The following is a 56,453-nucleotide window of genomic DNA, read 5'->3' as shown; positions in this document are numbered from 1 at the left end:
GACCTGAGCTGTGCTGAGAGCCGGAGCGTACCGCCCGCGGCACCGATCCGAGATACGCACGCCCTCCGGGGCGGGTCGCCGCCGGTCGCTGCGCATGCGGACGGCCGCGCCGTCCCGCGCGCTCTCCGCCGCTCAGACGTCCCGTCCGCCGACGCCGTCGCGCCGGATCTCGACCCAGGCGTCGACCTCGTCCCCCGCGTCGTCGGAGCCGAGGGCGCCCGCGCTGCCGTCGCCGGCCGTCCGCAGGCCCACCACGGTGACCGCCGAGGCCGAGTCGGCCGACGCGGTGCGCACCACCACGCGGTCGACCTCCTCGCGGATCCCGCTCAGAGCCTGGGCGAGCTCCCCCAGCACCCGTCGGCTCTCGCCCTCGGAGGTGCGGTCGAGGCCGCCGTCGTCGAGCACCGAGACGGTCACCCCCCGCCGCCGCGCGTCGAGCACGAGACGCCGCACCTCGTCGTCCAGCAGCCGCCGGCCGCGGATCTCGTCGCGCACGGCCGCCTCGAGCAGCCGGCACTCGCGCCGCTCCTCGTCGGTGAGGCCCGGTCCCGGCTCGGCGATGCGCAGCAGCATGTCGGCGGCGAGGGCACGGGTCTGCTCCAGCCGGACCTCGCGCTCCGTGAGGTGCGCCTCCTCCGCGGCCCGCCACGACGCGGCCGCGCGCTCGGCCGCCTCGAGCACGCGCGCCTCGGAGCCCGCGCGCCCGAGCTCGACGATGAGCAGCTGCGCGATCGCGACCCAGGCGATCCCCCCGACGACGCCGAGAGTGGCCAGCGCGGCCGGGCCGGCCCAGAACACGGTGTGCACGATCAGGAAGCCGACGCCGACCCAGGCGCAGGCCGCGCGCCGGCGGGCGCACACGATCGTCATGAGGGTGCCGACCGCGGCGATGTACCAGGTGGAGTAGCCGTTGGAGGCGCCCGGATCGAGCGACGGCGCGACCAGCAGCGGCAGAGCGACGGCGACCGCGGTCATCCCGACCGCGACGGGCAGGGCGAGCCGGGTCGTCGCTCCCGGCCAGAGGGCGACGACGGTCGCCGCGACGTACAGCGCGACCGCGACGAGGTCGGCCGGCGTGGCCGGGGAGATGCGGAAGGAGAAGAAGGCGAGCACCACGTGGTACAGCGAGAAGCCGGCGCCGAGCGCCTGGAGCAGGGGGCGCGGGTAGGCGATCACGGCCCTCCTCCCGCGTCCGCCCGCCAGGAGAGGACGACACGGGTGCCCTCGCCCGGAGTCGAGTCGACCCGCGCCGATCCCCGCGCGTTGTGCACCCGCTCGAGGATGGAGAGCCGGATGCCCAGCCGCTCGCGCGGGACGTCGGCGAGCCGGAAGCCGCGGCCGTCGTCCTCCACCACGACCTCCACCGCGCCGTCGCCCAGCAGCCCGTGCACGGCGCGGTGGACGCTGCCGCTCGGACCCGCGTGCTGAACGCTGTTGGCGAGCGCCTGCCAGACCGCGCCGAGCAGCGCCTCGGCCACCGGGCGCGGCAGCGTCGTCGCGCGCGGATCCACTCCGTCGGCCGTCGCGACTGCGATCTCGGTCCCGAAGGTGGACGCCGCGTGGGCGAGCTGGCGCTGCAGGAGCTCGAGCGGGACCAGCCCCTCGGGCGGCTCCGGCTCGTGGTCGGGCAGCAGCACGGCGAGGGTGCGCTGCGCCATCGAGGAGACCAGCGCACGCTCGGCCGGCGACTCGGCGGAGGCGGCGGAGAGCAGCGTCGCAAGCACGTTGTCGTGCACCAGGGCGTCGACCTCGACCCGCTCCACCTCGCCGGCGTGCTGGCGCATCGCCGCCTCGTACTGCTCCATGGCCGTCGTCTGCGCGCGATCGATCTGGTCGGCCGACTGCCGGAGCACGGTGATCAGCACCAGCATCACGAAGCCGACGATGCCCACGTAGGCGGCGTCGAGGATCGCGCGGGTCGGCTCCGCCCCGCCGCCGGAGGGGAGGACGCGCAGCAGCCCGAACAGCACGGTCGTCACCGACACGTACGCGATCGCGATCCGGAGGGGAGCCGCGATCGTGCAGAAGGCGGTGCCGATGGTCAGCAGGTACCAGATCCACGGGGTCTCGCGGTCCGCGCCCCCGGTGGCGACGGCGGCCGGCCAGGTCAGGAGGGCGACGAGGACGCCGACCGCGACCAGGACCGCCGTGATCCGCGTGCCCCGCCGCAGCACGGCGGTGACCACGGCGGCGGTGAGCGATCCGAAGACCAGCACCAGCACCGGCCAGGCCACCTCGGGGCGCAGCAGGGGCAGCTGGGCGAGGATCGGCGGGACGGTCTGCACACCGAAGCCGAAGCCGAAGAACGACACGACCGTGCTGATGATCCGGTCGATCCGCTCGCGCCCGGCGTTGCGGCGGGCGATCGGCGCCTCAGCGCCCGCCATCGCCGTCGTCCGGGTCGATGCCCGGCAGGATGCCGTCCTCCACCGCGCGCCGCAGCAGATCGACCTTCGTCGGGGCGGGACGGCCGATCTCGACGTACTTGTCGCGGATCCGGTCGAGGTACTCCTTCGCCGTCGACACCGAGATCTGCAGCCGCTCGGCCACCAGCTTCAGCGGCAGCCCCGAGGCGTAGAGGTGCAGGACGTCGCGCTCGCGACGACCGAGCACGGCCCGCGCGAAGTCGTCGTCGGCGTCGATGGCCGAGGCCCACTCCAGATTGTTGAGGACCTCGCCGCGGGCGACGGTGCGGATGGCGGCGACGACCGTCGACATGGGCGAGGACTTCGGGATGACGCCGGCCGCTCCCGCGGCGAGCGCCTCCCGCACGGCCACGACGCGGTCGGCGATGCTGTGGACGAGGACGGCGGAGCCGCGCACCTGCCCCCACTTGACGTTGCTGGTGATGCTCGAGCCGTCGTTCAGGGACAGGTCGAGGACGAGCACCTCGATCTCGGCGCCGCCGATCGTGCTCTCGAGGGCCTGGACGGTCTCGGCGGCGGCGACCACCTGCATCCCCGCGCTCTCGACGGCGGCGGCCACGCCCAGGCGCACCGACTCGTGGTCGTCCACGATCGCCACGCGCACGCGCGGGGCCTCGGCTGCGTCGACGTGGGGCTCCATCCCGCCCATGGTACGCAGGCGCGGGCCCGCGGTCAGTCCTCTCGGCGGACCAGTCGCGCAACGGCCTCCACGTGGGAGGTGTGCGGGAAGAGGTCGAAGCCCTCGAGGCGCTCCAGCTCGTAGCCGGCCCCGGTCAGGGCGCCCACGTCGCGGGCGAGCGCGACCGGGTCGCAGGCGACGTAGACGAGCTGCGCCGGCCGCAGCTCCGCCAGAGCGTCGGTGACCGCTCGGCCGGCGCCCGAGCGCGGCGGGTCGAGGACCACGGTCGCCGCGCGCCACCGCGCCCGCTCGCGCGCATCGGCCTGGGCGACGACGTCGCGGAGGTAGCGGTCGACGCGGGCGGTCACCGCGCGGGCGCCGACCTGGTCGGCCAGGTTCTCGAGCGCGTGCTCGGTGGCGCGGGAGTCGCTCTCGACGCTGGTCACGCGCACTCCGGCGCCGAGGCGGTCGGCCAGCGCCGCGGCGAGCAGGCCCACCCCGCCGTAGAGGTCGTGGTTGGCGGCCGACGGGTCCGCCGCGTCCGCGTCGACGGCGGCCTGCACGGCCTCGAAGAGCGCGGCGGCGGCTCCGCGGTGCACCTGCCAGAAGCCGGTGCGGTCGACCCGGAAGGTGCGGTCGGCGACGAATTCGCTCACCACCGTGCGGTCGCGGCGGGCGCGCTTGTCGGAGGGGTCGTGCACGAGCACCGCGGCTCCCTCGGACCCGGCCGCGTCGACGAGGTCGACCACCGAGCCGGGAGCGAGGCGCTCGCCGAGCGGTGCGGCCAGGGAGGAATCGGCGGTCGCGAGGGGCAGCGACTCCACGGTGACGACGTGGTGGCTGCGTGCCGCGTAGGGGCCGACCCGTCCGTCGTCGTCGACGTGGAGGCGGTTCCGCGTGCGCCAGCCGAGGCCGCCGGACGCGTCGTCCCCGCCGATCGGCGCGACCTCCACCTCGATCTCGCGACGGGCGAAGCGGGAGAAGGAGTCGACGAGCACGAGGCGCTTCAGCTCGCGCTGGTAGGCCAGGTCGGCGTGGCCGAGCTCGGCGCCGCCGACGCGCTCCTCCGGGCGGCGGTCGAGGGCGGCCTCGGGCCAGACGTGCTCCACCCGGTGCTCGGACGCCTCGAGCACCTCGAGCGCCTCGGCACGCCAGAAGCTGTCGTGCCGGACCTCGCTGATCCGCGCCCGCACGCGCTCGCCGGGGAGGACGTCCGGGACGAAGACGACGCGGCCCTCGTGCCGGGCGACGAACACGCCGCCGTGGGCGACGTTGCTAATGTCGAGCTCGATCTCGGTCCCGAGTGCGTCGTCGGCCCCGTCGGGGCGGGCGGATGCTCGGGACGGGGTCTGTGCCATCCGTCGAGCATCCCACAGCGTGGGCCCGGCCGCAGGGAGCCCTCGTGCGCCTCTACCTCGCCTCCACCTCCCCCGCGCGCCTCGCGCTGCTGCGGGCCTCCGGGATCGAGCCCGTCGTCGTCCCCTCCGAGGTGGACGAGCCCGCGGCCGTCGCCCGGGCCGAGCAGGAGCGGGGCGCGGCGCTGGACGCGGACGCCACCGTCTCGCTGCTCGCCCGCGCCAAGGCGCACGCCGTCCTGCGCCCGGACATCGACGGTCTGGTGCTCGGCGGCGACTCCGCGTTCGTCCTCGACGGCGTCGTCCACGGCAAGCCGCACGAGCCCGAGCGGGCCCGGGAGCGCTGGCGCGCCCAGCGCGGACGCACCGGCCGCCTCCACTCCGGCCACTGGCTCGTCGACCACCGCGGCGGGAGGATCGTCGCCGAGGCCGGAGCGGTCACCTCCGCCGCCGTCACGTTCGCCGACGACATCGACGACGCCGAGATCGACGCCTACGTCGCCACCGGCGAGCCCCTCGAGGTGGCCGGCGCCTTCACCATCGACGGCCGCGGCGCCGGCTTCATCACCGCGATCGAGGGCGACCCCTCGACGGTGATCGGGATGTCGGTGCCGACCCTCCGCACTCTGGTGCGGAGCCTCGGCGTCGACTGGACCGCGCTCTGGAACCGCTGAGGCCCGTCCCGCCCTTGTGAGGAACCGACGAAGGCCCTCCGCTTCTTTGTGGTGAGCCGCGCCGGGCCGGGCGGAGCCGCCCCCTAGGGTTGGGGACCATGCCGAAGATTACGAAGGTGCTCGTCGCCAACCGGGGCGAGATCGCCGTCCGAGTCATCCGCGCCGCCCGCGACAGCGGGATCGCCTCCGTGGCCGTCTACGCCGACCAGGACCGCGACGCCGTGCACAGCCGCCTCGCCGACGAGGCCTACGCCCTCGGCGGGACGACCAGCGCCGAGACCTACCTCGTCATCGACAAGCTGCTCTCGGTGGCCCGCCGCTCCGGTGCCGACGCCGTGCACCCCGGCTACGGCTTCCTCGCCGAGAACGCCGACTTCGCCCGCGCCGTCATCGACGCCGGCCTGATCTGGATCGGCCCCGGCCCCGAGGCCATCGAGCGCCTCGGCGACAAGGTCTCGGCCCGCCACGTCGCCGAGAAGGTCGGCGCGCCGCTGGCCCCGGGAACCCTCAACCCCGTCTCCGGCGCCGCCGAGGTGCTCGAGTTCGTGGACCAGTACGGCCTCCCCGTCGCGATCAAGGCGGCCTTCGGCGGCGGCGGTCGCGGCCTCAAGGTCGCCCGCGAGCGCGACGAGGTCGAGGAGCTGTTCGCCTCCGCCACGCGCGAGGCCGTCGCCGCCTTCGGCCGCGGCGAGTGCTTCGTCGAGAAGTACCTCGACCAGCCGCGCCACGTCGAGACCCAGTGCCTGGCCGACGCGCACGGCAACGTCGTCGTGGTCTCCACCCGCGACTGCTCCCTCCAGCGCCGCCACCAGAAGCTCGTCGAGGAGGCGCCCGCGCCGTTCCTGACGGATGCGCAGAACACCGAGCTCTACCGCGCCTCGAAGGCGATCCTGCAGGAGGTCGGCTACCTCGGCGCCGGGACCTGCGAGTTCCTGATCGGCAAGGACGGCACGGTGTCCTTCCTCGAGGTGAACACCCGCCTCCAGGTCGAGCACCCCGTGTCGGAGGAGATCACCGGCATCGACCTCGTGCGCGAGCAGTTCCGACTCGCCGAGGGCGGCGTGCTCGACTACGACGACCCGGAGCCCCGCGGCCACTCCTTCGAGTTCCGCATCAACGGCGAGGACGCGGGCCGCGGCTTCCTCCCCGCTCCGGGCCCGGTGCACGTCTTCAAGGCCCCCGGCGGACCCGGCGTCCGCGTCGACTCCGGCGTCGTCGCCGGCGACGTGATCTCCGGCTCCTTCGACTCGCTCCTCGCGAAGCTGATCGTCACCGGCGACAGCCGCGAGCAGGCGCTGGAGCGCTCGCGCCGCGCCCTCGCCGAGTTCGAGGTCACCGGACTGCCGACCGTCCTCCCCTTCCACCGCGCGATCGTCGAGGACCCGGCCTTCGCCCCCGAGGGCGGCGCGCCCTTCACGATCTACACCCGCTGGATCGAGACCGAGTTCGAGAACACGATCCCGGCCTGGAGCGGCGAGCCCGGAGCGACCGACGAGCCGGCGGCCCGCCGGAACGTGGTCGTCGAGGTCGACGGGCGCCGCGTCGAGGTCACTCTCCCCGGCGACCTGGTCGGCTCGGGACCCGCCCGCGGGGCCGCTGCCGCCTCCCCGAAGCGCCGCGGCTCCTCCTCCGTCAGCACCGTCACGGGCGACTCCGTCGCCTCGCCCATGCAGGCCACCATCGTCAAGGTCGCCGTCGCCGAGGGCGACACGGTCGTCACCGGCGACCTGGTCGTCGTCCTCGAGGCGATGAAGATGGAGCAGCCGCTCACCGCCCACAAGGACGGCGTCGTGAAGGGCCTCGACGCGACGGCCGGAGCGACCGTCCCCGCGGGACACGTGCTCCTCCAGATCGTCTGAGCCCGTTCCGGGCCGCTCCCCGCGCGGCCCGGCGCGGTCGGCTCCTCGACGTGAGTGGTACCGCCGAGCGGGTCGCGTCGCGCTGCCGTCAATCGCTTCGCACGCGATTCCCGGTCGTGCGCTCTGCCGATGAAGGGCCGCACCCCGCGCGGCCCGGCGGAGTGGCGCGTCAGGTGACGATGTGCATGGCGCGCGCGGCGTCCGAGATCGAGCCGGTGAGGCTCGGGTAGACGGTGAAGGCCCGCGCGACCTGGTCGACGGTCAGGCGGTGCTCCACGGCGAGGGCGAGCGGGAAGATCAGCTCGCTCGCCTTCGGAGCGACGATGACGCCTCCGATGACGGTGCCGGAGCCGGTGCGCGCGAACAGCTTGACGAAGCCGTCGCGGATGCCCATCATCTTCGCCCGCGGGTTCGCGGCGAGCGGGAGCTTGTAGATCTCGCCCTGCGCGATGCCCTCCTCGATCTCGCGCTGGCTCCACCCGACGGTCGCGATCTCGGGCTGCGTGAAGATGTTCGCCGCGACGTTGCGCACCTCGGTCGGGTTCACGGCGTCGCCCATCGCGTGGAACACGCCGGTGCGGCCCTGCATGGCGGCGACGGAGGCGAGCGGGAGGAACGTGGTGCAGTCCCCGGCCGCGTAGATCGAGGGGACGCTGGTGCGGGCGACGCGGTTGACGCGGATGTGCCCCGACTCCGTCAGCTGCACCCCCGCGTCCTCGAGGCCGATGCCCGCCGTGTTCGGCACGGAGCCGACGGCCATCAGGCAGTGCGAGCCCTCGACGACACGTCCGTCCGAGAGCACGGCCTGCACGCCCTTCTCGGTCCGCTCGACGCGGTCGGCGCGCGACTTCGAGAGCACGACCATGCCGTTGCGCTTGAAGACGTTCTCGATCACGGCGGCCGCGTCGGCGTCCTCGCCGGGCAGCACCTGGTCGCGGGAGGAGATGAGGGTCACGCGGGCGCCGAGCGCACGGTAGGCGGAGGCGAACTCCGCGCCGGTCACGCCGGAGCCCACCACGATCAGGTGCTCGGGGACGGACTTGAGGTTGTAGAGCTGGGTCCAGCTGAGGATGCGCTCGCCGTCGGGAGCCGCGGTCGGGAGCACACGGGGGCTGGCGCCCACCGAGACCACGATCGTGTCCGCCTCGATGCGGTCGAAGTCCATGCCCTCGCCGCCGGCCGCCGTGGAGACGATCAAGGCGTTCGAGCCGTCCAGGCGCCCGTCCCCCTGGACGATGCGCACGCCGTGGTGCACCAGGTTCGCGCGCATGTCCTCGGACTGCTGGCGCGCGAGCCCGAGCAGGCGCTTGTTCACCGTCGCCAGGTTGACCGCCACGTCCGGGCGCACCGGCTTGTTCTGCTCCGAGCGGGTGAAGAACTGCACGCCCAGGTCGGCGGCCTCGCCGATGGCGTTGGTGGCCTCCGCCGTCGCGATGAGCGACTTCGACGGGACGACGTCGGTGATGACGGCCGAGCCGCCCACTCCGACCCGCTCGACCAGGGTGACCTCAGCGCCGAGCTGCGCTCCCGCGATGGCGGCTTCGTAGCCGCCCGGCCCCCCTCCGAGTACAGCGATCCTCTGCGCGCGCTCGAACTCGTAAGCCATGGTTCCCATTGTCCTCTCTCACTGAGTGTTCGCCCAATCGCGGGGTGTCGGATCGGCCGCGGGAGTCGCCCTCCGCCGCCGCGCAGCCCGTCGGTAGGGTGGGAGGATGTCCGACCAGACCCTGCACCCCCTCGACGCCCCCGACGCCGATCCCTTCGAGATCGCGGCCCGCGCGGCCGCTCAGATCGCCGAGGCGACAGGGGTCGAGAAGCACGACATCGCCCTCACCCTCGGCAGCGGCTGGGGCAAGGCCGCCGACGCGATCGGCGAGACGACCGCGACGGTGGAGGCCACCGAGATCCTCGGCTTCTCCAAGCCGGCCGTGCACGGGCACGGCGGCACCCTGCGCTCCGTCCTGCTCCCCACCGGCAGGCGCGCGCTGATCATCGGCGCCCGCACCCACTACTACGAGGGCTACGGCGTGCGCCGCGTCGCGCACAGCGTCCGCACCGCCGCCGCGACGGGCGCGACGGTGATGATCCTCACCAACGGCGCGGGCGGCATCAAGGAGCACTGGACGCCCGGGACCCCCGTGCTGATCAGCGACCACATCAACCTCACCGCCGACTCGCCGCTCGAGGGCGCGACCTTCGTCGACCTCACCGACCTCTACTCCTCGCGCCTGCGCGACCTCGCCCGGGGGACGCGTCCGGAGCTGGACGAGGGCGTGTACGTGCAGTTCCGCGGGCCGCACTACGAGAGCCCGGCCGAGGTGCAGATGGCGAAGATCATCGGCGGCCACATCGTCGGCATGTCGACCGCCCTCGAGGCCATCGCCGCGCGCGAGGCGGGCATGGAGGTGCTGGGCATGTCGCTCATCACGAACCTCGCCGCCGGCATCCAGAAGACCCCCCTCAGCCACGAGGAGGTGCTCGAGGCCGGCCGCGACGCCGAGGACGACCTCGCCCGCCTGCTCGCCGGGATCACGGGCGCCCTGTGAGCGCCGACGTCCGGGAGCTCGCCGAGGCCTGGCTCGCCCAGGACCCCGACCCGGAGACGCGGGAGGAGCTGGTCGGCCTGCTGACCGCCTCCGACTCGGGGGACGCCTCCGCCCGCGCCGAGCTCGAGGACCGCTTCGGCGCCCGCCTGGCGTTCGGCACCGCGGGCCTGCGCGGCGCCATCGCGGCGGGATCCAACCGGATGAACCGCGTGCTGGTCTCGCAGGCCGCCGTGGGCCTGGCCGACTTCCTGCTGGCGCAGGGCGTCCAGCGGCCCGTGGTCGTGATCGGCTACGACGGCCGGAAGAACTCGCGCGTCTTCGCCGAGGACTCCGCCGCGCTGATGGCGGGCGCCGGCGTGGACGCGGTGCTGCTGCCCCGGCTCCTGCCCACCCCCGTGCTGGCCTTCGCCGTGCGCCACCTCGGCGCCGACGCCGGAGTGATGGTCACGGCGAGCCACAACCCGCCGCAGGACAACGGCTACAAGGTGTACCTCGGCGGCGCCGACGAGGGCTCGCAGATCGTGCCGCCGGTCGACTCCGAGATCGCCGAGCGGATCCTCGCGGTCGCGCGGGACCGGCGCGTTCCGGAGCTTCCGCGCGGCGAGTACCGGCTCGCGGACGAGTCCGTGGTCGCCGCCTACATCGAGGCGACGGCAGCCGTCGGCCGCCAGTCCGCTCCGCTGCGCGTCGTCTACACGGCGATGCACGGGGTCGGCTGGGAGACGGCGCACCGGGTGCTCTCCGCGGCGGGATTCGACGAGCCGGCCGTCGTGGTCGAGCAGATCGAGCCCGACGCGGCGTTCCCCACGGTCGCGTTCCCCAACCCGGAGGAGGCGGGCGCCCTCGACCTCGCCTTCTCGACCGCGCGCTCCGGTCGCGCGCAGCTGATCGTGGCCAACGACCCGGACGCCGACCGCTTCGCCGCCGCCGTGCCCGACGCCTCCGCCCCGGAGGGCTTCCGGCGCCTCACCGGCAACGAGGTGGGAGCGCTCCTCGGCTGGCGCGCCGCCGAGCAGGCCCGCCGCGAGGGCCGCACCGGAGGAGCGCTCGCCTGCTCGATCGTGTCCTCCCCCGCCCTCGGTGCCGTGGCGGCCGACTACGGCCTCGACTTCGCCGAGACGCTCACGGGCTTCAAGTGGATCTCGCGCGTCCCCGACCTCGTCTTCGGCTACGAGGAGGCACTCGGCTACCTGGTGAACCCCGGGACGGTCCGCGACAAGGACGGCGTCTCGGCCGCGCTCGCCTTCCTCTCCCTCGCGAGCGCGCTCGCCGCCGAGGAGCGCACGATCGACGACGAGCTGGAGTCGTTCGCCGAGCGGTTCGGGCTCTTCGGATCGGAGCAGATCTCGCTCCGCGTCACCGACCTCTCCGAGATCGGCCGGATCATGGCCGGAATGCGCGCGACGCCTCCGACCGCGATCGGCGGGCTCGCCGTCGAGCGGAGCGAGGACCTGCTCGCCGAGGGCGGCGCGCTGCCCCCGACCGACGCGCTCCGCTTCTCCCTGGACGGTGCCCGTCTCATCGCGCGCCCGAGCGGCACGGAGCCGAAGGTCAAGCTCTACCTCGACGCCTGGTCGCACGACTCCGACGCCGACGCCCGCCGGTCGGCCGTCTCGTCCCGCCTCGCCGCCCTGCGCACCGGCGTCGCGGAGCTCCTCGCGTAGGTCCCCCTCCGGTCAGCGGGGCGCGCGGACACCGATCCGCTCGCCCCGCTTCCAGAGCCACTCCACCGGACCGAGCTCGAACCGGCGCAGCCACAGGTGCGCCGCGAGCACGACGACCGCCGCGATGAGCAGGAACGCTCCGACGGTCGCCGGGACGCGCCACTGCGCGGCGGTCACCGCCAGCCCGAGTCCCCAGCCGTAGAAGAGGGCGCCGCCGAGCAGGTTCTGCAGGAGGTAGGCGCTCAGGGCGACCCGGCCGACCTCCCGCGCCCGGCGTGCCGCCCAGCCCTCGGCGCCCCGGCGGAGGCAGGCCTCGGCGAGGGCCGCGAGCAGGCCGAGCCCGACCAGGGGCGCGACGAGGTAGCGCTCGGCGAGCAGACCGGCGGCGCTCCCCCCGACGCCCAGCGCGAGGTCGACGGGGAGGGCGAGGGCGCCGAGGACCATCATGCGACGGCGGAGTGACGCGCCCTCGGCGGCGAGGACCCCCGCCCGATGGAGGCGCGCGCCGAGGAGGAACATCGCGAGGCTGAGGAGCCCGATGAGCACCGGCTCCGCACGGAAGACGCCCGCGTTCTGCAGCCGGAAGAGGGCGAGGCCGAGGAACGACGCGTCCGCGTAGGGGCTCCGGCCGGTCGGCCCCTGTCCGGCACCGTCCGGACTCACCGCCACGAGCGCCACGAGCGCCGAGATCAGGACGACGTGCAGAGCGCCGCAGACGAGGATCACGCGGCGCTGCGTCGTCGGCCGGGTGAGCAGCAGCCAGGCGACGACCGCTCCGGTGACGGCGTATCCCATGAGGACGTCGAACTCCGCGATCAGCACGTAGTTGACCGCGCCGTCCAGGAGGAGGAGCGTCGCGCGCCAGAGGTAGCGGCCCGGCCAGCGCGTCCCGCGCCGGACCGCGGAGGCGTGCTGGATCGCGAGGCCCACCCCGAAGGCGAGGGAGAGGAGGGCGAGGAACTTGCCCTGCGCCAGCGCCATCAGCAGGAGCTGCGCAGTCCCGGCGGAGGAGGAGGTCTCCGGCGTCACCGGGACGGAGAGCAGTCCGAGCATCCCCCAGGGGTGGGAGAAGATCCAGATGTTCGTGCCGAGGGTCCCGATGATCGCGACACCGCGGACGACGTCCAGGGTCGCGATGCGGCGGCCGGCTCCGGCACGGGGTGGCAATACGGTCGTATTGGTCATGTCCGAGAGCGTAGCCTGCTCGAGCAGTCGAACGAGAGGGACGCCATGCCGGATCGGCGCGAGAGCAGGAGCGACATCCTCTCGGCGGTCGTCGCCGTCCTCTCGACCCGCGGGGCGGAGCACCTCAGCATCCGCACTGTCGCGGCCGAGGCCGGCGTCTCGGTGGGGGCCGTCCAGCACCACTTCCCGACGAAGCAGGCGCTGCTGGCCGGCGCGATGGCCCGGCTCGAGGAGCGCTTCCGCGAGCGGATGCGGAGCCGCCTGGAGGCCGAACCCTCGGCCGAGGTGCGGCTGCGCGTCTTCTGCGACGAGATCGCGTGCGTCGCGGACGAGGACGTGCCCGACGCGATCGTGTGGACCGCCTTCGCCTCCCGCGCCGGCACCGATCCGGAGATCCGCGCGATCCACACCGCCGGCTGGTCGCGAACGGAGGACGTCGTCCTGGAGCTGCTGCGCGCCGCGCATCCCGCGGCGTCGCTCGGCGCCGACGACGCGGCGCTTCTCCTCGCAGTCCTCGACGGCATCGCGGTCTCCCGCGCGGCCGAGCGGCCCGCCCGCCTCTCCCCCGCCCGCGCCCGCCACCTGATCGGCACCGTCCTCGAGCAGCTCGCCGCCCGCTGACCCCCCAAGACCCGAGCAGCCGTCCGCGCGGGAACCCGGCTCTCGGCACGCCGCTCCGCGGCCACTCGACCAGCAGGGGCGGACGACGGACGCCCTCCCACCGCACGGTAGACACATCGCGCCCTGGAAATGGGAGTCTTGATACGCCGCTCTGCGGCTACTCGACCAGCAGGAGGAGGGAGCGCCCTCTCACCGCAAGGTGGAGGGCGCGTCCGAGAATCGCGTGGCAGCGATTCGAGGCAGCCCGACGGAATACGCTCTGCGGAACGCACCCCGTCGGGAGGCCGACCGCGCTGAGCCGCGCAGGGAGCGGCTCAGAGTCGAGCTCAGCCCAGCGCCCGCTCGATCTTCTCCGTGATCTCGTTCTGGTCGAGGTAGTTGTCGATGACGATGACCTCGGCGAAGGTGCGGCCGATGCGGTCGACGAGCTCACCGGAGGTGAGGATGACCTGCGCGTCGGCGGCGAGCGCGTCGACGGAGGCCAGGTCGGAGGCGATCACCTCGGCCTCGAGGTCGAGGGTCTCGAGGGCGCGCTCGGCTCCGAGCTTGAGGATGGCGGAGGTGCCGATTCCGGCGCCGCAGAGGGTGACGATCTTCATGCGCTTCTTCCGTGGTGCGGGTGGTGCGGGGTGCTGTCGGTGAGGACGGCGTTGATGCTGCGGACGGTGCGGGCGGCGGCGAGGGCACCGACCGCGTCCGGACGGCTGAGCACATCGGCGAGCCCGGAGACGAAGCCGACGTGTCCGTGCGCCTGGGTGGCGGCGATCCCGATGACGACCGACACCGGGTCGTTGGTGCTGTGGCCGAAGGCGACGGGCTCGGCCAGCGTGACGACGGAGAGGCCGTCCGCGAGGACGTCGTTGCCGGGCCGGGCGTGCGCGAGGGCGAGCCCGGGCGCGATGACGATGTACGGCCCGAGCACGTCGACCTGCTCGACCATGCGCCGGGAGTAGGCGGCGTCCACCGCGCCGGTCCGCTCGAGCGCACGGCCCGCCTCGAGGACGGCCTCCCGCCACGATCCGGCGGAGTGGCGGAGGGCCACCGCCTCCTCGGGGAGCGCGTCGAGCGGCACCGTCAGGCCGCCTCGAAGCCGGCGCTGATCGTCTCGACGAGCTCGCGGCGCTCGTCGAGCGGCAGGAAGGCGGCGTGGGCCGCGTTCAGCTGGAAGGCCTCGAAGTCGTCGAGATCGTACCCGAACGCGTCCGACAGGAGGGCGAGCTCGCGGCTGAGGGTCGTCGCGCTCATCAGGCGGTTGTCGGTGTTCACCGTGACGCGGAAGCCCAGCTGGTAGAGCAGGTCGAAGGGGTGGTCGGCGAGCTCGGCACCCCACGCCGCGACGGCGCCGGTCTGCAGGTTGGAGGAGGGGCTGAGCTCGAGGGCGATCTCGCGGTCCTTCACCCACTCCGAGAGCTCGCCGAGGGTCACGTAGCTCGCGTCGTCGTCCTGGCGCTCGATGCGGATGTCCTCCGCGATCCGGACGCCGTGACCCAGGCGCAGCGCGCGGCCGTCGAGCAGGGCGGAGCGGATGCTGTCGAGGCCGTCCGCCTCCCCCGCGTGCACCGTGGTCGGGAAGTGCGCCGCCGCGAGCAGCTCGAAGGCGGGACGGTGCCTCGAGGCGGGGAAGCCCGCCTCGGCTCCGGCGATGTCGAAGCCGATCGCACCGCGCTCGCGGTGGCGCAGCGCCAGCTCGGCGACCTCGAGCGAGCGGTCGGCGTGCCGCATCGCGGTGATCAGCTGGCCGACGCGGATGCGGTGTCCCTCCGCCGCCGCCTCCTGCACGCCCTGCTGCAGCCCCTCCTGGACCGCCTCGACAGCCGCGTCGAGCGAGAGCCCGGCGCGCTGGTGCTGCTCCGGCGCCCAGCGCACCTCGCCGTGCACGACTCCGTCGGCGGCGAGGTCGAGCACGAACTCGCGGGCCACGCGCTCGAGCGCCGGCGCGGTCTGCATCACGGCGACCGTCGTCTCGAAGGTGGCGATGTAGTCGGTGAGGGAGCCGGAGTCGGCCGTGGCGCGGAACCACTCGGCGAGCGCGTCCGGCTCCTCGGCCGGGAGCGGCACGCCCGTCTCGCGGGCGATCTCGAGGACCGTCCCGGCCCGCAGCCCCCCGTCGAGGTGGTCGTGCAGCGACACCTTGGGGAGCTCGTCGATGAGGACGCCCTCGCCCGGGAGGAGGTACTCCTCGGTCTGATCGGTCACGGTGCTCCTCGCAGGTCGGCGGTGGTTCGCCGACCACCCTAGAGGGTCGGCGGGAGCGGCTCGCCGGGCGGCGCCTCCTCCGTGCCGGGCGGCGCGGGGCTAGGAGACGCGCTCCGCCACGAGGGGGCCGCCGTCGAGCACCTCGTCGCCGTCGTCGCCGATCCGGTAGGCACCGTCGAGCGCCTCGAGCGCCCGGGCGAAGCGCTCCGGCTCGTCGGCCGACAGCGTGAGCAGGGGCCGGCCCGCGCGGACGCGGTCGCCCGGCTTCGCGTGCAGGTCGATCCCCGCCGCGTGCTGCACCGCGTCGGACTGTCGGGCGCGTCCGGCGCCCAGGCGCCAGGCGGCGATGCCGAACGGCAGCGCCTGCTGCTCCACCAGGACGCCGTCGCGCTCGGCGACCACGACGTGGGTCTCGCGGGCCTCGGGGAGCGCCGCATCCGGATCCCCTCCCTGAGCGCGGATGACCGCGCGCCAGGTGTCCATCGCCGCGCCGCCGTCGAGGGCGCGCTCGACGTCCGCGTCCGGCTGCCCGGCGAGGGCCAGCATCTCGCGGGCCAGGGCCAGCGTCAGCTCCCGGACGTCCGAGGGACCGCCGCCGGCGAGCACCTCGACCGACTCCCGCACCTCGTTCGCGTTACCGATGGCCAGACCGAGCGGCACGTTCATGTTGGTCAGCAGCGCGGTGGTCCGCACCCCCGCGTCGTTGCCGAGGTCGACCATCGCCCGCGCCAGCTCCCGCGAGCGCTCGATGTCGACCATGAACGCCCCGGAGCCGAACTTCACGTCGAGCACCAGGGCGTCGGTCCCCTCGGCGATCTTCTTCGACATGATCGAGGACGCGATCAGCGGGATCGCCTCGACGGTCCCGGTGATGTCCCGGAGCGCGTAGAGCTTCTTGTCGGCGGGGGCGAGGCCCGAGCCCGCGGCGCAGATCACGCCGCCGACCGTCCGCAGCTGCTCCAGCATCTCCTCGTTGCCGAGGTCGGCCCGCCAGCCCGGGATCGACTCCAGCTTGTCGAGCGTTCCGCCCGTGTGGCCGAGCCCGCGTCCCGAGAGCTGGGGCACCGCCACGCCGAAGGAGGCGACCAGCGGCATCAGCGGCAGCGTGATCTTGTCGCCGACCCCGCCCGTGGAGTGCTTGTCGACCGTGCGCTTGCCGAGTCCGTCGAACCGCATGCGCTCGCCGCTGGCGATCATCGCCAGGGTGAGGTCGCGGATCTCGTCGCGCTCCATCCCGTTCAGCAGGACCGCCATCGCGAAGGCCGCCATCTGCTCGTCAGCGACGTAGCCGCGGGTGTAGGCGTCGATCAGCCAGTCGATCTGCGCGGTCGAGAGCGTGCCGCGGTCGCGCTTGGTGCGGATGATGTCGACGGCGTCGAAGTCCTCGACGGGGGTGGTGCGGGTCATGCGGAGTCCTCGGTTCGGGAGTGGCAGCGGTGACGGCGGCGCTAGGAGGCGGCGTAGGCCTCGAGCGTGCGCGGGCCGAAGGCGTCGGGGATGACCTCGTCGATCGTCTTCACGCCCGACACGGTCTGGAGGAGCATGCCCTCGGCCGAGTGCTCGAAGAGCAGCTGGCGGCAGCGCCCGCAGGGCATCAGGACGCCGCCCTTCCCGTCGACGCAGGTGAAGGCGACGAGCCGGCCGCCGCCCGTCATGTGCAGCGAGGACACCAGCGCGCACTCGGCGCAGAGCGTGAGCCCGTAGGAGGCGTTCTCGACGTTGCAGCCCGAGATCGTCCGGCCGTCGTCCACGAGCGCGGCGACCCCGACGGGGAACTTCGAGTACGGGACGTAGGCGTGGCTCATGGCCTCCAGGGCGGCCTCGCGCAGCGCCTCCCAGTCGATGTCGGTCACGACGGCTCCTCTCAGGACTTCAGGTACGGCTTGCCGGCGGCGGCCGGTCCGCGGGACTGGCCGACGAGACCGGCCACCGCGAAGATCGTCACGACGTACGGCAGCATCAGCATGAACTCGCTGGGCACGGGCGAGCCGATGACGCCGAGCACGTTCTGCAGGTTGGTCGCGAAGCCGAACAGCAGCGACGCGAGCGTCGCCTTGATCGGGTCCCAGCGGCCGAAGATGACGGCGGCCAGGGCGATGAAGCCCGCACCCGCGGTCATCTCCTTGCCGAACGCGCCGACCGCGTCGAGCGTGTAGTACGCGCCGCCGACTCCGGCGATCGCCCCGGCGAGGGAGACGTTCCAGAAGCGCGTGCGGGCGACATCGATGCCCACGGTGTCCGCGGCCTGCGGGTGCTCGCCCACTGCGCGCAGGCGGAGGCCCCACTTGGTCTTGAACAGGCCCCACCACACCGCGAAGATCGCGAAGTACATCAGGTAGACGATCACCGTCTGGTTGAACAGGACGGCGCCCACGATCGGCATCTGGCTGAGCACCGGGATCGGGAGGCGGTCGAACTTCACCGGCGAGTTGAACGTCGACGCGTCGGCGGAGAGGACCTGGGAGTAGAGGAAGCTCGTCAGGCCGGTCACCAGCACGTTCAGCACGACTCCGACGATCACCTGGTCGACCAGGTACTTGATCGCGAAGGCGGCCAGCACGAACGACACCAGGACGCTCGCGACCATCGCCGCGAGCAGGCCGAGCACCGGCTGGCGGGTGAGGGAGCCGACCATCGCCGCGGTGAAGGCGCCGGCGAGCAGCTGCCCCTCGATCGCGACGTTGACGACTCCGACCCGCTCCGAGATGACGCCGCCGAGCGAGCCGAAGATCAGCGGAGTGGCGAGCCCGACGGTCCCGAGCAGCAGCCCCGAGACGGGCAGCGCGGCACCGGCCGACGCCCAGACGAGGAACCCGATCAGGAAGACCAGGGCGAAGACCGCCGAGAGCCAGAGCGGGATCCGGCGGCCGGCGCGGGTGAGCGCGGCCGACGCGACGGCCAGGGCGACCAGGAGGATCGCGACGACCACGCCCGTCCCCCGCGTCGGGAACGGGATGTCCGGCAGCGCGAAGAAGTCGGTCCCCGCGGCGAGGCGGAACGAGCTCGTCCCGTCGCGGCCGAGGGCCACGAAGAGGACGACGGCGAGCAGCGCGAAGACGCCGAACGCGATCGGCGCCTTCCAGCTGCGGATCACGACGCGGTCGGGGGCGGTGGCGACGGCGGTGCTCATGCGGACACCTCCGAGGTGCGGCGGGTGCGGCGCTTCGGGGCGGCCCCGGGCGTCGGGAGGCGGAAGATCGCGCGCACCAGCGGCGGTGCGGCGATGAAGAGGACGATCAGCGACTGCACGACGAGGACCACGTCGATCGGCACGCCCTCGGCGGCCTGCATCGAGTAGCCGCCCGCCTTGAAGGCGCCGAAGAGGATGCCGGCGAAGAACACGCCCCAGGGTCGGGAGCGGCCCAGCAGCGCGACCGTGATCGCGTCGAAGCCGATGCCCGCGTCGATCCCGGAGGTGAAGCCGGTCGTGACCGTCCCCATCACCTGGGCGCTGCCGGCGAGGCCGAGCAGGCCGCCGGAGAGCAGCATCGCGTACACGTAGCTGTTCTTCACGTCGATGCCCGCGACCCGTGCCGCGTGCGGGTTCTCCCCCACCGCGCGGAACTTGAAGCCGATCGTCGAGCGGTTCAGGAGCCACCAGACGAACACGGTCGCGAGGACCGCGAAGACGAAGCCGAGCGTGAGCGAGTATCCGGGGCCGAGGAGCGCCGGGAAGACCGCGGTCTCTTTCATCCCGGGCGACTTCGGGTTGTTCGAGCCGGGCGCCTGCAGGGCGCCGGGCGTCCGCAGGAGGTAGGAGATCAGGTAGAACGCGACGTAGTTGAGCATGATCGTGAGGATCACCTCGTGCGCGCCGGTGCGGGCCTTGAGCAGTCCCACGAGTCCGCCCCAGAGCGCGCCGCCCAGGATGCCGGCGGCAAGCGCGACGATCAGGTGCACGCCCCACGGGAGGTCGAAGGAGAAGCCGACCCAGCCCGCGCAGGCGGCGGCGATCAGCATCTGGCCGCGGCCGCCGATGTTGAACAGGCCGACGCGGAAGGCCAGCGCCACTCCGAGCCCGCCGGCGATCAGCGGAGTCGCGAAGGCCAGGGTGTCCGTCAGCGGCTTGATGCCGTTGGCGAAGCCCTCGCGGCGGAAGTTGTAGACCGAGCCCTGGAAGAGCGAGGAGTAGGCACCGGAGACGGACTGCCAGATCGCCTGCAGGGTGTCGAGCGGCCGGGCGAAGAAGTAGCCCGACGCCGCCTGGACGTCCTTGTCGGTCGCGGCGATCAGCACGCCGCCCGCGATGAGGGAGAGCAGCACGGCGAGCACCGACATCAGCGCGGTGCCGGAGAGGATCTCGCGCAGGACGCGGGAGGCGCCGCTCTCGAGCGGGCCGGGGCGCACCTCCTGATCCGGCTTCTGGCCGGGCTCGAGCCCGGACGCCTTCTCGGTCTCCGCGTCGGGATCGACCGCGGGCAGTTGCGCGTCGCTCACGCCGCCGCTCCCTTCTCGGCGGGCGTCTGCCCGGCCATCATGAGCCCCAGGACCTCGCGGGGCGTGTCGGCGGGGACGATGCCGATGATCCCGCCCTTGTACATGACCGCGATGCGGTCGGCGAGCGCCGCGACCTCGTCGAGCTCGGTCGACACCACGATCACGGGTACCCCGGTGTCGCGCGTCTCGACGATGCGCTTGTGGACGAACTCGATGGAGCCGACGTCGATGCCGCGAGTGGGCTGCGCCGCGATGAACAGCCGCAGCTCCCGGCTGAGCTCGCGCGCGAGCACCACCTTCTGCTGGTTGCCTCCGGAGAGGCGGCCGACGTGGGTGCCGATCCCCTGGGCGCGCACGTCGAACTCGCGCACCCGCTCCTCGGCGAAGCGCTCGAGCTCCTTGAGCCGCAGGCCCAGTCCCTTCACGAACGGACCGCGGTCGCTGCGGTCGAGCATGAGGTTCTCGGCGATCGTGAACTCGGCGACCAGACCGTCCTCGGTGCGGTCCTCGGGGACGAAGCCGACCCCCGACTCGAGGACGCGGCGCACGGACAGCCCGTCGAGGCGGCGCCCGTCCAGGGTCACCGAGCCCTCGACCCGCTCCTGCAGGCCCATGATCGCCTCGGTGAGCTCCGTCTGGCCGTTGCCCTGCACGCCCGCGATCGCGAGGATCTCGCCGCGGCGGACCTCGAAGGAGACGTCGTCGACGACGGCCTGACCGTTGGCGTCGCGCACGGTGAGGTTCGAGACGACGAGGGCCTCGTCGCCCGGCACCGCCTGCTCCTTCTGCACCGTCAGCTCGACGGCGCGGCCCACCATCAGCGAGGCGAGCTCGGCGTTGCTCGCCGTCGGCGACGCCTCCCCCACGACTCTGCCGAGGCGGATGACCGTGATGCGGTCTCCGACCTCGCGCACCTCGCGGAGCTTGTGCGTGATGAAGACGATGGCGGTCCCGGCCGCACGCAGCTGGCGCATGATCGCGATCAGCTCGTCGGTCTCCTGCGGGGTCAGCACCGCGGTCGGCTCGTCGAACACGAGCACCCGGGCGTCGCGCGAGAGCGCCTTGATGATCTCGACCCGCTGCTGCACGCCGACGGGGAGGTCCTCGACCAGGGCGTCGGGATCCACGTCGAAGCCGAAGCGGTCCGAGATCTCGCGCACCCGGGCGCGCGCGGCGGCGAGGTCCAGGCGCCCGCCGGCCTTCGTCTCCTCGTGGCCCAGCATGACGTTCTCGGCGACGGTGAACACGGGGACGAGCATGAAGTGCTGGTGGACCATCCCGATGCCCGCCTTCATGGCGTCACCCGGACCGGAGAAGTGCTGGACCGCGTCGTCCAGCAGGATCTCCCCCTCCTCGGCCTGGTACAGGCCGTAGAGCACGTTCATGAGCGTCGACTTGCCCGCGCCGTTCTCGCCGAGGAGGCAGTGGATCTCACCGGGTTCGACGGTGAGATCGATGTGGTCGTTGGCCACGAGCGCACCGAAGCGCTTCGTGATGCCACGCAGTTCGAGCTTCATGGGACCAATCTAACTTTCGGTTCGCGCCACGATGCGCCGTCGGCCGGGATCGAGGGACGCAGCGGAGCCGATCGGCCCGCCGGACCGACGAAGAGGCCGGCGGGCCCGAGGTGTGCTCGGGCCCGCCGGCCTCTTCGAGGAAGCGGCTAGGACGCCGCGGGAGCGGACGGGGAGGTGACGGTGATGGAGCCGTCGATGATGCCCGCCTTGATGGTGTCGAGCTCGCCCTGCAGGTCGCCCGAGACCTTCGACTCGAAGTCGTGGAACGGCGCGATGCCGACTCCGTCGTTCTCGAGGGTGCCCACGAAGGGAGTGGGGTCGAAGTCGTCGGCTCCGGCGGAGCTGGTGACGTCGGTCGTGCCGGCCTCGATGCCCTTGAGGATCGAGGTCAGGTACAGGTCGGCGCCGTCGGGGTAGGTCTCGTACAGGTCCGCGTCCACGCCGACCATCGCGATGTCCTTGCCGGAGTCGCGGATCGCCTCGATCGCCGACTGGAAGATCGGACCGCCGACGGGGAGGATGACGTCCGCGTTCTGGTCGATCAGCGACTGCGCGGCCGACTTGGCCTCGACGCCCGCCGCGAAGCCGCCGGTGAAGGAGCCGGTCTGCGCGTCGACGTCCCAGCCGACGACCTTGACGTCCTTCCCCTTCTGCTCGTTGTAGTACTTCACGCCGTCGGCGTAGCCGTCCATGAAGATCGTGACGGTCGGGAACTGCTGGCCGCCGTAGGTGCCGACGACGCCGGTCTTGGAGTACGACGCGGCCGCGTAGCCGGCGAGGAACGCCGCCTGCGAGGTGTCGAAGGTGATCGGCTTGACGTTCGGCAGGTCGATCGACGCGTCGTCGATGATCGCGAAGTCGATGTCCGTGTTCGCCTCGGCCGCGGCCGACGTGGCCTCGGCCAGCGCGAAGCCGACGGTGATGATCAGGTTGCAGCCCTGGTCGACGAGGCTGGTCAGGTTCGGGGCGTAGTCCGTCTCGGACTCCGAGGTGACGGTCTTCGGCGTGACGCCGAGGTCCTCCGAGGCCTTCACGAGGCCGTTGTAGCCGAGCTCGTTGAACGACTTGTCGTCGAACCCGCCCGCGTCGGAGACCATGCAGGGCAGGAAGTCGCCACCGGCGGCGGCGCTGGAGCCGCCCTCCTCGGGGGCGGAGGCGCAACCGGCGAGAAGCGCGGTGACGCCGAGGGCGGCGAGACCGCCGAACGCGGCCTTACGCGAGGTGATAGTCAAGATGTCGTCCTCCAGGAATGCGGCCCCGCGCGACGAGCGCAGCAGGGCGTCGATTCCCACACGTTACCCAATGTGACAAGCCGCTCAGCCGCCCGGACGGTAGACCTCAGGAAGCGTTACACAGTGTTGATCTTCGCGACATGCGGAGCGTGTCGCGGGTGCGGGCGGCTGTGCTCGATTCCGAGCCGCGGAGCGGCTCGGCGCGGTCGGCTTCGCGACGGGTGCGTTCCGCAGAGCGAGTCGCGTCGGGCTGGCCTGAATCGCTTGGCACGCGATTCCGGCTCGCGGCCCTCTCCCCTGCTGCCGGACGTCGAAGGCGTTCGGAGGAGCTCCGCGCTGCGCGCGGTCGGGCTCGACGCGATGCTCCTCCATGGTGGTCGAGTTGCCGCGGAAGCGGCGTATCGAGACCCAGCCACCAGCACCCAGGGCGACGGCCGAGGCCCTCATCGAGGGTGGTCGAGTCGCCGCGCGAACGGCGTATCGGGACCGCCGCACGCGCATGAGGCGAGGGGCGGAACGGCGAGGGGCGGAACGGCGAAGCGCGGCGCCTCCGAGGGGAGGGCCGCGCTTCGACGGGTGGGACGGAGTGCTAGAGGACGTCCGTGCGGCCGGAGAGGCGCAGGGCGTCGACGACGCCCTTGACCTTCTGGGCGTTCTCGGTCGTGGTCACCAGGAGTGCGTCGGGGGTGTCCACGACGACGATGTCCTTCACTCCGATGAGGGCGATGGTGCGGTTGCCGCCGCTGACGACGATGCCCGTCGCGGAGTCGGCCAGAACACGCGCGTCCTCGCCGAGGATGGCGAGGTCCGAGCGGAGTCCGCTCGAGTGCAGCTTCGCGATCGAGGCGAAGTCGCCCACGTCGTCCCAGGAGAAGTGGCCGGGCACGACGGCCAGCTTGCCCGCGGCCGCGGCCGGCTCGGCGACGGAGTAGTCGATCGCGATCTTCTCCAGGCCCGGCCAGATGCGGTCGACGACCGCGCCGCGCTCCGGGGTGTCCCACGCGGCGGCGAGCTCGAGCAGTCCGGCGAGCAGCTTCGGCTTGGCGCGGCCGAGCTCCTCGAGGAGGCGGTCGGCGCGGGCGATGAACATGCCCGCGTTCCAGAGGTACTGACCGCTGGAGAGGTAGGCGCGCGCGGTGTCGGCGTCGGGCTTCTCGACGAAGGAGTCGACGGCGAGCGTGTGCGTCGCCCCGTCGATCCCGAGGTGCTTCCCCGTGCGGATGTAGCCGAAGCCCACGGCAGGCTCGGTAGGCGTGATGCCGATGGTCGCGATGTAGCCCGCGTCCGCCGCGACGACGGCCTCGGCGACCGCGTCGTGGAACAGCTGCTGACCGCTGATGACGTGGTCGGCGGCGAACGAGCCGATGATCACGCCCGGCTGGCGGCGCTCGAGGATGGCGGCGGCCAGGCCGATCGCGGCGGACGAGTCGCGCGGCTCGCTCTCGAGGACGACGTTGAGGTCCTCGAGGCTCTCGAGCTGCTCCTCGACGGCGGCGCGGTGCGCGCGGCCGGTCACGACCATGATCCGGTCGGCGCCCGAGATGGGCGCGAGGCGGTCCCAGGTGTCGCGGAGGAGGGTCTGTCCCGACCCCGTCAGATCGTGCAGGAACTTCGGGGCGTCGGCCCGGGAGAGCGGCCACAGCCTCGAGCCGATCCCGCCGGCGGGGATCACGCTGTAGAAGCGGTCGAGCGGGGCGCGGCCATCGGTCTCAGGTGATGTCATGTCCGCAGGATACAAGGGAGCCCGAGCGCGACCGTCCGTTCACCCGGGCGCGCGCCGCCGTTCATCCCGCCGCCGTAGCGTCCGGGGCGTGAGAGTCGCGGTCGTCACCGAGAGCTTCCTGCCGTCGTTGAACGGCGTGACCACGAGCGTCCTGCGGGTGCTCGACGAGTTCGCGGAGCGCGGGATCGAGGCGCTCGTCGTCTGCCCGGCCGCGGGGGCGCCGGGCCACTACGCGGGCCACCGCGTCGTGGAGCACCCGGCGATCGCCTACCGCGACTTCCCGGTCGGGATCCCCACGCTCGCCCTCACCCGGGAGCTGGCCGACTTCGAGCCCGACGTGGTGCACGTCGCCTCGCCCTTCCTCCTCGGCGCCCGCGCCATCGCCTCGGCCGGTCGGCTCGGGGTGCCGAGTGTCGCGATCTACCAGACGGACGTCGCGCGATTCGCGGCCCGCTACGGCATCCGCGGCGCCCGCGCCCTCGCCTGGCGGGTGATCCGCCAGATCCACGCCGGGGCGGACCTGACCCTCGCCCCCTCCACCAGCGCCCTCGACGACCTCGCCGCCGCCGGCATCGAGCGCACCGCGCTGTGGGGCCGCGGCGTGCAGAGCGACCGCTTCCACCCGCGCCGCCGATCCTCCCCCTACGCGCAGGCCGTCCGGGCCGGACTCGGCGCGGACGACGCGCTCGTCGGCTACATCGGGCGCCTCTCCCCCGAGAAGAGAGTGGAGCGGATGGCGGCACTCGCCTCCCTCCCGCACGCGGAGCTGGTCGTGGGCGGCTACGGCCCCTCCTCCGCCCGGGTCGCCGCCGCCCTCGGCCCGGCGGCGCGGATGCTCGGCCGGCTCGACGGCGACCGGCTGCCGGCGGTCTTCGCCGCGCTCGACGTCTTCGTGCACACCGGAACGGAGGAGACGTTCGGCCAGACGGTGCAGGAGGCGCAGGCGTCCGGCACCGCGGTGGTCGCGCCGCACGCGGGCGGCCCCACCGACCTCATCGAGCACGGCGTGGACGGCCTGCTCTACGCGCCCGAGAGCGACTCCGACCTCCGCCGGCAGGTGGAGCGCCTGGTCCGAGATCCCGCACTGCGCGCCCGGCTCGGCGAGGCGGGCCGCCGCCGCGTGCTCCACCGCACCTGGAGCGCGCTCACCGACGAGCTCCTCGCGCACTACGCGACCGCGGGGGCGCCCGCCCTCGCCCTGCCCCGCAGCTAAGGCTCGCCTAAGCCGCGCCCGCCTGCGAGCGCGCTTACAATCGGAGGGCGAGTTTCTCGTCGCTCCCCGCCCCGTCCCCGTCCACGCGACGTGGGAACAGGTCAGGCCGTCGGAGCACAACCAGGGAGGGTTGTTCGTGTCAGTTCAAGCTGCTCAAACCCTCGCACCCCGGAAGCAGGGGAAGATCCGGCGTCCGGCCGGCACCCTTTACCGCGGTCGCGAAGGCATGTGGTCGTGGGTGCTCCACCGGATCACCGGTGTCGCCATCTTCTTCTTCCTCCTCGTCCACGTCCTCGACTCCGCTCTCATCGCCGTGAGCCCCGAGGCGTACAACGCGGTCATCGGCACGTACAAGAACCCGATCATGGGACTCGGCGAGACCGGGCTCGTGGGCGCCATCGCGTTCCACGCGCTGAACGGCCTGCGGATCATCCTGGTCGACTTCTGGAGCTGGGCGACCCGCAACCAGCGCGTCCTCTTCTGGGTCGTCATGGGCCTCTGGGTCGTGCTGATGCTCGGCTTCGCGCCGCGCCACCTGATCAACGTCTTCAGCGAGGGGGGTGCGCATTGAGCACCGTCGCCGCACCGCGGACCCCGCACACCCCGACCCGCTCCTCCGGCACCAACTGGGAGAAGTGGGGCTGGATCTACATGCGCGCCTCCGGCGTCGTGCTGATCGTCCTGATCTTCGGGCACCTCATCTACAACCTGCTGCTGGGCGACGGCATCAAGGCCATCGACTTCGGCTTCGTCGGCGGCAAGCTGGCGAACCCGTTCTGGCAGTGGTGGGACGTCCTCATGCTGTGGCTCGCGCTGATCCACGGCGGCAACGGCATGCGCACGCTGGTCAACGACTACGCGACCTCGCCCCTGCTGGCCAAGGCCTTCAAGGGCGGCATCCTCGTCGCCGTCGTCGCGCTGATCGCGCTCGGCACCTGGGTCGTCTTCGCGTTCGACCCGTGCCCCGCCGGCACCGCCGCGGACCTGCTGCCCTCCTTCTGCGCAGCGTGACCACGGTGCCGCGGATCGGAGAGGGGCCCGCGCCCCTCCCGGTCCGCGGCACCGCGTCCCGGCACCTCCCCCTCCCATCCCCGTACGACGGAGCACCCACCCCGTGAGCACACCAGGCCACTCCCACATCGGCGCCGACCAGAGCGCCTTCGCGCAGACCGTCGGACCCGACGGCGTCCAGTACCACCAGTTCGACGTCGTCATCGTCGGCGCCGGCGGTGCCGGGATGCGCGCAGCCATCGAGGCCGGCCCCAAGGCGAAGACGGCCGTGATCTCGAAGCTGTACCCGACCCGCTCCCACACCGGAGCGGCGCAGGGCGGCATGGCCGCCGCCCTCGCGAACGTCGAGGAGGACAGCTGGGAGTGGCACACCTTCGACACCGTCAAGGGCGGCGACTACCTCGTCGACCAGGACGCGGCCGAGATCCTCGCGAAGGAGGCCATCGACGCGGTCATCGACCTCGAGAACATGGGCCTGCCATTCAACCGCACCGAGGAGGGCAAGATCGACCAGCGCCGCTTCGGCGGCCACACCCGCGACCACGGCAAGGCGCCCGTCCGCCGGGCCTGCTACGCGGCCGACCGCACCGGCCACATGATCCTGCAGACGCTGTTCCAGAACTGCGTCCGGCTCGGCATCAACTTCTACAACGAGTTCTACGTCCTCGACCTGGTGATGACCGAGGTCGACGGAGTGGCCAAGCCCTCCGGCGTCGTCGCCTACGAGCTGGCCACGGGCGAGCTGCACGTCTTCCAGGCGAAGGCGATCATCTTCGCGACCGGCGGCTTCGGCAAGATCTACAAGACCACCTCCAACGCGCACACCCTCACCGGCGACGGCGTCGGCATCATCTGGCGCAAGGGCCTCCCCCTGGAGGACATGGAGTTCTTCCAGTTCCACCCGACCGGCCTCGCCGGCCTCGGCATCCTCCTCACCGAGGGAGCGCGAGGAGAGGGCGCGATCCTCCGCAACGCCTCGGGCGAGCGCTTCATGGAGCGCTACGCCCCCACCATCAAGGACCTCGCGCCGCGCGACATCGTCGCCCGCTGCATGGTCCAGGAGGTGGCGGAGGGCCGCGGCGCCGGACCGCACAAGGACTACGTGCTGCTGGACTGCACCCACCTGGGCGCCGAGGTCCTCGAGACCAAGCTCCCCGACATCACCGAGTTCGCCCGCACCTACCTGGGCGTCGACCCCGTCGTCGAGCCGGTCCCCGTCATGCCGACCGCGCACTACGCGATGGGCGGCATCCCGACCAACGTCAAGGCCGAGGTGCTCTCGGACAACACGACCGTCGTCCCCGGCCTCTACGCCGCCGGCGAGTGCGCGTGCGTCTCGGTGCACGGCTCCAACCGCCTCGGCACCAACTCCCTCCTCGACATCAACGTCTTCGGCAAGCGCAGCGGCAACAACGCCGCCGACTACGCCAAGACGGTCGACTTCACCCCCCTGCCCGCCGACCCGGCCGGCGCGATCCGCGACATGCTCGCCTCGCTCCGCTCCGCGACCGGCACCGAGCGGATCGCCTCGATCCGCAAGGAGCTGCAGGACGAGATGGACAAGAACGCCCAGGTGTTCCGCACCGACGAGTCCCTCGAGGCCGTCACCGGGACCATCCAGCGCCTGCGCGACCGGTTCCGCAACATCTCGGTGCAGGACAAGGGCAAGCGCTTCAACACCGACCTCCTCGAGGCCGTCGAGCTGGGCTTCCTGCTCGACCTCGCCGAGGTCGTCGTCTACTCGGCGCGCAACCGCAAGGAGAGCCGCGGCGGCCACATGCGCGACGACTTCCCGAAGCGCGACGACGAGAACTACATGCAGCACACGATGGCGTACCTCTCCGGTGACGCCCACTCCTCCGACGCCGGTGACCACATCCGGCTCGACTGGAAGCCCGTCGTGATCACCCGGTACCAGCCGATGGAGAGGAAGTACTAGCCATGTCGACCGCTACCCTCGAGCAGCCGCCCGCCGCCCCCGCGGCCCCGGAGGCGTTCACCGTCACGTTCATCATCCGCCGCTTCGACCCCGAGGTGGACGCCGAGCCGCGCTGGCAGGACTTCGACGTCGAGATGTACTCGACCGATCGCGTCCTCGACGCCCTGCACCGCATCAAGTGGGACCAGGACGGATCGCTGACCTTCCGCCGCTCGTGCGCGCACGGCATCTGCGGATCCGACGCGATGCGGATCAACGGCCGCAACCGCCTGGCCTGCAAGACGCTGATCAAGGATCTCGACATCTCGCAGCCGATCTACATCGAGGCGATCAAGGGACTGCCCCTCGAGAAGGACCTCGTCGTCGACATGGAGCCGTTCTTCGCCTCCTACCGCGAGGTGCAGCCGTTCCTGGTCGCCCATACCCCGGCACCCAAGGGCAAGGAGCGCGTGCAGTCGGTCGCCGACCGCGCCCGCTTCGACGACACCACGAAGTGCATCCTCTGCGCCGCGTGCACGTCGTCCTGCCCCGTGTTCTGGACCGACGGGCAGTACTTCGGCCCTGCGGCGATCGTGAACGCCCACCGCTTCATCTTCGACTCGCGCGACGACGCCGGTGGAGCGCGCCTGGACATCCTCAACGACAAGGAGGGCGTGTGGCGCTGCCGCACGACCTTCAACTGCACGGAGGCGTGCCCGCGCGGCATCCAGATCACGCAGGCGATCGCCGAGGTGAAGCAGGCCGTCATCCGCGGCCGCGCCTGATCCTCCCCCTCGCGAACGCGTCCGGCCCGCCGGGATCCTCGGATCCGGCGGGCCGGACGCGTTCCTGCGTGCAGGCGGGCGCGTGCACGGGAGCGCCGCGAGGCCTCAGTACGCTGGAGGAATGACCGAGGCGGCCGACACTCCCCGCGGGATCCCGGGCCTGTTCGAGCGGGTCATGCGGACGCGGCCGGTGCGGGTGATGCTGCACTACTCCGAGACCGGCGGGCCCCTCTTCGCCTCCGGACTCGCCTTCCAGGCCCTGTTCGCGGTCTTCGCGGCGCTCTTCGTCTTCTTCGCCGTCTTCGGCTTCTGGGTGCGCGACGACTCGGTGCTGCGCGACTCCCTCCTCGACCTGGTGACCCGCTCCGTCCCCGGCCTGATCGGCGGGAAGAACGCCCTCGTGTCGGTGGACGACCTGCTCGACTCGTCGATCCTCGGCTGGACGGGTGCGATCGCGGCCGCCGGCCTGCTCTGGACGGCGCTCAACTTCCTGGGGAGCCTGCGCCAGGCGGTCCGGCTGCTCTTCTCGCTCCCCGGACCCACGACCCTCTTCGTCCTGCTCAAGCTCAAGGACGCGGGGCTCGCCCTGGTCTTCGGGGCGGTGCTGCTGGTCTCGGCCGGTCTCTCCGTGTTCTCGACTTCGCTGGTGGACGTGGCGTTCGGCTTCCTCGGGATCGGCAGCGAGTCGATGCCGGCCCGTCTCGCCGGCAGCGCGGTCGGCCTGCTGATCATGCTCGCCCTGGACACGGGCACCCTGGCCGGCTCCTTCCGCATCCTCTCGGGCATCTCGATCCCCTGGAAGAACCTCTGGGCGGGGTCGCTGCTCGGCGGGATCGCTCTCGGCGCGCTCAAGGTCCTCGGAACACAGCTGCTGGGCGGCGCCTCCCGCAATCCGCTGCTCGCCTCGTTCGCGGTCCTCATCGGTCTGCTGATCTGGTTCAACCTCGTCTGCCAGGTGATCCTGATCGCCGCGTCGTGGATCTCCGTCGGGATGAGCGACGCCGGGATCTCGGCGCGCAAGCTCACGCCGGAGGAGCGCGAGAAGGAGCGGGAGGAGCAGCTGCGCACCGCCCGCCGCACCCTCGCCGAGGCCGAGCGCGAGCGGCTTCGCGCCGCGCTGCCGGAGGCGTCCCTCCTCAAACGACGGCGCCTGGAGCGCCAGCTCGCGCAGCTCGAGGAGGAGCTCGAGCAGCTCGCCGCCTGACCCGGCGGTCCTCCTTCCGTCCAGCCCTGCGTCGCCGGGCCCGATTCCGCCTGCCGAGTCTGTCCGTTTCTGTTGACTTCCCTCCCGAACGGGTCTAAAAAGAGGTAAACGCAGATCCGAGGTCGGCAACGACACCGCGGATCCGGCGCACCACCCACGGCGAGACGACGGAGTCCACATGTACGCACCGGAGCGGCACCAGGCGATCCTGGACCGCGCCCGCACCGACGGGCGCGTCGAGGTCCGCGACCTCGCCCTCTCCCTCGCCGTGACGCCGGAGACGATCCGCCGCGATCTCACCAGCCTCGAGAAGCGGGGCCTGCTGCGCCGTGCGCACGGCGGCGCCATCCCCGTCGAGCGCCTGGGCATCGAGCCCGAGGTCGCCGCCCGCGAGGGACACCTCGCCGGCGAGAAGGACCGCATCGCCACCGCGGCCCTCGCCGAGGTGCCCGACGGCGGCTCGATCGCCATCGACGCCGGCACCACCACGGTGCGGCTGGCGGAGCTGCTCCCCCTGGACCGCCGGCTGACGGTCGTCACCCACTCCCTCCCCGTCGCGATGGCGCTCGTCGGCCGGCCCAACATCGACCTCCACCTCATCGGCGGGCACCTGCGCGGAGTCACGCAGGCCGCCGTCGGACCGTGGGCCGCCCAGGCCCTCTCCACGGTCTCGGTGGACGTCGCCTTCATCGGCACGAACGGCCTCAGCCTCGAGCGCGGGCTCACCACCCCCGATCTCGACGAGGCCGTCGTCAAGTCCGCGATCATCGCCTCCGCGCGCCGGGTCGTGGTCCTCGCCGACCACTCGAAGTTCGGCCGGCAGGACTTCGGGCACGTCGCTCCGCTGTCCGCGGTCGACACCGTCATCACCGACGCCGATGTCGACGACGAGCTCGCCGACGACATCGAGTCGGCCGGCCCGGAGGTCGTCCGCGCATGATCGTCACCGTCACCGCCAACCCGAGCATCGACGTCACCCTCTCCACGAGCGGCTTCGCCGTCGGCGAGGTCAACCGCGCGCACGACGTGCGGCGCGACCCGGCCGGCAAGGGCGTCAACGTCGCCCGTGCCCTCGCCCGCAACGGCGTCGAGGCGACCGCGGTCTACCCGGCCGACGCCTCCACCGGCCTCGACCTGTCCACCATGCTCCGGGTCGCCGGAGTCCGCTCGGCCAGTGCGGCGATCGCCCACCCGATCCGCACCAACATCACCGTGGTCGACGACAAGACGGGCCGCACCACCAAGATCAACGAGCCCGGCCCCGCCGTCACGGAGGAGGAGGCCCACGCCCTCTCCGAGCTGATCGGCGAGCACGTCTCGGCCTCGCCCCGCTGGCTCGTCGCCTGCGGCAGCGTCCCCCCGGGACTGGGAGCGGACTTCTACCCCGCGCTCGGCCGCCTCGCCCTGCACTTCGGCGTCCCCCTCGCCGTCGACACCTCGGGAGCCCCCCTGACCGCGATCATCGCGGCCGGCACCGCCACCCTGGTGAAGCCCAACCTCGAGGAGCTCGAAGAGCTCCTCGGCCGCTCCCTGACGACGGTCGGAGACGTCGTCGCCGGAGCCCGTGAACTCCTGCAGCTGCCCGACGCGCGAGCGCTCGTCAGCCTCGGAGAGCACGGCGCCCTCCTCGTCACGGCGCATGCGTCGTGGTGGGCGGGCGCCCCCGCCGTCGTGCCTCTCAGCACCGTCGGCGCCGGCGACAGCACACTCGCCGGCTACCTCTCGGCCGTCGACGCCACGGAGGCGGAGCGCCTCGCGACAGCAGTCGCGTGGGGTACCGCCGCCGTCCAGCTCCCGGGCAGCGAAGCCCCGGGTCCCGACTCCCTCCGCCTCGACGACGTCTCCGTCGTCGAGAACCCCGACCCCACCCTCCCGATTGGAGAACTGAGCGCATGACTGCTCTCACCGAGGCGTCGACGGTCATCGTCGACCTCACCGCCGCCACGAAGGACGAGGCCACCGCGCAGCTCGCGAAGACGCTCGCCGACGCCGGCCGCGTCACCGACCTCGACGGCTTCCTCGCCGACGTCCGCGACCGCGAGTCGCAGATGGCGACCGGCATGCCCGGCGGCATCGGGATCCCCCACGCCCGCTCCTCCCACGTCGTCTCGCCCAGCGTGGCGGTCGGCATCGCGAAGCAGGGCGTCGACTTCGGCGCCCCCGACGGCCCGGCCGACCTGATCTTCCTGATCGCGGCTCCGGACGGCGCCGACCAGGCGCACCTCAAGATCCTCGCCCAGCTCGCCCGCAAGCTGATCCACGAGTCCTTCACCGGTTCCCTCCGCGCCGCCGCCAGCGGCCAGGAGGTCGCGGACATCATCGCCCGAGAGGTCGTCGTCTCATGAGGATCGTCGCCGTCACGAGCTGCATCGCCGGCATCGCGCACACCTACATGGCGGCCGAGGCCCTCGAGCAGGCCGCGAAGAAGAAGGGGTACGAGATCCAGGTCGAGACCCAGGGCGCCGCGGGCTCCGATCCCATGTCGGACCGGACCATCGCCGACGCCGACGTCGTGATCCTCGCCGCCGACCTCGAGGTCCGCGGCAAGGAGCGCTTCGCCGGGAAGCCCACCCTCGAGGTGGGCACGTCGGAGGCGCTCGCGAAGGCGGCCGACGTCATCGACCGCGCCGTCGCGAAGGTGCAGGACGCGCCCGCCGCGAGCCCCGCCTCCGGCCCGCGCTTCGTCGCCGTGACCAGCTGCATCGCGGGCATCGCCCACACGTACATGGCGGCGGAGGCGCTCGAGCAGGCCGCGAAGAAGCGCGGCTACCCGATCCACGTCGAGACCCAGGGCGCGGCCGGCTCGGACGAGATGACCGCGGCCGACATCGCCGCCGCGGACGTCGTCATCCTCGCCGCCGACCTCGAGGTCCGCGGCAAGGACCGCTTCGCCGGCAAGCCGATCCTCCAGGTGGGCGTCGCCGAGGCCCTGTCCAAGCCGGACGAGGTCCTCGACCGCGCTCTGGCTCTCCGCGGCTCCGGCTCCGCCGCGTCCGCCCCCGCCCGCTCGACTCCGGCCGCGGCCCCCGCCGCGCCGAAGAAGGTCGGCGTCGGAACACGCATCCGCCAGAACCTGATGACCGGCGTCTCCTACATGATCCCGTTCGTCGCGGCGGGCGGTCTGCTGATCGCGCTGTCGTTCCTGTTCGGCGGCTACCGGATCGTCGACTTCACGGCCCAGCAGATCATCGACGACGGCTTCAACGTGGCGAACATCACCGACTGGGCCGGAGTGATGTTCCTCATCGGAAGCGCGACCTTCGCCTTCCTGGTGCCGGTGCTCTCGGGCTTCATCGCCTTCGGCATCGCCGATCGTCCCGGCATCGCGCCGGGCTTCCTCGGCGGCGCGGTCGCGGTCACCGTCGGCGCGGGCTTCCTGGGCGGCCTCGCCTCCGGCTTCATCGCCGGCTACGCGGCCCTCTACATCTCGCGGATCAAGCTCCCCGCGGCGTTCAAGTCGCTGATGCCCGTCGTGATCATCCCCCTGATCGCCACCTTCATCACCGGCTTCCTGATGTTCGTGGTGCTCGGAGCGCCGCTCCGCACACTGAGCGAGGGCCTGTCGTCCTGGCTCTCGGGCCTCTCGGGCGGCAACCTGATCATCCTGGGGATCATCCTCGGCCTCATGATGGCGTTCGACATGGGCGGTCCGGTCAACAAGGTGGCCTACGCCTTCGCGACCACCGGCCTCGCCTCCGTCCCCGCCGACGGCGACCCGAACTCCGTGCAGTTCAAGGTGATGGCGATCGTCATGGCCGCCGGCATGACCCCGCCGCTGGGTCTGGCCCTGGCCACGACGCTCCGCAAGCGCCTGTTCACCGACGCCGAGCGCCAGAACGGCAAGGCCGCCTACCTGCTGGGCGCGTCCTTCATCTCGGAGGGGGCCATCCCGTTCGCCGCGGTCGACCCGCTGCGCGTGATCCCGTCCGCCATGGTCGGCTCGGCCGTCACGGGTGCGCTCGTCGCGCTCTTCGGCTCCACCCTCCGCGCCCCGCACGGCGGCGTCTGGGTCACTGGTCTCGTCGGGCAGCCGATCCTCTACCTGGTCGCCATCCTGGTGGGCATGGTCGTCACGGCCGTCTGCGTGATCATCGCGAAGAGCATCAAGCGCGCCCCGGTGGTCGCCGAGGTGCCCGAGCCCGCCACCGCGCAGGCCGTCCCCGCCTGATCCCCTCCGACCGACCGTCCTGAGCGGTCCCGCCGGCGGTCGCCTCCGCGCTCCTCCCCCTCTCCGAGGGAGTGGCGCGAGGCGGCCGCCGGCTTCCGCGTTCCGGGGTGCGAGCGCGGCCGGGCGGCCCGCTCCGCGGCTCCGAATAGACTGCTCCGGTGACTCGCAGCACCCTCCGCATCGCCTCCGTCAACGTGAACGGCGTCCGCGCCGCCTACCGCAAGGGGATGGGCGACTGGCTCGCCGCTCGCGACGTCGACGTCCTGGCCCTGCAGGAGGTCCGCGCCTCCACGGACGACCTCACGGGGCTCCTCGGGGACGAGTGGGACGTGCTGCACGACGAGGCGACCGCCAAGGGGCGCGCCGGAGTCGCTCTAGCCTCGCGCAGGCGCGCCACGATCCACCGCGTGACCTTCGGCGCCGACGACTTCGACTCGGCCGGACGCTGGCTCGAGGCCGACTACGAGGTCGGCGGCCGCTCGCTCACCGTCGTCTCCACCTACGTCCACTCCGGCGAGGTCGGCACCCCCAAGCAGGTCGAGAAGTACCGCTTCCTCGACGCGATGGAGGCGCGCCTGCCCGAGATCCGGGCGCACAGCGAGCTCGCCGTGGTGATGGGCGACCTCAACGTCGGCCACCGCACGCTCGACATCAAGAACTGGAAGGGCAACGTCAAGAAGGCAGGCTTCCTCCCGGAGGAGCGCGCCTACGTCGACCGCTTCGTCGGCGCCGAGGGCGACCCGGACTACAACGCCGGTGCCGGACTGGGCTGGGTCGACCTCGGCCGCCGGTTCGCGGGCGAGGTGCCCGGACCGTACACGTGGTGGTCGCAGCGCGGCCAGGCCTTCGACACCGACACCGGCTGGCGCCTCGACTACCAGCTCGCCACGCCCGCGCTCGCCGACCTCGCCCGCAGCTACGAGGTCGACCGCGCCGCCTCCTACGACACCCGCTGGTCCGACCACTCCCCCGTGGTCGTCGACTACGAGCTCTGACCCTCTCCCCCGCGAACCGACCCCTCGAGGCCACCCATGACTCCCAGCACCCCGGGCGCCAAGCCCGTCATCTTCTCCGGCATGCAGCCCTCCTCCGGGTCGCTGCACCTCGGCAACTACATCGGCGCGCTGACCCAGTGGGTCGCGATGCAGGAGGACTTCGACGCCTACTTCTGCGTCGTCGACCTGCACGCGATCACGGTCCCGCAGGACCCGCAGCAGCTCCGCGAGCGCACCCGCGCGACCGCCGCGCAGTACATCGCCGCGGGCATCGACCCCACGCGCTCGACCCTCTTCATCCAGTCCCACGTACCCGCTCACGCCGAGCTCGCCTGGGTCCTCAACACCCTGACCGGCTTCGGCGAGGCCAGCCGGATGACGCAGTTCAAGGACAAGTCGGCGAAGCAGGGCGCTGAGGCCGCCTCGGTGGGCCTGTTCACCTACCCGATCCTGATGGCGGCCGACATCCTGCTGTACCAGACGGACGCGGTGCCGGTCGGCGAGGACCAGCGCCAGCACCTGGAGCTCACCCGCGATCTCGCCGCGCGCTTCAACTCGCGCTTCGGCGAGACCTTCGCCGTGCCGGAGCCCCACATCGTGCGCGAGACCGCGAAGATCTTCGACCTGCAGAACCCGGGCGCCAAGATGTCGAAGTCGGCGGAGTCGGATGCGGGCCTGCTCAGCGTGCTCGACGAGCCGAAGGCGACCGCGAAGAAGATCATGCGCGCCGTGACGGACACCGAGTCGGAGGTGCGCTTCGACCGGGCGGCGAAGCCCGGCGTCTCGAACCTGCTGACGATCTACTCGGTCCTCGCCGACCGCTCCGTCGAGTCGCTGGAGCAGGAGTACGCGGGCCGCGGCTACGGGGACCTCAAGAAGGGCCTCGTCGAGGTGGTCGCCGCCACCTTCGACCCGATCCGAGCGCGGACCGCGGAGCTGCTCGCCGACCCGGCCGAGCTCGACCGGGTCCTCTCCCTCGCCGCCGACCGCGCGTCCGAGACCGCGGAGCGCACGCTCGCCGCCGTCTACGACTCCGTCGGCCTCCTCCGCCGCGTCCGCTGAGGCGGCCGTGCTGCGGCTCGCGCTCTTCGACCTCGACGACACCCTCTTCGCCCATGCCCGCGCTGTGCGGGAGGGGATCGTCGCGTACGCCGCCTCGCTCGGCGCCGCCTACGCCGGCGAGCCGGCCGACGTGCAGCGCCGCTGGCACCTGCTCGAGGAGGAGCACTACCACCGCTACCTCGCGGGCGAGCTCGACTACGAGGGCCAGCGCCGGGCGCGCGCCACGGACTTCGCCGCGGAGGCCGGAGTCGGGCTGACTCCCGAGGAGGCGAGCTCCTGGTTCCGCGGGTACCTCGAGCACTACGTCGCCGCCTGGACCCTCCACGACGACGCGCTGCCCGTCCTCGACCGGCTCGACGCCGCCGGAGTCCGCCTCGGCGTCATCACCAACGGCGTGCTCGACTTCCAGCGGGGGAAGATCGAGGGCACGGGCCTCTCCGGTCGCTTCGAGCACGTGATCGCCTCCGGCGACGTCGGCGTCGCCAAGCCGGACGCGCGGATCTTCGCGATCGCCTGCGAGCGGTTCGGGGTCTCTCCGGAGGAGGCCCTCTACGTCGGCGACCGGCTCGGCACCGACGCCGTCGGAGCGGCCGCTGCGGGCCTGCGCGGCGTCTGGCTCGACCGCGTCGGCGGTCCCGAGCACGGCCGCGAGCTGCCGCCCGAGGCGGTCGAGCTGGGCGTGCGCCGGATCGCTTCCCTGGACGAGCTGGACGCGCAGCTCGGGCTGTCGGCGGACTGAGGCCCCGCCCGGGTCTGGTCTCGATAAGCCGCCTGCAGCGACTAAGCGACCAGCATGCACGTCCGAATTGCCGGGTCTCGATGAGCCGTCTGCGGCGACCACTCGACCAGCATGGGTGTCCCCGAACCACCCCGTTGCGATAGCCGTTGCGCCGTCGTCGGAACGACGAAGCGCCCCACCCGACCCGAGGGTCGGACAGGGCGCTTCACGTGAACGGACTCACGCCATCCGCTCGTTGCGCAAGGCGAACGGGGAGGACGCGTGTCAGCGTCGTCCCCTAACCGGACGGAACCCGCTCCCCGAGACGCGACCACCTCGATGAGCCGACCGCGCCGCGGCAGGCAGGGACTGCCGCGGAGGAGGCTACTGCACGTCCTCGTCGATCCAGTCGAAGGTCTTGGTGACGGCCTTCTTCCAGAGGCGGTACTGGCGGGCGGCCTCGTCCTGGTCCATCTGCGGGGTCCAGCGCGAGTCCTCCTGCCAGTTCTGGCGCAGGTCGTCGAGGTTCTCCCAGAAGCCGACCGCGAGTCCGGCTGCGTAGGCCGCTCCGAGCGCGGTGGTCTCCGCGACGACCGGTCGGACGACCGGGACGCCGAGGATGTCGGCCTGGAACTGCATGAGCAGGTTGTTGGCGATCATGCCGCCGTCGACCTTGAGCTCCTGCAGGGGGACGCCGGAGTCGGCGTTGACCGCGTCCAGGACCTCGCGGGTCTGGAAGGCGGTCGCCTCGAGCGCGGCGCGGGCGATGTGGCCCTTGTTGACGTAGCGGGTGAGGCCGACGAGGGCTCCGCGGGCGTCGGAGCGCCAGTAGGGGGCGAACAGACCAGAGAAGGCGGGGACGAAGTACGCGCCTCCGTTGTCCTCGACCGTGGCGGCCAGCGCCTCGACCTCGGGGGCCGAGCCGATGAGGCCCAGGTTGTCGCGCAGCCACTGGATCAGCGAGCCGGAGACCGCGATCGAGCCCTCGAGCGCGTAGTGCACCTCGCCGTCGCCGAGCTTGTAGCCGATGGTGGTGAGCAGACCGTTCTTCGAGTGGACGATCTCGGTGCCCGTGTTGAAGATCAGGAAGTTGCCGGTGCCGTAGGTGTTCTTCGCCTCGCCCGGGTCGAACGCCGCCTGGCCGAAGGTCGCGGCCTGCTGGTCGCCGAGGATGCCGGCGATCGGGACCTCGCGCAGCAGCGACGAGGACTCGACGTGGCCGTAGACCTCGGAGGAGGAGCAGACCTCGGGGAGCATCGACTTCGGGACCCCGAAGGCCTCGAGGATGTCGTCGCGCCACTCGAGGGTCTCGAGGTCGAGGAACAGGGTGCGGGAGGCGTTGGTGACGTCGGTCTTGTGGACGCCGCCGTCGATGCCGCCGGTCAGGTTCCAGAGGACCCAGGTGTCCGTCGTGCCGAAGATCAGGTCGCCCGCCTCGGCCTTCTCGCGAGCACCCTCGACGTTCTCGAGGATCCAGACGATCTTGGTGCCGGAGAAGTAGGTCGCGAGCGGGAGGCCCACGATCGACTTGAAGCGGTCCGCGCCCTCGTCGCCGGCGAGGCGGTCGACGATCGACTGGGTGCGGGTGTCCTGCCAGACGATGGCGTTGTAGACGGGCTTGCCGGTCGTCCTGTCCCAGACGACAGCGGTCTCGCGCTGGTTGGTGATGCCGACGGAGGCGATGTCGTGGCGGGTCAGGTCGGCGCGGGAGAGAGCCTGGCCGATCACCTCGCGGACGTTGTTCCAGATCTCGATCGGGTCGTGCTCGACCCAGCCGGCGCGCGGGAAGATCTGCTCGTGCTCCTTCTGGCCGGTGGAGACGATCGATCCCTTCTTGTCGAAGATGATCGCGCGGGACGACGTGGTCCCCTGGTCGATAGCGATGACGTAGTCAGCCATGAATGATTACTCCTTCGTAACGGGGGTGAGAGGAAGCGCGGCGGTCTAGAGGACCGGGAGCAGCACGAGCGAGGCGAGGCCCGCGAGCACTCCACCGACGATCGGGCCGGCGACGGGCACCCAGGCGTAGCTCCAGTCGCTCGAGCCCTTGCCCTTGATCGGCAGGAGAGCGTGCGCGATGCGGGGGCCGAGGTCGCGGGCGGGGTTGATGGCGTAGCCGGTCGGGCCGCCGAGGGAGGCGCCGATCGCGATCACCAGGATGGCGACGGGCAGCGCGCCGAGCGCGGCCAGACCGCCGTCGCCCTGACGTCCGCCGCCGAAGCCGATGACGACGAAGACGAGGACGAAGGTGCCGATGACCTCGGTGACGAAGTTCCAGCCGTACGAGCGGATCGCCGGGCCGGTCGAGAAGACGCCGAGCTTGTTGGCCGCGTCGGGCTCCTCGTCGAAGTGCTGCTTGTAGGCGAGCCAGCAGAAGACGGCACCGAGGATCGCACCGATCATCTGGGCGAGGATGTAGACGAGGATCGAGACGATGTTGACGGGCACGCCGGATCCGAACTCGGTCGCTCCGCTCGCGACGAGGCCCAGGGTGACCGCGGGGTTGAGGTGCGCCCCCGAGTTGTACGAGACGATCACACCGGCGAAGACCGCGAAGCCCCAGCCGATGTTGACCATGAGGGTTCCGCCGTTGAGACCCTTGCTCTTCACGAGCGCGACGTTGGCGACGACACCGCAGCCGAGGAGCACGAGCATGGCCGTTCCCACGACTTCGGCGAGGAAGACCACTCCGAGATTGTCCACGTTGACCTTTTCCTTTTCGTAAGACGGACGCGCACAGGCGTCCGCGGCGGGCTTCGATGCCCGACGGTGTGAAGTTATCGGCGCCCTGTCCTAGCGACAAGGAACGGCGCGTGCACGTTTGTGCGTTGTCACGACGGAAGCCCCGGTCGAGGTGGTCCTCGGTCCGGGGCTTCCGTCGATCCGCGCCTGATCGCCGATCAGGAGGCGGGCACGGCCGTCGGGGTCTGCACCGAGGTGCCCCCGACGTCGACGCCGTTGTACTCCTTGAGGTGCGCGATGGTCGCGTCGACCTCCGACGCGCGGGCGGCGTCGTCCCAGCCCAGCACGGCGCCCGTGTGCTCGGCGAGCTCCTCGAGGAGCTCGCGGCTCAGGCCGCCCGTGAAGGCGTGGTTGGTGCGGCGCATCACCAGGTCGATGAGGTGCACCACGCTCTCGCGCTGGGCGAGGTAGCGGATCTCACCGGTGGTGAAGTCCTTGTCGAAGTCGAGCGCCTCGTCGTGTCCGTCGGCCAGGGCCTCGATGACCTCCTGCGCGCGGGTGCCGTAGCGCTCGAGCAGCTGGCCCGTGCGGGCCGAGGAGAGCCCGGAGCGGTGCTGGCTGATCCACTGCGCGCGGGACGCGTCGGTGCGCGGGAAGCCCTTGCCTCCTCCGATGGGGGTCTTCACGGTGGAGACGCGACGGGTCACGCCGATCCGCTTGAAGACCTCGTTCGAGAGGTGCTCCGACAGGGCGCGGAACGTCGTCCACTTGCCGCCGACCAGGCTGAGCACGGGCGAGCCGTTGCCGGGGAGCGTCGAGGGCTCGATGCGGTAGTCGCGGGAGACGAAGCCCGGGGCCTCGTCGTCGTGGCGGGGCAGCGGGCGGATGCCGGAGAACTTGAAGACGATCTGCGAGCGGTCCACGCGGATGGCCGGGAAGACGTGGTTGACGAGCTCGAAGAAGTAGTCGATCTCCTCCTCCGTGCACACCGCCGGCTTCGTGGGGTCGGCGTCGATGTCGGTCGTGCCGACCATCACGCGGCCCTTGAGCGGGTAGATGAGGACGATGCGTCCGTCGCTGTGCTCGAAGAACATCTCGCGACCCTCGCAGGCCTCGACCAGCTCGGGGTTGTCGAGCACGATGTGCGAGCCCTTGGTGCCGCCCATGAATTTCGTGGACGTGCCGAGGGCCGTGTTGGTGAAGTCGGTCCACGGTCCGGAGACGTTGACGACGACGTCCGCCGCGAAGGTGAACTCCTCGCCGGACTCGCGGTCGCGGAGGACGACGCCCTTCTCGTCGGCGCCGACGGCCTCGACGTAGTTGGCCGCGCGGGCCTTCCTGCCGCCGATCAGCGCGTCGTGGAGCACGTCGAGCGCGAGGCGCTCGGGCTCGTGCACGGAGGCGTCGAAGTAGGTGGCGGTGTACTTGATCTTCGGGTCGAGCTTGGGGAGCTCGTTCAGCGAGCGCTTGCGCCCGTGGAACTGGTGGCGCGGGACCGTGCCGCCGTCGCGGGAGAAGAAGTCGTACATCGTGAGGCCGACCTTGATCAGCAGCGCACCGCGCTCCTGCGGCTTGCCCGACTTGTGGGTCAGGAAGCGCAGCGGAGCCGCGAGGATGCCCGAGAACGTCGAGTAGATCGGGATCGTCGTCTGCAGCGGCTTCACGTAATGGGGAGCGATCTTCAGCAGGCCGTTGCGCTCGTGCACGCCCTCGTTGACGAGTCGGAACTCGCCGTTCTCGAGGTAGCGGATGCCGCCGTGGATCATGTGGCTCGAGGCGCTCGAGGCACCGGAGACGTAGTCGCCGCGCTCGACGAGGGCGACGTCGACGCCGTTGAGCGCGAGCTCGCGGAAGGTCCCGATGCCGTTGATGCCACCGCCGATGACCAGGACCGTGGCGCGGGGGTTGTCGCGGAGAGCAGCGACGCTCTCGCGCAGAGCGGAGTTTCCGGGAGTTCCGTCGGACTGTGCCACTTCGTACTCGCCTTCGTGTCGTAGGGGTGTCGTCGAGGCCTCCGCACCAGCGTGCACCGGGGAGATGACCGATTGATTTCGCGGAGGAATACAGCCATCCTTGACCCGACAACACATCCGGTCAAGACGGGTGGAAATCCGTGCAGGGAGTGCTATGACCCCGGTGAGACCGGTCGTCGAACTCGACGAGACGACCCACGCGACCCATCCCGACAAGACGCGGGACGCGCTGCGTGCGGCCCAGCTGTACTACATGCAGGATCTGACGATGGACGCGATCGCGCACGAGCTGCACACGTCGCGCTCCTCCGTCTCGCGCCTGCTCTCGCACGCCCGCGCGACCGGCCTGGTCGACATCCAGATCCGCTCCCCCCTCGACCGGGCGAGCGCCCTCTCGGCCGAGGTGCGGTCCCACTTCGACATCACGGCGCACATCGTGCCGGTGCCGGACCACACCAGCGAGATCGACCGGCTCGAGCGGGTCGCCCTGTCCGCAGCGAGGATCCTCGGGCAGTTCATCGACTCGAACATGATCGTCGGCATCGCCTGGGGCTCCACGATGAGCGCGATCAGCCGCCACCTGATCGCCAAGGAGACGCACAACACGCAGATCGTGCAGCTGAACGGCGCCGGCAACACCGAGACCACGGGCATCAACTACTCGAGCGAGATCCTCCGCCGCTTCGGTGACGCCTACGCGGCGAAGGTCCAGCAGTTCCCGGTGCCGGCGTTCTTCGACGACCCGACCACCAAGCAGGCGGTGTGGCGCGAGCGCTCCACCCGACGGGTCCTGGAGCTGCAGCAGCGGATGGACGTGGCGCTGTTCGGGCTCGGGTCGCCGTTCGCGGCGGTCCCCTCGAAGGTCTACATCGGCGGCTACCTGGAGCCGAGCGACTTCACCTCGCTCAGCGGCTCCGGGGTCGTCGGCGACGTCGCGACGGTGTTCTACCGGTCCGACGGCAGCTGGGACGACATCCCCATGAACGAACGTGCAAGCGGTCCGGACCTCTCCACGGTGCGCCGCGCGTCGCGCCGGATCTGCGTCGTGTCGGGCGCCTCGAAGCTGCCGGGCCTGCGCGGCGCCCTGGCGGCCGGCCTCATCACCGACCTCATCCTCGACGAGGGAACGGCCCGCGCCCTCATCTCGGACTGACGACTCCCGCCCTTCCGCGGGACGCGCTCGGGTACGCGGCACGCCGACCCAGGCGCACCGGAGCGGCGTCTCGCGGGAGCGGTCAGGACTCGCGAGCGTGCGCGTCGAGGAACTCGTAGACCTCGGCGTCGTCGATGCCGGGGAAGGTCCCCGACGGCAGCGGCGCGAGCACGTGCGCGTGCAGGCGCGCGCTCGGCCAGGCGTTGCCGTCCCAGCGCGCGGCGAGCTCCGACGGGGCGCGTCGGCAGCAGGACTCGTCGGGGCAGCGGGAGAGCTCGCGGCGGTCGGTGTCGCGGCCTCGGAAGAAGCGGGCCTCGGCGAACGGGACGCCCACGGTGATCGAGAACTCCTCGGTGGCGGTCGTGCCGGTCTGCGACGCCGACCAGAAGGTGCCCGCCGGAGTGTCGACGTACTGGTAGTACTCCGTCGTCCGGTTGGTCCGGGTGAACGCGGAGCGCGCCGACCAGTAGCGGCAGACGACCTGGCCCTCGACGGCCCCGGTGACGTCGGTCGGCAGCGGCAGCCCGTCGTTCTCGTAGGCCTTCTGGATCGAGCCGTCTCCCAGCACCCGCAGGAAGTGCATCCGGATGTCGAGGTGCGAGGTGAGCAGGTTCGTGAAGCGCAGGGCGGCGGCCTCGTGGGTGACGCCGAAGCCGTCGCGGAAGTCCTCCACCGAGATGTCCCGCTCGCGCTTCGCCTCCTGGAGGAACGCGACCGCCGGCTCCAGCGGCATCAGGCACGCGGCGGCGAAGTAGTTGATCTCGAGGCGCTGGCGGAGGAAGTCGGCGTAGGTCACCGGCCGCTCGTGCCCGAGGAGGCGGTGCGCCATCGCCTGCAGCGCCAGCGCCCGCAGGCCGTGCCCCCCGGGGATCGAGGCGGGCGGGAGGTAGATCCTGCCGTTCGCGAGGTCGATCACCGAGCGGGCGGAGTGCGGCAGGTCGCCGACGTGGATGATCTCGAAGCCGAGGTGCCGGGCCATCTTCGAGACGGAGCTGTGGGTCAGTGCTCCTCCGCGGTGCCCGACGGTCCGGAGCATCTCGCCCGCCACCTCCTCGATCTCGGGCAGGTAGGAGCTGCGCTCGCGCAGCTGGAGCCGCTGGGCGGTGTTGGCCCGGCGCGCCTCCTCCGGTGTGGCACTCGCCTCGCTCCGGCGACGGGCGAGCTCGCGGTAGACGCCGAGGAACGCCTCCAGCACGGGCGTGCTCAGCCCCTTGTTGACCTTGAACTCGGGCAGGCCGAGCGAGCGGTACAGCGACCCCTTCTGCACGCGCGCCAGCTCGATCTCGAGCGCGGCCCGCTCGCTCGGCGGCTCGTCCGAGAGCAGCGCCGCCAGCTCGACGCCGAGCGCGGCCGCGAGGCGCTGCAGGAGGGAGAGGCGCGGCTCGCGGCGCCCCGTCTCGATCAGCGAGAGCTGGCTCCCCGACACGTCGACGCGCTCGGCGAGCTGCCCGAGGGTCAGTCCGCGCCGGGTGCGGAAGTGGCGCAGGCGCTGCCCGAGCAGCACCGCGTCGGAGCCCGGGGCGGGCGTCGAGGGATCGGTCACGGCGAGCTCCAGCGATCGGTTGTGACGGAAGCGCAAAAAGGTGGTTTCTTGACCGCCTGAGCGCCGGGAATACCTCCCGATCCTCCTCCATCCTGGCTTCAGGCGCCACTGAGCGCCCCTCCCGGCCCGGCCGGCCTCTTCCCGGCTGCGGCCGGCGACTCCCCACCCCCGTCGACGACGACCACCGAAAGCGGAGCCAGCATGAGCATCTACAGCAACACCGTCCGACTCGAGCCGAGCACCATGACCGCGCCGACGTCCGTCCCCGCGCCCGTCGTGCCGCCGGCGCCCCTCGCCCTCCGCCGCTGGGTGCGCGAGACCGCCGCGATCCTCAAGCCCGACGCAATCGAGTGGAGCGACGGCTCCCCCGCGGAGTGGTACCGCCTGACCGAGCGGCTCGTCGCCTCCGGCACGCTCCTCCCGCTCAATCCGGAGTGGCGGCCCGGCTCGTTCCTGGCCCGCACCGACCCGGACGACGTCGCCCGGGTCGAGGACCGCACCTTCATCTGCACGACCGACGAGGCCGACGCGGGACCGACCAACAACTGGCGCGAGCCCGCCGCGATGAGGGCCGAGCTCGCTCCCCTCCTCGACGGAGCGATGCGCGGACGGACGATGTACGTCGTCCCGTTCTCGATGGGGCCCGTCGGTGGTCCGCTCTCGCAGCTGGGCGTCCAGGTCACCGACTCGGCCTACGCGGTGCTGAACCTGCGGATCATGGCGCGCGTGGGCTCCGAGCCGCTCGCCGCCTTCACCGAGGAGACCCCGTTCGTCCGCGGCGTGCACACCGTGGGGCTGCCCCTCCGCGACGCGGACGGCGTCACCCGCGAGGACGTCGCCTGGCCGTGCAGCCCCGTGAAGTACATCACCCAGTTCCCGGAGACGCGCGAGATCGTCTCGTACGGCTCCGGCTACGGCGGCAACGCCCTGCTGGCGAAGAAGTGCTTCGCCCTGCGCATCGCCTCGGCGATGGGGCGCGAGGAGGGCTGGCTCGCCGAGCACATGCTGCTGATCCGCATCGTCTCGCCCGAGGGACGGCGCTACCACGTCGCCGCCGCCTTCCCGAGCGCGTGCGGCAAGACCAACCTCGCGATGATGCAGCCCGCGATCCCCGGCTGGCGGGTCGAGACGCTGGGCGACGACATCACCTGGATGCGCCGCGGGGAGGATGGACGCCTCTGGGCGATGAACCCCGAGACGGGCTTCTTCGGCGTCGCTCCCGGCACCGGGGAGAGCTCGAACCCGAACGCCGTGCAGACGCTCTGGGGCAACACGATCTTCACCAACGTCGCGCTCCGCGAGGACGGCGACGTGTGGTGGGAGGGCCTGACCGACGAGGTCCCGGAGCGGCTGACCGACTGGCGCGGGCAGCCGTGGACGCCGGCGTCCGGCACGCCCGCCGCGCACCCCAACTCCCGCTTCACCGCGCCGGCCGCGCAGTGCCCGTCGCTCTCCGCCGACTGGGACGCCCACGAGGGCGTGCCGCTGGACGCGATCGTCTTCGGTGGCCGACGGGCGAGCAACGTCCCGCTGGTCACGCAGGCCACCTCGTGGCAGCACGGCGTCTTCCTGGGTGCGACCGTCGCCTCCGAGAAGACCGCGGCCGCGGAGGGCACGGTCGGGGAGCTGCGCCGCGATCCGTTCGCGATGCTCCCCTTCTGCGGCTACAACATGGCCGACTACTTCGCGCACTGGCTCGCGATCGGCGCTGAGCTCGGCGATGCGGCGCCGGCGGTGTTCCAGGTCAACTGGTTCCGGAAGGACGCGGACGGCGAGTTCCTCTGGCCCGGCTTCGGCGAGAACGCGCGGGTGCTGCAGTGGCTCGTCCGCCGCCTGGAGGGGCTGGCGGAGGCGCGGCGGAGCCCCCTCGGCGACCTGCCGGTCGCGATCGACACGCACGGGCTCCGGCTCTCCGCGGCCCAGAAGGAGGAGCTGTTCTCCGTCCCGGTCGAGGCGTGGCTGGAGGAGTGCGCGCTCACGGAGGAGTTCTTCACGCGGTTCGGCGACCGGCTGCCGCCCGAGCTGTCCGCCGAGCTCCAGGCCCTGCGGCTCCGGCTCCTCGCCGAGAAGCTGCCGCTGGCGGCCTGATCCCCCTGACCGAGCCGGCTCCTGCCGGACACCCCTGTGGCCCGCGGGCGGATCATCCCCCTTTCCTCGCACCCCCGCGGGTCCACTCCCCCCTTCCGCTCCCACGACGACGGGCACCATGACCGACCGCATCACGCTCCGCTTCCTCGCCGCCCCGCAGGACGCCACCGCCGACGGCCGCAGTGCCCAGGCCGGCCGCGTCCTCGAGTGGATCGACAAGGCCGGCTACGCCTGCGCCGTGGGCTGGAGCGGCGGCTACTGCGTGACGGCGTACGTCGGCAACGTCCACTTCACCCGGCCCATCTCGGTCGGCAACCTGATCGAGGCGACCGCCCGCGTCATCCACACCGGGCGCACGAGCATGCACGTGCTGGTGCAGGTCGCGCAGGCGGATCCGCGGACCGGCCTCTACGAGGACGCCACGCACTGCCTCCTCGTGTTCGTGGCCGTCGACGACGAGAAGAGGCCGCGGTCGGTCCCGGAGTGGCGGCCCCGCTCGATCGAGGACCTGTCCCTCGCCGAGGGCGCCGCCGCGCGCATCGAGGGCCGCCGGAGGCTGCACGACGTGATGCGCGCCCAGGAGTACACCGAGGAGGGCACCGGTCCGCGGATCGTGTTCCGCTTCCTCGCGGCACCGGGAGACGTCAACTGGGGCGGCAACGCCCACGGCGGGATCGTGATGCGCTGGATCGACGAGGCGGCCGACGCGGTCGCGCAGCGCTGGACCGGCCGCGACTCTGTGGCCGTCTACTCCGGGGGGATCCACTTCTACCGTCCGGTGCGCATCGGGCATCTCGTCGAGGTGGAGGCGCGCCTCATCCACACGAGCGCCCGGAGCATGCACCTGGCGGTGCACGTGCGCTCCGGGGACCCGCGGACCGGCGAGCTGGAGCTGACCACGCAGTGCCGGAGCGTCTTCGTGGTGCGGGGCGCCGACGGGGCGGCCGAGCCGGTCCCGCCTCTCGAGCTGCGGACCGAGGAGGACCGGCATCTGGACGCCCATGCGCGCGAGCTGATCCTCCTGCGCGCGGCGCTGCCGCCGCTCCCGCTCGCTGGGACGGCCGGCGCTAGGGTCGGAGCGTGAAGCTGCCGATCCTCGTCCTCAACGGCCCGAACCTGAACCTGCTCGGCACCCGCGAGCCCGAGCTCTACGGCTCGGACACCCTCGCCGACGCCGAGGCGCTGGCGGCGGAGGCGGCCGAGCGGCACGGCTTCACGGTCGAGACCTTCCAGAGCAGCTCGGAGGGCGCGATCGTCGACCGGCTGCACGCGGCTCGCGGCTCCGTCTCGGGAGTGGTGCTCAACGCCGGGGCGTACACGCACACGTCGATCGCGATCCGCGACGCCGTCCTCGCGACCGAGCTGCCGATGGTCGAGGTCCACGTGAGCAACGTGCACCGGCGCGAGCCGTTCCGGCAGCACTCCTACCTCTCGGACGTCGCGATCGCCGTGATCGTCGGCGCGGGGATCGCCGGCTACGGCTACGCGGTGGACGTGCTCGCGCGAGCGGCGGAGAAGCGATGAGCGGCCTCGGACGCTCCTTCGGCAGCGCGGTCGACGCCTACGTCCGCGGGCGGCCCGGCTACCCCGACGACGCCGTCGACTGGATCGTGGGGCACGCCCCCGCGCGGGTGGCGGGCGCCTTCGTCCCGGAGCGGGCCCGCGCGGCGGGAGCCGACGCCTCCGATCGGCTGCGCGCTGTGGACCTCGGCGCGGGAACGGGCAAGTTCACCGCGTCGCTCGCGTCCCGCGGCCTCGACGTGACCGCGGTCGAGCCCGACGCGGAGATGCTCGCGCGGCTCGCCTCGAATCTGCCGGAGGTCCGCCCCGAGGAGGGGACGGCCGAGGCGATCCCCGCCGCGGACGCCTCCGCGGAGCTCGTCACCGCCGCGCAGTCGTGGCACTGGGTCGACGCCGAGCGCGCGGGAGCCGAAGTCGCCCGCGTCCTGGTGCCGGAGGGCGTGCTCGCGCTGGTGTGGAACATCCGCGACGAGTCGGTCCCCTGGGTGCGCCGGCTCGGCGAGGTCGCCGGAGCCTCCACCGCCGAGCGCTTCGAGACGCTCCGGCCGCCGCTCGGCTCCGCTCTCGAGCGGGTGGCGTTCGCGGCCTTCGAGTGGTCCTTCGAGCTGGACCGAGCCGGGGTGCGGGACATGTTCGCGTCCCGCAGCTCCGTCATCGCGATGCCCGACGAGGAGCGCGCCGCGGTCCTCGCGGCGGTCGACGCCGTGGTGGACGAGGAGTCGGGCGGGAGCGGGACCGTCGCGATGCCGTACTCGACGCGCGTGACGATCGCGCGCCGCTCCTCCTCCGCCTGACTCCGCGCCGCGCGCCGCGGACCGCCCCGCCCGCCGACTACCCTCGGAGGGCGCCGCACCGGCGCGAGCACCGAGAGCACGAGGAGAGACGCACGTGAGCATCATCGCCGCCGCAGACGGGTCCGCACTGGGCAACCCCGGCCCCGCCGGCTGGGCCTGGTACGTCGACGACGAGCGCTGGGCCGCGGGCGGCTGGTCGCACGGCACGAACAACATCGGCGAGCTCACCGCGGTGCTCGAGCTGCTGCGCGCGACCGCGCAGGAGGAGGAGCCGCTGCACATCCTCTGCGACAGCCAGTACGCCATCAAGGCCTGCACCGAGTGGCTGCCGGGCTGGAAGCGGAAGGGCTGGCGCAAGGCCGACGGCAAGCCGGTGATGAACGTCGAGATCATCAAGGCGCTCGACGAGGAGCTGCAGGGCCGAGCCGTCACCTTCGAGTGGGTGAAGGGGCACGCCAACCACCGGATGAACGAGGCCGCCGACGTCCGCGCCCGGAGCGCCGCGACCGCCTACCAGCGCCGGCAGCCCGTCGACGCCGGACCCGGATGGCCGACGGCCGCCGCCGCGCCCGCCGCGGCCGCCGCGCCCCCCGTCGAGGACTCCGCCACCCTCTTCTAGCCGCGTTCCCCCTGGGGCAGCCGCAGCAGCCCCGTCGCCACCAGCTCGCGCACCCGCGGCAGCACCGAGTCGGACACCGCCTCCTCCTCGACCTGGAGGAGCGAGGCGACCGCCGCCGCGATCGCCGCCACCGAGAGCTCGCCGTCGCAGGCGCCGACCACGGCGGCGAGCGCCGTGTCGACCTCCTCGACCCGGGCGAACCCGCCGCCCTGGCGCAGCCGCAGCACCGTCGGATCGTCGTTGCCCGGCCAGTAGTGCCGCTCCTCCGTGACGTCTCCGGCGACGACCAGGGCGAGACCCGCCAGAGCGCGATCGTCGATCGACGCGAGGGCCTCGGCCGCGTCGAGGCAGGCGGCGAGGTGGCCGCCCAGGCCCGCGGTCGCGACCGGCGTGGTGATCCGCTCGAGGCGGCGGATCGGCGGGCGGGGCTGCTCGGGCAGGCGGAGCGTGACGTAGCCGAAGCCGACGCCGGTCACCCCGCGCCGCTCGAAGTCGGTCAGCCAGGCGTCGACCAGCGCGTCGAACGCGGGGCCGCGAGTCGTGCCGCCGTCCCGGATCCAGGTCTCGGCGTAGACCGCCGGATCCTGACGCTCGCGCTCCACGACCCAGACGTCCAGAGGAGAGGCGGTCCCGCCCATCCAGGCATCGAGCCCCTCGGGCCCCGCCTCGAGCGCCTGCTCCAGCGGGCTGCGGGCGTCGGCGAGCCAGTCCGCGATCCGGTCGAAGGCGTCCGCGCCCTCCCGGTACTCCCAGTTCCCCAGGAGCTGCGCGACACCGCCGGGCACCAGGTGCTCGGCTGCTCCGAGGATCACGCGGCGCACGATCTCGTCGCCCTCCAGCCCGCCGTCGCGGTACTCGTAGGAGGGGACGCCCTCGACTCGCGGCGTGATGACGAACGGCGGGTTCGTGACGATGTGGTCGAAGCGCTCCCCCGCGACCGGCTCGTAGAGGCTGCCGAGGCGGAACTCGATGTTCTCGATCCCGTTGAGCGCCGCGGTGAAAGAGGCGAGCGCGAGCGCGCGCTCGGAGATGTCGGTGGCGACCACCTGCTCGGCGTGGCGGGAGGCGTGCAGCGCCTGGATCCCGCAGCCGGTCCCCAGGTCGAGCACGCGGCCGACGGGCCGCTGGATCATCAGGCCGGTCAGCGTGAGGCTCGCGCCGCCGACGCCGAGCACGTGGTCCTCGTCGAGCGCGCGGCCGAGGGCGAGCTCCCCGAGGTCGGAGGCGATCCACCAGGAGGCAGCGCCGCGCTGGTCGACCACGTCGTAGGGGCGCAGGTCGAGAGCCGCGGTGACGACGGCTCCGGCCTCGACGCGCACCAGGCCGAGCTCCACCGCCCCCTCCAGCGCGAGAGCGCCGAACGCCTCGTCCGCGTCGTCGGCCGAGACGGGATCGGCCAGGAGGAACAGGCGGGCGAGGGTGGCCAGCGCGTCATGGTCGCCGCTGCGCTCGAGGGCGCGGCGGGCGGGGACCCGGTCGCCGCGGTGCAGCGCCTCGGCCGCTTCGTCGCCCCAGAGCCCCCGCACGGCGTCCACGCCGTAGCGGGCGCGGATCAGGTCGTCGCGCAGGAGGGCGATACGGGCTCGGTCGAACGGGTCTGCGGAGAACACCGCTCCATCCTCCTGCACACGGGTCGGCCATTGGGGCCGCCGCGGCCGTACGATCGGAGGCATGCCGCTGACCGGAGAGTACGAACCCAGCACGTCCGAGTGGGCCCGCGAGCAGGCGGAGCTCTACGAGCGGACCGGCGGAGCCGAGGGGAACCTCCTCCGCGGCCGCCCCATCATCGTCCTGACCACCGTCGGCTCGAAGAGCGGGAAGCTCCGCAAGACCGCGCTGATGCGCGTCGAGCACGAGGGCGAGTACGTGGTCGTCGCGTCCAAGGGCGGCGCGCCCGAGCACCCCGTCTGGTACGGCAACATGCTCAAGGAGCCGCACGTCGAGCTGCAGGACGGGCCCGTGAAGAAGGACTACGCCGCGAGCGTGCTCGAGGGCGATCTGCGCGCGGCCTGGTGGGAGCGCGCGGTCGCCGCGTGGCCGGACTACGCCGAATACCAGACGAAGACCGAGCGGCAGATCCCGCTCGTGCTGCTCACTCCCTGGTCCTGAGTGCGGCGGGCGGCTCGGCCCGTCGCTGAGGCGGCCGTCCTCCGGTCGAGGTCGCGCCGCACGGCAGGCGCCTCACGTGGGCGGCGAGCCCAGCGGATCCCGTCCGGCCTCAGACCCGGGCCGCGATGAGGTCGAGCACCTTCGGGCTCGAGAGCAGCGCGAAGTGGCCGACCACCGAGACCGCGATGTTCTCGCGCGCCCCGGCGAGGCGGCTCCCTCCGGGGATGTACTGGTCGCGCATCCCATAGATCGACGTGATGCGCGCGTCGGCCTCGCGCTCGGCCAGCAGGGTGCGGATCAGCGGGCGGTGGGGCGCGAACTCCCGGAGCGCCCGCGCCGGGGCGATCCGTGCGAGCGACGAGCCGTTGAACGGGGTCGAGACGGCGATCATCCGCTCGATCCGCCCGTCCTCGCGGTCGTCGACGACCATCATGTGCTTGCCGATCAGGCCGCCCTTGCTGTGCGCGACGACGACGACTCCGCGCAGATCGTGCTCGCGCAGGTAGTCCTGGCCGAGTCCGGCCGACGCGACGATCGGCCGCGTGTTGTAGCCGAGCGCGGGCAGCACGTGGATCGGATGGCCCGCCGCGTGCAGCCTCTCGGCGATGGGCCGGAGGAACTGCCACGTCTCGTAGATCCCGGGGATGAGCAGCACCGGAGCGCCGTCGCCGGACGCGTACCGCGACACGTCCCAGCCCTCCCGCAGGTGCACGAAGCGCGAGCCGTAGGCGTAGCGGTAGTCGCGGAGGTACGCGCGCCGCAGCGACGTCGAGCGGCGCGGGCGGGCGGAGTCACGTGCCGGCATGGGCCCGCTCCAGCTCCGCGATGTCGAGGCGGCTCATCGCGAGCATCGCCTGCAGAGCGCGCGCGGACGCCTCGGGGTCGGCGCCTCCGAGCAGACGCGGGAGGACCTCCGGCACGATCTGCCAGGACAGCCCCCAGCGGTCGCGGAGCCAGCCGCACCGGCTCTCCTCGCCGCCGTCCGCGATCAGGGCGTCCCACAGCCGGTCGAGCTCGGACTGGCCGCCGACGGTCACGACGATCGAGACGGCCTCGGTGAACGGGAACCGCGGCCCGGCGTTGATCGCCTGGAACCGCTGCCCGTCGAGCTCGAACGTCACCGACAGCACCTCGCCGGGCGACGGAGAGCCCTCCGGCAGCACCTGGCTTCCGGTGATCCGCGAGTTCGGCACCAGCTCCGTGTAGAAGCGCGCCGCCTCCCCCGCGCCGTCGTCGAACCAGAGGAAGGTGCTGACCGCGCCCATCGGAGTCTCCGTCCTGCGCGGGAGGGTCTCCGCGGCTCCCTCAGTGTGCCGCGGAGGCGCGCTCCCCGCGACGGATCACAGCGGGTTGACGCCGAACGCCGTGGCCAGCTTGTCGATCTTCTTGGCGCGGCCCAGCCGGGGCAGGTCGCTGCCGTCGCGGATGACGCGGCCGCGGGCCTCGAAGTCGTCGAGGAAGTCGCGGGCCCAGGCGACGTCGGACGGCGTCGGGCTGATGACCTCGTTGATCACGGCGAGCTGCTCGGTGTCGAGGCAGAGCTTCCCGGTGAGGCCGAGCGAGACCGTGAGCGCGGACTGCTCGCGCAGCACGGGGTGGCTGTTCGAGACGGTCGGTCCGTCGATCGGGCCGGGCAGGTCGCCGATGCGCGAGGCGACGACCAGGCGCGAGCGCGGGTAGGCCATCGCGAGGTCGTCGGCGCTGGTGCCGGTGTCGCGGCGGTAGTCGCCGCTGCCGAACGCGAGGCGGAAGGTGCCGCGGGCGCGGGCGATCGAGACCGCCTCCTCGATGCCGAGGGCGGACTCGACCAGGGCGAGCACCGGGGTGGAGCCGCCGAGGCGATCGAAGGTCTCGGTGACGTGCTCAGCGGCCTCGGTCTTGGCGAGCATGACGCCGGCGAGGCCGGGCAGGCCCTTCAGCGCGTCGACGTCGTCGGACCAGAACGGGGTGGAGTGGTCGTTGATGCGGACCCAGGCGCGCTTCTCGCCGGTCAGCCACTCCGCGACGTCGGTCCGCGCGTCGGGCTTCGCCTTGGGGTCGACCGCGTCCTCGATGTCGAGGACGATCTGGTCGGCGCGGGACGCGTGCGCGGCGTCGAACGTCTCGGTGCGGGTGGCGTTCACCAGCAGCCAGGAGCGCGCGATCTCGGGGGCGACGTCGCGCCCCTTCCGCTTCGCGATGGCGGTGGTGGTGGTCTCGGGCAACGTCACGTTCGGGTCCTCTCGGTGGCGCGGTCCTCGCTCCGCGGACGCCACCGCTCTGCGACGGCGCCGGGGACAAGGGTAGCGGCTCCCCGTCGGCGGGGCTCCGGGCACTCCGGCGTCTCTCCACTCCGGGGCTGCGACGCCCCGAGCGCTCCGGATCAGCGGCCCTCCGGACGCTCCCACAGCGTCAGCACGGTCGTCGGCACCCGGATCCGCTCGCGCGCGACGAACCCCGCCTCCGCGAGCACCGCGTCCGCCTCGCCCTCCGGCAGCGCCTGCCAGACCCGGTCCTCCCCGGCGAGCGCGGCGAGCAGGGCCTCGCCCTCCAGGAGCACGTCGGAGTACGTCCCCGTCGTCCCGTACGGAGCGGCGAGGGCGACGTCGTCCACGCCCGCGAACGCCTCCGGGTAGGCGGCGAGCGCCAGGCGGGGCCGGAGCGAGACCGTCCCGGAGGAGCCGAGGAGGACGGCGTCGCCCGGACGGGCCCGCTCCTCGACGGCGGCCGCCAGACCGCGGAGATCCTGCCCGGCCGGCTTCCCGGTGACCGTGCGCATCTGCACGAGGACCGGCAGTGCGGCCACCGCGATCAGGGCGAGGAGGGCGACGCCCGTCCGGGCCCTGAACGAGTCGAGCGCGAGGCCGAGGAGGACCGCGAGGGCGGGCGTGCTCGACGCGAGGTAGCGGGGGGTGAACATCGGCTCGACGAGGAGGGTCCCGAGCACCAGCACCGCCGTCGGCAGCACGATCCAGAGGACGAGGGCCGGCAGGAGCGGCCCGCGCAGGCCGCCCCGCACCGCGGCGACCGCGAGGAGCGCAACGGCGATCCCGGCCAGCCACCACGCGGATCCGAAGAACGGCTCGACCATGACGGTGAACGCGGTCACGGGCTGCAAGCGGAGCCAGCCGACCTGGCCGCTCTGCCCGGCGGCGAGGAGCAGCACCGGCACGGCGCCCAGTGCCGAGAGGGCGCTCGCCGGGAGAGCCCGCACGGCACCCCGGGGCGCCGCGGCCGCGGCGAGAGCGACGAGAGCCGGCAGCACCAGCACGGAGTAGAGGAACACGGCGTTCGCCAGTCCCGCGACGGCCGCGAACGCGGTCCAGCGCAGGGCGCCTCCGGAGCGGGCCGCCCGCACGACGAGGACCGCCGCTCCCACCACGAGCGCGGTGGCCAGAGCGGAGGACCGCGCCTCGGTCCCCGAGAACGAGGACCGCGGGAGCAGCACGAGCACCGCGGCGGCGAGGAGTGCCGCCCGGGGCCGGTCGAACGAGCGCAGCAGGACGACGACGCCCGCCGCCGCCGCTCCCGTGGCGAGAGCGGACGGCGCGCGCACCGCGAGCTCCGACTCACCGGCGATCGCGATCCAGCCGTGCATCAGCAGGCCGTAGACCAGGTGCACCGCGTCCTTCTCCTGCACGAAGGCGAGGAGCTCCCCCACCGGGAGCCGTGCCAGGCGGAGGGTCGCGGCCTCGTCGTTCCAGTAGGAGGGGATCCAGGAGCCGACGAGGGTCAGCGCGGTGGCGAGGGCGAGGACCGCGCTCGCGGGCAGGGTCCGGAGCGCGCGCATCCCGCCAGCGTAGAGGCCGGGCTCAGCGCGCCGAGCGCTCGGCGAGACCCTTCGCATACGCGGCCTGGCCGATGTGCTGCGTGTCGTCGTCGATCACCGAGACCAGCCGAACCCCGAGGGTCACCGGCGGATCCCACTGCTCGTCGACGACGCGCTCGAGGTCCTCGTCGCCGAGCGTGTCGAGGAGGGCGAGCGTCTGCCGGTGCACGGCGTCGGCGTACTCCGCGAGCAGCGCGGCCGGCACCGCGGCGAGCGCCGCCACCTCGGCCGGCTCCTGCCCGTAGCCGGTCTCGTCGGGCCCGAAGGGCAGGCCGGACCGGCCGTGGAAGCCGTCGGCCGTCCACACCTGCGCGTGGCCGGCGAGCGGGGCGAGGTGATCGTCCTGCACCCGGACGAGATGCCAGACGAGCCAGGCGGGCGAGTTCGAGCGGGCGTCCGCGCGGAACGCGAGCTGATCGGGGGTGCTGTCGTCGAGGACGGCGTGCACGTTCTCGTGCACCCGGCCGAAGGCGTCGCGGAGGAGGTCGATGGCTGCGCTCATGCCGCCAGCCTGCCGCTCCCGCGCCCGGTGCGGCACCCCCTCCGCGCGCCTCGGAGGAAGTGCGGAGGCGGGTGCCCGATACTCGGCCCGTGACCTCCGGATCCTCGAACCTGGCGACGAAGCCGTGGCTGACCTCCTACGCGGAGGGCGTGCCCGCCGAGATCGACCCTCCCACCCAGACCCTCGTCGACCTGCTCGAGGACTCGGTCGCGCGGTACCGCCGCGGCACCGCCCTCGAGTTCTTCGGCGCCGCGACCAGCTACGCCGAGCTCGGCGAGCAGGTCGCGCGCGCGGCGGAGGGCCTGCGGCGCCTGGGCGTGCGCGCCGGCGACCGCGTCGCGCTGGTGCTCCCGAACTGCCCGGAGCACGTGGTGGCGTTCTACGCCGCTCTCCGCCTCGGAGCGATCGTGGTCGAGCACAACCCGCTCTACACGCCGCGCGAGCTGCGGCGGCAGTTCGAGGACCACGGCGCCCGGTTCGCGGTCGTCTGGGACAAGATCGCCGACGTCGTCGCGACCATGCCCGCCGACCTG

The 56,453-nt window shown here is 72.5% G+C and carries 52 protein-coding genes (1 of these 52 running past the window's edge); 26 read left to right on the top strand and 26 right to left on the bottom strand.

What is annotated here, in order from left to right; genetic code table 11:
- Positions 1-132: 132 nt before the first annotated feature.
- From C5D09_RS00855 to C5D09_RS00840, 4 genes are read right to left on the bottom strand one after another with little or no spacing between them, the layout of a single operon-like run.
- A complete protein-coding gene (locus tag C5D09_RS00855; RefSeq protein ID WP_104225461.1) occupies positions 133-1,176 on the bottom strand; it encodes a hypothetical protein in 1,044 nt (347 codons plus the stop codon).
- Complete coding sequence (locus C5D09_RS00850) at positions 1,173-2,387, bottom strand: sensor histidine kinase (RefSeq protein ID WP_104256321.1); 1,215 nt, start codon at positions 2,385-2,387, stop codon at positions 1,173-1,175. Before C5D09_RS00850 ends, C5D09_RS00855 begins: the two co-directional genes overlap by 4 nt.
- Positions 2,374-3,075 carry a response regulator transcription factor gene (locus tag C5D09_RS00845; protein ID WP_104223169.1) on the bottom strand — a complete coding sequence of 234 codons (702 nt, stop codon included), beginning with the start codon at positions 3,073-3,075 and terminating at the stop codon, positions 2,374-2,376. The genes C5D09_RS00850 and C5D09_RS00845 overlap by 14 nt, the downstream gene beginning before the upstream one ends.
- A 23-nt stretch (positions 3,076-3,098) precedes the next feature.
- Positions 3,099-4,403, bottom strand: coding sequence for a class I SAM-dependent RNA methyltransferase (locus C5D09_RS00840; protein ID WP_146083669.1), 1,305 nt, complete (start codon positions 4,401-4,403; stop codon positions 3,099-3,101).
- Positions 4,404-4,447: 44 nt separating this feature from the next.
- Here C5D09_RS00840 and C5D09_RS00835 point away from each other — a divergent pair, with 44 nt between their 5' ends.
- On the top strand, positions 4,448-5,074 hold the full coding sequence (locus tag C5D09_RS00835) for a nucleoside triphosphate pyrophosphatase (protein ID WP_181027094.1): 627 nt from the start codon (positions 4,448-4,450) through the stop codon (positions 5,072-5,074).
- 98 nt (positions 5,075-5,172) lie between these two features.
- A complete protein-coding gene (locus tag C5D09_RS00830; protein ID WP_104262420.1) occupies positions 5,173-6,933 on the top strand; it encodes a biotin carboxylase N-terminal domain-containing protein in 1,761 nt (586 codons plus the stop codon).
- Between the two features lie 169 nt (positions 6,934-7,102).
- Here C5D09_RS00830 and C5D09_RS00825 read toward each other — a convergent pair whose 3' ends face one another.
- Positions 7,103-8,539: an NAD(P)H-quinone dehydrogenase gene (locus C5D09_RS00825; RefSeq protein ID WP_104223171.1), complete on the bottom strand. Its 1,437-nt coding sequence runs from the start codon at positions 8,537-8,539 to the stop codon at positions 7,103-7,105.
- 106 nt (positions 8,540-8,645) lie between these two features.
- Here C5D09_RS00825 and C5D09_RS00820 point away from each other — a divergent pair, with 106 nt between their 5' ends.
- Positions 8,646-9,479: a purine-nucleoside phosphorylase gene (locus tag C5D09_RS00820; protein ID WP_104238027.1), complete on the top strand. Its 834-nt coding sequence runs from the start codon at positions 8,646-8,648 to the stop codon at positions 9,477-9,479.
- Entirely contained in the window at positions 9,476-11,143 is a 1,668-nt protein-coding gene (locus C5D09_RS00815; RefSeq protein ID WP_104268401.1) for a phospho-sugar mutase, read from the top strand. Before C5D09_RS00820 ends, C5D09_RS00815 begins: the two co-directional genes overlap by 4 nt.
- A 12-nt stretch (positions 11,144-11,155) precedes the next feature.
- Here the strand turns inward: C5D09_RS00815 and C5D09_RS00810 are convergent, their stop codons facing one another.
- Entirely contained in the window at positions 11,156-12,328 is a 1,173-nt protein-coding gene (locus C5D09_RS00810) for a DUF418 domain-containing protein (protein ID WP_104246686.1), read from the bottom strand.
- A gap of 45 nt (positions 12,329-12,373) precedes the next feature.
- On the opposite strand from C5D09_RS00810, the gene C5D09_RS00805 reads away from it, so the two are divergent.
- The gene (locus C5D09_RS00805) at positions 12,374-12,949 is read left to right on the top strand and encodes a TetR/AcrR family transcriptional regulator (protein ID WP_104268400.1); all 576 of its coding nucleotides are present in this window, start codon (positions 12,374-12,376) and stop codon (positions 12,947-12,949) included.
- Between the two features lie 326 nt (positions 12,950-13,275).
- Here C5D09_RS00805 and C5D09_RS00800 read toward each other — a convergent pair whose 3' ends face one another.
- The 10 genes from C5D09_RS00800 to C5D09_RS00755 form a co-directional block, all read right to left on the bottom strand.
- Positions 13,276-13,548 carry a PTS sugar transporter subunit IIB gene (locus tag C5D09_RS00800; protein ID WP_104268399.1) on the bottom strand — a complete coding sequence of 91 codons (273 nt, stop codon included), beginning with the start codon at positions 13,546-13,548 and terminating at the stop codon, positions 13,276-13,278.
- Positions 13,545-14,021, bottom strand: coding sequence for a PTS sugar transporter subunit IIA (locus C5D09_RS00795; protein WP_104255398.1), 477 nt, complete (start codon positions 14,019-14,021; stop codon positions 13,545-13,547). Before C5D09_RS00795 ends, C5D09_RS00800 begins: the two co-directional genes overlap by 4 nt.
- Before the next feature lie 2 nt (positions 14,022-14,023).
- On the bottom strand, positions 14,024-15,145 hold the full coding sequence (locus C5D09_RS00790; protein WP_104268398.1) for an adenosine deaminase: 1,122 nt from the start codon (positions 15,143-15,145) through the stop codon (positions 14,024-14,026).
- Between the two features lie 99 nt (positions 15,146-15,244).
- Positions 15,245-16,552 carry a thymidine phosphorylase gene (locus C5D09_RS00785; RefSeq protein WP_104223179.1) on the bottom strand — a complete coding sequence of 436 codons (1,308 nt, stop codon included), beginning with the start codon at positions 16,550-16,552 and terminating at the stop codon, positions 15,245-15,247.
- Between the two features lie 41 nt (positions 16,553-16,593).
- On the bottom strand, positions 16,594-16,998 hold the full coding sequence (locus tag C5D09_RS00780; RefSeq protein WP_104223180.1) for a cytidine deaminase: 405 nt from the start codon (positions 16,996-16,998) through the stop codon (positions 16,594-16,596).
- Positions 16,999-17,009: 11 nt separating this feature from the next.
- Positions 17,010-18,275 (bottom strand): ABC transporter permease, encoded by a 1,266-nt coding sequence (locus C5D09_RS00775; RefSeq protein WP_104268397.1) that lies wholly within the window; start codon positions 18,273-18,275, stop codon positions 17,010-17,012.
- Positions 18,272-19,582, bottom strand: a complete 1,311-nt coding sequence (locus C5D09_RS00770) for an ABC transporter permease (protein WP_219812597.1) — start codon at positions 19,580-19,582, stop codon at positions 18,272-18,274. Before C5D09_RS00770 ends, C5D09_RS00775 begins: the two co-directional genes overlap by 4 nt.
- Positions 19,579-21,099 (bottom strand): ABC transporter ATP-binding protein, encoded by a 1,521-nt coding sequence (locus tag C5D09_RS00765; protein ID WP_104223182.1) that lies wholly within the window; start codon positions 21,097-21,099, stop codon positions 19,579-19,581. Before C5D09_RS00765 ends, C5D09_RS00770 begins: the two co-directional genes overlap by 4 nt.
- Positions 21,100-21,245: 146 nt before the next feature.
- Complete coding sequence (locus C5D09_RS00760; RefSeq protein WP_104268522.1) at positions 21,246-22,331, bottom strand: BMP family protein; 1,086 nt, start codon at positions 22,329-22,331, stop codon at positions 21,246-21,248.
- A 589-nt stretch (positions 22,332-22,920) separates the two neighbouring features.
- Positions 22,921-24,054 (bottom strand): mannose-1-phosphate guanylyltransferase, encoded by a 1,134-nt coding sequence (locus tag C5D09_RS00755; protein WP_104223184.1) that lies wholly within the window; start codon positions 24,052-24,054, stop codon positions 22,921-22,923.
- 88 nt (positions 24,055-24,142) lie between these two features.
- Here C5D09_RS00755 and C5D09_RS00750 point away from each other — a divergent pair, with 88 nt between their 5' ends.
- The 13 genes from C5D09_RS00750 to C5D09_RS00685 all read left to right on the top strand — a co-directional run bounded on the left by C5D09_RS00750 (position 24,143) and on the right by C5D09_RS00685 (position 37,149).
- Positions 24,143-25,267, top strand: coding sequence for a glycosyltransferase family 1 protein (locus tag C5D09_RS00750; RefSeq protein ID WP_181027095.1), 1,125 nt, complete (start codon positions 24,143-24,145; stop codon positions 25,265-25,267).
- A 136-nt stretch (positions 25,268-25,403) separates the two neighbouring features.
- The gene (gene sdhC / locus C5D09_RS00745; protein WP_374952907.1) at positions 25,404-25,838 is read left to right on the top strand and encodes a succinate dehydrogenase, cytochrome b556 subunit; all 435 of its coding nucleotides are present in this window, start codon (positions 25,404-25,406) and stop codon (positions 25,836-25,838) included.
- A complete protein-coding gene (locus C5D09_RS00740; RefSeq protein ID WP_104223187.1) occupies positions 25,835-26,278 on the top strand; it encodes a succinate dehydrogenase hydrophobic membrane anchor subunit in 444 nt (147 codons plus the stop codon). Before sdhC ends, C5D09_RS00740 begins: the two co-directional genes overlap by 4 nt.
- Positions 26,279-26,405: 127 nt before the next feature.
- On the top strand, positions 26,406-28,217 hold the full coding sequence (sdhA, locus tag C5D09_RS00735; RefSeq protein ID WP_104268521.1) for a succinate dehydrogenase flavoprotein subunit: 1,812 nt from the start codon (positions 26,406-26,408) through the stop codon (positions 28,215-28,217).
- A gap of 2 nt (positions 28,218-28,219) precedes the next feature.
- On the top strand, positions 28,220-28,981 hold the full coding sequence (locus C5D09_RS00730) for a succinate dehydrogenase iron-sulfur subunit (protein ID WP_104268396.1): 762 nt from the start codon (positions 28,220-28,222) through the stop codon (positions 28,979-28,981).
- Positions 28,982-29,102: 121 nt separating this feature from the next.
- Positions 29,103-30,185, top strand: coding sequence for a YhjD/YihY/BrkB family envelope integrity protein (locus C5D09_RS00725; RefSeq protein WP_104223189.1), 1,083 nt, complete (start codon positions 29,103-29,105; stop codon positions 30,183-30,185).
- Between the two features lie 178 nt (positions 30,186-30,363).
- Positions 30,364-31,125, top strand: a complete 762-nt coding sequence (locus C5D09_RS00720) for a DeoR/GlpR family DNA-binding transcription regulator (RefSeq protein WP_104226423.1) — start codon at positions 30,364-30,366, stop codon at positions 31,123-31,125.
- Positions 31,122-32,081, top strand: coding sequence for a 1-phosphofructokinase family hexose kinase (locus tag C5D09_RS00715; protein ID WP_104246693.1), 960 nt, complete (start codon positions 31,122-31,124; stop codon positions 32,079-32,081). The genes C5D09_RS00720 and C5D09_RS00715 overlap by 4 nt, the downstream gene beginning before the upstream one ends.
- Positions 32,078-32,530: a PTS sugar transporter subunit IIA gene (locus C5D09_RS00710; RefSeq protein WP_097166616.1), complete on the top strand. Its 453-nt coding sequence runs from the start codon at positions 32,078-32,080 to the stop codon at positions 32,528-32,530. Before C5D09_RS00715 ends, C5D09_RS00710 begins: the two co-directional genes overlap by 4 nt.
- Positions 32,527-34,353, top strand: a complete 1,827-nt coding sequence (locus C5D09_RS00700) for a PTS fructose-like transporter subunit IIB (protein ID WP_258066866.1) — start codon at positions 32,527-32,529, stop codon at positions 34,351-34,353. The genes C5D09_RS00710 and C5D09_RS00700 overlap by 4 nt, the downstream gene beginning before the upstream one ends.
- Positions 34,354-34,511: 158 nt before the next feature.
- The gene (locus C5D09_RS00695; RefSeq protein WP_104263197.1) at positions 34,512-35,348 is read left to right on the top strand and encodes an exodeoxyribonuclease III; all 837 of its coding nucleotides are present in this window, start codon (positions 34,512-34,514) and stop codon (positions 35,346-35,348) included.
- A gap of 36 nt (positions 35,349-35,384) precedes the next feature.
- A complete protein-coding gene (gene trpS / locus C5D09_RS00690; RefSeq protein ID WP_104246695.1) occupies positions 35,385-36,410 on the top strand; it encodes a tryptophan--tRNA ligase in 1,026 nt (341 codons plus the stop codon).
- A gap of 7 nt (positions 36,411-36,417) precedes the next feature.
- Positions 36,418-37,149 (top strand): HAD family hydrolase, encoded by a 732-nt coding sequence (locus C5D09_RS00685; protein ID WP_104268395.1) that lies wholly within the window; start codon positions 36,418-36,420, stop codon positions 37,147-37,149.
- 363 nt (positions 37,150-37,512) lie between these two features.
- Here C5D09_RS00685 and glpK read toward each other — a convergent pair whose 3' ends face one another.
- The 3 genes from glpK to C5D09_RS00670 all read right to left on the bottom strand — a co-directional run bounded on the left by glpK (position 37,513) and on the right by C5D09_RS00670 (position 41,783).
- A complete protein-coding gene (glpK, locus tag C5D09_RS00680) occupies positions 37,513-39,027 on the bottom strand; it encodes a glycerol kinase GlpK (protein ID WP_104226427.1) in 1,515 nt (504 codons plus the stop codon).
- A gap of 45 nt (positions 39,028-39,072) precedes the next feature.
- Positions 39,073-39,783, bottom strand: coding sequence for an MIP/aquaporin family protein (locus tag C5D09_RS00675; protein WP_374952909.1), 711 nt, complete (start codon positions 39,781-39,783; stop codon positions 39,073-39,075).
- A 245-nt stretch (positions 39,784-40,028) separates the two neighbouring features.
- Entirely contained in the window at positions 40,029-41,783 is a 1,755-nt protein-coding gene (locus tag C5D09_RS00670) for a glycerol-3-phosphate dehydrogenase/oxidase (protein ID WP_258061232.1), read from the bottom strand.
- 154 nt (positions 41,784-41,937) lie between these two features.
- Between C5D09_RS00670 and C5D09_RS00665 the strand changes: the two genes are divergently transcribed.
- Positions 41,938-42,936 (top strand): sugar-binding transcriptional regulator, encoded by a 999-nt coding sequence (locus tag C5D09_RS00665; protein WP_104223198.1) that lies wholly within the window; start codon positions 41,938-41,940, stop codon positions 42,934-42,936.
- Between the two features lie 82 nt (positions 42,937-43,018).
- Here C5D09_RS00665 and C5D09_RS00660 read toward each other — a convergent pair whose 3' ends face one another.
- Positions 43,019-44,479: a helix-turn-helix domain-containing protein gene (locus C5D09_RS00660; protein WP_104223199.1), complete on the bottom strand. Its 1,461-nt coding sequence runs from the start codon at positions 44,477-44,479 to the stop codon at positions 43,019-43,021.
- Positions 44,480-44,722: 243 nt separating this feature from the next.
- On the opposite strand from C5D09_RS00660, the gene C5D09_RS00655 reads away from it, so the two are divergent.
- The 5 genes from C5D09_RS00655 to C5D09_RS00635 all read left to right on the top strand — a co-directional run bounded on the left by C5D09_RS00655 (position 44,723) and on the right by C5D09_RS00635 (position 49,501).
- Positions 44,723-46,567 carry a phosphoenolpyruvate carboxykinase (GTP) gene (locus C5D09_RS00655; RefSeq protein ID WP_104268519.1) on the top strand — a complete coding sequence of 615 codons (1,845 nt, stop codon included), beginning with the start codon at positions 44,723-44,725 and terminating at the stop codon, positions 46,565-46,567.
- A 118-nt stretch (positions 46,568-46,685) separates the two neighbouring features.
- Entirely contained in the window at positions 46,686-47,651 is a 966-nt protein-coding gene (locus C5D09_RS00650) for an acyl-CoA thioesterase (protein WP_104249470.1), read from the top strand.
- On the top strand, positions 47,648-48,091 hold the full coding sequence (aroQ, locus tag C5D09_RS00645) for a type II 3-dehydroquinate dehydratase (RefSeq protein ID WP_104238317.1): 444 nt from the start codon (positions 47,648-47,650) through the stop codon (positions 48,089-48,091). Before C5D09_RS00650 ends, aroQ begins: the two co-directional genes overlap by 4 nt.
- Entirely contained in the window at positions 48,088-48,882 is a 795-nt protein-coding gene (locus tag C5D09_RS00640) for a class I SAM-dependent methyltransferase (RefSeq protein WP_104268394.1), read from the top strand. The genes aroQ and C5D09_RS00640 overlap by 4 nt, the downstream gene beginning before the upstream one ends.
- Before the next feature lie 94 nt (positions 48,883-48,976).
- A complete protein-coding gene (locus tag C5D09_RS00635) occupies positions 48,977-49,501 on the top strand; it encodes a ribonuclease H (protein WP_104223203.1) in 525 nt (174 codons plus the stop codon).
- Here the strand turns inward: C5D09_RS00635 and C5D09_RS00630 are convergent.
- Positions 49,498-51,111, bottom strand: coding sequence for a methyltransferase (locus C5D09_RS00630; protein ID WP_258063265.1), 1,614 nt, complete (start codon positions 51,109-51,111; stop codon positions 49,498-49,500). The two genes, C5D09_RS00635 and C5D09_RS00630, sit on opposite strands and share 4 nt — an antisense overlap.
- A gap of 61 nt (positions 51,112-51,172) precedes the next feature.
- Between C5D09_RS00630 and C5D09_RS00625 the strand changes: the two genes are divergently transcribed.
- On the top strand, positions 51,173-51,610 hold the full coding sequence (locus C5D09_RS00625) for a nitroreductase family deazaflavin-dependent oxidoreductase (protein ID WP_104223205.1): 438 nt from the start codon (positions 51,173-51,175) through the stop codon (positions 51,608-51,610).
- 109 nt (positions 51,611-51,719) lie between these two features.
- Here the strand turns inward: C5D09_RS00625 and C5D09_RS00620 are convergent, their stop codons facing one another.
- From C5D09_RS00620 to C5D09_RS00600, 5 genes are all read right to left on the bottom strand, one after another.
- Positions 51,720-52,415 carry a triacylglycerol lipase gene (locus C5D09_RS00620; RefSeq protein WP_104223206.1) on the bottom strand — a complete coding sequence of 232 codons (696 nt, stop codon included), beginning with the start codon at positions 52,413-52,415 and terminating at the stop codon, positions 51,720-51,722.
- Positions 52,402-52,875, bottom strand: a complete 474-nt coding sequence (locus C5D09_RS00615; RefSeq protein WP_104246703.1) for a VOC family protein — start codon at positions 52,873-52,875, stop codon at positions 52,402-52,404. The genes C5D09_RS00620 and C5D09_RS00615 overlap by 14 nt, the downstream gene beginning before the upstream one ends.
- 75 nt (positions 52,876-52,950) lie before the next feature.
- A complete protein-coding gene (locus C5D09_RS00610; RefSeq protein ID WP_208543400.1) occupies positions 52,951-53,814 on the bottom strand; it encodes a CoA ester lyase in 864 nt (287 codons plus the stop codon).
- A gap of 158 nt (positions 53,815-53,972) precedes the next feature.
- On the bottom strand, positions 53,973-55,379 hold the full coding sequence (locus C5D09_RS00605) for a glycosyltransferase family 39 protein (RefSeq protein ID WP_181134991.1): 1,407 nt from the start codon (positions 55,377-55,379) through the stop codon (positions 53,973-53,975).
- A gap of 22 nt (positions 55,380-55,401) precedes the next feature.
- Entirely contained in the window at positions 55,402-55,920 is a 519-nt protein-coding gene (locus C5D09_RS00600) for a DinB family protein (RefSeq protein ID WP_104268391.1), read from the bottom strand.
- An 89-nt stretch (positions 55,921-56,009) separates the two neighbouring features.
- Here C5D09_RS00600 and C5D09_RS00595 point away from each other — a divergent pair, with 89 nt between their 5' ends.
- Positions 56,010-56,453, top strand: the beginning of a protein-coding gene (locus C5D09_RS00595; RefSeq protein ID WP_104268390.1) for a long-chain-fatty-acid--CoA ligase. 1,257 nt of this gene lie beyond the right edge of the window; only the first 444 of its 1,701 coding nucleotides appear in the window; it begins with the start codon at positions 56,010-56,012; the stop codon falls past the right edge of the window.

The sequence above is a fragment of the Rathayibacter sp. AY1C9 genome (assembly GCF_002932315.1).
Lineage (GTDB): Bacteria > Actinomycetota > Actinomycetes > Actinomycetales > Microbacteriaceae > Rathayibacter.
This window is presented reverse-complemented; position numbering and strand designations above follow the sequence as displayed.

What these genes read in the sequence shown, in the direction of transcription:
- C5D09_RS00850 (WP_104256321.1), bottom strand. Translation starts at nt 2,387, where the DNA reads ATGGCGGGCGCTGAGGCGCCGATCGCCCGCCGCAACGCCGGGCGCGAG.
- C5D09_RS00845 (WP_104223169.1), bottom strand. Translation starts at nt 3,075, where the DNA reads ATGGGCGGGATGGAGCCCCACGTCGACGCAGCCGAGGCCCCGCGCGTG.
- C5D09_RS00840 (WP_146083669.1), bottom strand. Translation starts at nt 4,403, where the DNA reads ATGGCACAGACCCCGTCCCGAGCATCCGCCCGCCCCGACGGGGCCGAC.
- C5D09_RS00830 (WP_104262420.1), top strand. Translation starts at nt 5,173, where the DNA reads ATGCCGAAGATTACGAAGGTGCTCGTCGCCAACCGGGGCGAGATCGCC.
- C5D09_RS00825 (WP_104223171.1), bottom strand. Translation starts at nt 8,539, where the DNA reads ATGGCTTACGAGTTCGAGCGCGCGCAGAGGATCGCTGTACTCGGAGGG.
- C5D09_RS00820 (WP_104238027.1), top strand. Translation starts at nt 8,646, where the DNA reads ATGTCCGACCAGACCCTGCACCCCCTCGACGCCCCCGACGCCGATCCC.
- C5D09_RS00810 (WP_104246686.1), bottom strand. Translation starts at nt 12,328, where the DNA reads ATGACCAATACGACCGTATTGCCACCCCGTGCCGGAGCCGGCCGCCGC.
- C5D09_RS00805 (WP_104268400.1), top strand. Translation starts at nt 12,374, where the DNA reads ATGCCGGATCGGCGCGAGAGCAGGAGCGACATCCTCTCGGCGGTCGTC.
- C5D09_RS00800 (WP_104268399.1), bottom strand. Translation starts at nt 13,548, where the DNA reads ATGAAGATCGTCACCCTCTGCGGCGCCGGAATCGGCACCTCCGCCATC.
- C5D09_RS00785 (WP_104223179.1), bottom strand. Translation starts at nt 16,552, where the DNA reads ATGACCCGCACCACCCCCGTCGAGGACTTCGACGCCGTCGACATCATC.
- C5D09_RS00775 (WP_104268397.1), bottom strand. Translation starts at nt 18,275, where the DNA reads ATGAGCACCGCCGTCGCCACCGCCCCCGACCGCGTCGTGATCCGCAGC.
- C5D09_RS00765 (WP_104223182.1), bottom strand. Translation starts at nt 21,099, where the DNA reads ATGAAGCTCGAACTGCGTGGCATCACGAAGCGCTTCGGTGCGCTCGTG.
- C5D09_RS00755 (WP_104223184.1), bottom strand. Translation starts at nt 24,054, where the DNA reads ATGACATCACCTGAGACCGATGGCCGCGCCCCGCTCGACCGCTTCTAC.
- C5D09_RS00730 (WP_104268396.1), top strand. Translation starts at nt 28,220, where the DNA reads ATGTCGACCGCTACCCTCGAGCAGCCGCCCGCCGCCCCCGCGGCCCCG.
- C5D09_RS00725 (WP_104223189.1), top strand. Translation starts at nt 29,103, where the DNA reads ATGACCGAGGCGGCCGACACTCCCCGCGGGATCCCGGGCCTGTTCGAG.
- C5D09_RS00720 (WP_104226423.1), top strand. Translation starts at nt 30,364, where the DNA reads ATGTACGCACCGGAGCGGCACCAGGCGATCCTGGACCGCGCCCGCACC.
- C5D09_RS00715 (WP_104246693.1), top strand. Translation starts at nt 31,122, where the DNA reads ATGATCGTCACCGTCACCGCCAACCCGAGCATCGACGTCACCCTCTCC.
- C5D09_RS00710 (WP_097166616.1), top strand. Translation starts at nt 32,078, where the DNA reads ATGACTGCTCTCACCGAGGCGTCGACGGTCATCGTCGACCTCACCGCC.
- C5D09_RS00700 (WP_258066866.1), top strand. Translation starts at nt 32,527, where the DNA reads ATGAGGATCGTCGCCGTCACGAGCTGCATCGCCGGCATCGCGCACACC.
- trpS (WP_104246695.1), top strand. Translation starts at nt 35,385, where the DNA reads ATGACTCCCAGCACCCCGGGCGCCAAGCCCGTCATCTTCTCCGGCATG.
- glpK (WP_104226427.1), bottom strand. Translation starts at nt 39,027, where the DNA reads ATGGCTGACTACGTCATCGCTATCGACCAGGGGACCACGTCGTCCCGC.
- C5D09_RS00675 (WP_374952909.1), bottom strand. Translation starts at nt 39,783, where the DNA reads ATGCTCGTGCTCCTCGGCTGCGGTGTCGTCGCCAACGTCGCGCTCGTG.
- C5D09_RS00665 (WP_104223198.1), top strand. Translation starts at nt 41,938, where the DNA reads ATGACCCCGGTGAGACCGGTCGTCGAACTCGACGAGACGACCCACGCG.
- C5D09_RS00655 (WP_104268519.1), top strand. Translation starts at nt 44,723, where the DNA reads ATGACCGCGCCGACGTCCGTCCCCGCGCCCGTCGTGCCGCCGGCGCCC.
- C5D09_RS00650 (WP_104249470.1), top strand. Translation starts at nt 46,686, where the DNA reads ATGACCGACCGCATCACGCTCCGCTTCCTCGCCGCCCCGCAGGACGCC.
- C5D09_RS00640 (WP_104268394.1), top strand. Translation starts at nt 48,088, where the DNA reads ATGAGCGGCCTCGGACGCTCCTTCGGCAGCGCGGTCGACGCCTACGTC.
- C5D09_RS00625 (WP_104223205.1), top strand. Translation starts at nt 51,173, where the DNA reads ATGCCGCTGACCGGAGAGTACGAACCCAGCACGTCCGAGTGGGCCCGC.
- C5D09_RS00620 (WP_104223206.1), bottom strand. Translation starts at nt 52,415, where the DNA reads ATGCCGGCACGTGACTCCGCCCGCCCGCGCCGCTCGACGTCGCTGCGG.
- C5D09_RS00615 (WP_104246703.1), bottom strand. Translation starts at nt 52,875, where the DNA reads ATGGGCGCGGTCAGCACCTTCCTCTGGTTCGACGACGGCGCGGGGGAG.
- C5D09_RS00605 (WP_181134991.1), bottom strand. Translation starts at nt 55,379, where the DNA reads ATGCGCGCGCTCCGGACCCTGCCCGCGAGCGCGGTCCTCGCCCTCGCC.
- C5D09_RS00600 (WP_104268391.1), bottom strand. Translation starts at nt 55,920, where the DNA reads ATGAGCGCAGCCATCGACCTCCTCCGCGACGCCTTCGGCCGGGTGCAC.